The organism is Phyllobacterium sp. A18/5-2 (genome assembly GCF_025452215.1).
GTDB lineage: Bacteria > Pseudomonadota > Alphaproteobacteria > Rhizobiales > Rhizobiaceae > Phyllobacterium > Phyllobacterium sophorae.
This window is the reverse complement of record NZ_CP104966.1, coordinates 1159783-1217453: the sequence shown is the minus strand read 5'-3', so window position 1 is coordinate 1217453 and position 57671 is coordinate 1159783. Positions and strand designations below refer to the sequence as shown.

Here is a 57671-nt window from a genome sequence, read left to right as displayed (position 1 = left end):
TGGCCTTGGAGCCCGCCTCAAAGCGGCCGGAGGAGCGCGACACTCAATCCGGCGAAAAAGAACGAATCGCGTCGGTTTTACCGCCATGGCCCGAGAAACCATCCGAATCCGCGAAGAAAGACGAACACCTTGTCATTCCTGTTCCCGACGATCCGGGTGTGCGCCCCGAATATGAAGCGGAACGGCCAAGCAAGAAATTCCGGCTTTTCTAATTTTGGGGGCGATATCGCCGAGGGGCGCTTTGCGGCAAGATGCACAGTGGCGGGAACTGAGTGGCCGGGCTATCAGTTGAATCCATGTTCTTCTCAGCGAACCGAGAGATTTCCCTGCATGCTCGACCGTATTGTGACGTTTTTCAAATCCTTGCCTTCTGGAGAGAACGGCAAGGAGCATTTTTCAAGGAATGATCCGCGCCTCGCAGCTGCGGCTCTGTTGTTTCATGTCATGGATGCCGACGGCGAACGTGACAAGGTTGAACGGAAACGTGTTTCGCAGCTCATTTCCGAAGCCTATGGCCTAAAAGGTGAGGCGCTGAAGCGCCTGCTGGACGATGGTGAGCAGGCGGATCAGGAGGCTGTTGATCTCTACAGCTTCACCAGTATCATCAAGCGCAATCTTGACGAAGAAGCTCGTATCCGATTCATTGAGCTGATGTGGGACGTCGTCTTTGCCGATGGAAGCGCGCATGAGCTGGAAGACAATGTCGTCTGGCGGGTTGCGGAGCTCATTGGTGTCTCGACACGTGACAGGGTGACCATGAAACAGAAGGCCGCCCTACGGGCCAAACAAGCGGTTCAAGAGGAATAGGATAGAGCGAATGTTCCAGACCGACTGGATGGAAAGCAGGCAGCCACGGCGCCCTAAAATCCTGACAGTGCTACACCAGGAACATTCAAGCCCCGGCCGGGTGGGTCATTTGCTTGTTGAAGCGGGCTTTGCCCTCGACATTCGACGGCCGCCCCTCGGTGACCCTTTGCCGCAAACGCTGGAAGACCATGCGGGCGCCGTCATCTTCGGCGGACCCATGAGCGCCAACGATCCTGAAGACTTCGTACGCGATGAAACGAATTGGCTGGCAGTACCGCTAGCGGAAGATAAGCCGTTTCTTGGCATTTGCCTTGGAGCGCAAATGCTGGCCAACCATCTAGGTGGCAAGGTCGCTCCACATCCGGATGGTTTTGTCGAAATAGGCTGGTACCCCTTGGCGCCGACTGAAGCGGGGAAAGCCCTAATGGACTGGCCGTCCATGGTCTATCACTTCCATCGTGAGGGTTTCGAACTGCCGGAGACCGCGACACTGCTTGCGACCGGCGATACCTATCCCAATCAGGCTTTTCGCTATGGCAACAATGCGTGGGGTGTCCAATTCCACGCTGAACTGACGAGGGCCATGATGCAACGCTGGGTGGTGCGAGGCTCAGAACGCTTCGCACTGTGCGGCGCACAGCATGGCAGGGATCACCTGGAGGGCCGCATGATCCACGACGCGGTTCTCAAGGCGTGGTTGCACCAATTCCTTGGCAAAATTTTTGGAGCGCCCGTCCCTGCCTAGGGGCTCAGGTTCTGCCCTGAAGATTGCGCGCTTTGCGCAGTTGCGGAAACCACCAGGCCCATAGCCCCGCGACTGCAACCGTCCCCAGACCGCCAAATACAACCGCTGGAACGGCTCCGATCAACGAGGCCATTATACCGGCGCGGAACTCGCCGAGTTCGTTGGATGCACCGACGAAGACCATATTGACGGCGTTGACACGACCCCGGACGTGATCGGGTGTCCACAGCTGCAGCAGTGTTTCCCGGATATAGACGCTGACCATGTCCGCTGCACCCATCAAGGCGAGCGCAACAATCGATAGCCAAGCGATATCCGAGACGCCGAACATAATCGTGAGCAGGCCAAACAATGCAACGAACGCGAACATGATCAGACCCGCATGGTCGCGTATGGGATGTCCAGTTAGCCAGATGGCCGTCAGAATTGCTCCAATCCCGGGTGCGGCACGGAGCATTCCGAGCCCCCATGGCCCGAGTTGGAGAATGTCGCGGGCATAGACGGGCAGCAAAGCTACCGCGCCACCCAGTAACACTGCGAACAGATCAAGCGAGATCGCCCCGAGAACCACTTTCTCTTTCCAGATGTAGCGGAATCCAGCGGTGAGTGTTTGAAGCGACCTCTTCTCGGACAGGGTGTGCTGGGCAGGCTTCGGTATGGAGAAAGTGCACACAGTGGCGACTGCCAGCATGACGCTCGCTATACTGTACGCAGCTACAGGCGATACGCCGTAGAGCAATCCGCCAGCAACGGGGCCGACGATCGTGGCGATCTGCCATGCGGATGAATTCCACGATACCGCGTTGGAGAATGTTTCAGCCGGAACGAGATTGACAACGAGCGATGCGGATGCAGGGCCAAGGAAGGCGCGACCAACGCCAAAGCCCGCCAGAATGAGGAAGACCAGTCCTGGCGTGAATGTATGGGTCATCGTCAGTACGAGCAACAGTGCAGCGCAAATTACCTCTACGCCCAATGAAAGCCCCATGATCAGGCGCCGTCCGAACCTGTCTGAGGCCGCGCCGGTGATGAGCACCAGCAGCAGTGAAGGTGCAAATTGAATGAGACCGACAATGCCCAGATAGAACGGGTCGCGCGTCAAATCGTAGATCTGCCAGCCAACGGAAACGCTGATGATCTGGATGGCAAACGAACCGAAGAAGCGCGCCAGCCAGTAAAGTGTGAAGGAGGGATGGCGAAAAGCGGCATAACGATCCTGAGCCGCGGTCATTTCTGGGAGGGACATTTCGTTGGGAGGCTCCGGAAACTGGAGACCTCTTCTAGACCAGTTTGGTGGGAAAGGGGATAAGAAAGCCGGAAATAAATAAACTCCGGCGTGGACGAATGGGCCGGCCGGGACCGGCCCAATATTATCAGGCCGCGCTTACGGCATTGGTGACTGCAATGTCCGAATCCTTGGCAAGCAGGGATTTCCAGATGATTGCGCCGAGGGCTGCGCCAATGAGCGGCGCAACCCAGAACAGCCAAAGCTGGCTGAGGGCAGCCGTCTCTGCAAAGAAGGCAACGCCGGTGGAGCGGGCCGGATTGACGGAAGTATTCGTCACCGGGATCGAAACCAGATGGATCAGCGTCAGACCCAGACCAATGGCAATCGGTGCGAAACCAGCCGGAACAGACGCAGAGGTTGCACCAAGAATGATGATGATGAAGAAGGCAGTGAAGATGACTTCTGCAACAAGCGCGGCGGTCAGGCCGTACTTGCCGGGCGAGAGCTCTCCATATCCGTTGGATGCGAAACCACCGGCGGTAAAATCAGCTTTGCCGGAAGCAATCAGATAGAGCACGGCAGCGGCGGCAATCGCGCCAGCAACTTGTGCAATCCAGTATGGGATAAGATCTTTGAAGTCAAAGCGCCCCGCTACTGCAAGTCCAAGCGAAACAGCCGGATTGAAATGGCCACCGGATATACCGCCGACCGCGTAGGCCATTGTAAGAACCGTAAGACCAAATGCGAAGGAAACACCAAGCAAACCAATACCGACGTCCGGAAATGCAGCGGCAATAACGGCGCTGCCGCAACCGCCCAAGACGAGCCAGAATGTGCCGAAGAATTCGGCCGACAGTTTATTTAGCATGGAAACCCCCTAGGATGGAAAACAGGCCGGGATAGCCCGAATCACAAGCGCAAAGTTATTCCTGTTTTTTGAATTCAACAATATCGTTCAATATCAATGGAGGTTAATACCTTAGACGGATGAAATTACGCTAATGAACTTGCGACGAATACTGCATATACGATCTCGGGATGTGCGATACCGCGTTGCATTCGCGAGGACCCCTTGCCCGTAGACCAGCCAATCGCTACATGTCGCGTGACTATTAGGAGAAACATATGCTCGCCCTTATCCGCACCATCGATCTGGCTCTCGATATTTATACCTGGATCATCATTGCCAGCGCGATCTTTTCGTGGCTTTTTGCCTTCAACGTGATCAATTCGAGCAACCGGTTCGTGGCTTCAGTCGGAGATTTCCTGTATCGCGTTACGGAGCCGGCCTTGCGACCTATCCGTCGCTTCCTGCCTGATCTCGGTGGTATCGATATTTCGCCGATCGTGCTCTTGCTGATTATCTTTTTTGTTCGCCAGTTGCTCTGGACGACGATTGCACCAATCCTGGTTTGATCGGCCTTAATCATGTATTTTCGCAAAGAACGTGATGGCGTCACGCTCTTTGTGCGCCTGACGCCAAAATCTGCAAGGGATATGATTGAAGGGGTGGAGGCGACGGATGGCGGGCGTGCCCACCTGAAGGCGCGCGTGCGTGCAGTTCCGGAAGACGGAAGGGCCAACGCTGCGCTGGAGAAGCTGCTGGCGAAATGGCTTGGGCTTGCACCGCGGGATGTAACAATAGCCTCTGGCGCGACATCGCGAGTGAAGCAGGTCAGAGTTTCGGGCGATCCGGAAGCTTTGGCCATCAAGCTTTCCGCTCTCGTCTCGCCCGATCGTTAATTGATCAGCCGTTCTTCGCCTTGTGGCGCTCGATTGCTTCGGTGATCAGCTGGCGCGCAGCGTCTTCATCGCCCCAGTCGCCGATCTTCACCCATTTGCCCGGCTCCAGATCCTTGTAGTGTTCAAAGAAATGCTGGATCTGCTTGAGCGTAATCTCCGGCAGGTCAGTGTAATTATGCACCTTTTCATAGCGTAGGGTCAGGTGCGGGGAGGGCACGGCGATGATCTTTTCGTCCTGGCCCTTATTGTCCTCCATCACGAGAACACCGATCGGGCGCACATTGATCACGCTGGTTGGCATCAGTGCCCGGGTGTTGCAGATCAGAACGTCAATCGGATCACCATCGTCCGACAATGTGTGCGGTACAGAATCCATAATTGCCTGGATAGGTCATGGGTGTGTGAAGAAAGCGATCGACGAACAGGGCGCCGGAGTCTTTGTCGAGCTCATACTTGATCGGTTGACCGCCGACCGGAACCTCGATGATCACGTTGACATCTTCAGGGGGATTGTTGCCGACAGAAATGGCATCGATGCGCATGTTTTCAGAGTCCTTGTTGGTTTGGGAGTGCTGTAATGATTTTTGCGCCGCAGCGCAACAATGGGCGCCGTTATTAAAGTCCAGGAGGGTAATTGACGGACCAGTTGGCCGAAACTGTAAAAAGTGACTTTGGCATACCGACGCCACGACGGGTGTATTCAAACACAATGAACATCATCGCCGCTGGTCGTCAGTTCCAGACGAAGGCAATCTTCTTGAGCGTCTTGCCCTCGAAGCATTCAACGCCCTCGGCAGCATCCCGGCCGCCTGCGTTCTGGTAAAAGGAAACCGCGAGGTCGTTATCTTCAAGCGCCCACACGACAAGGCCCTTCAATCCCTGATCGACGAGGTTGCGGCGGGCGGCACCCAAAAGCCGGGAGCCTAGTCCGAAGCCCTGATATTCGGGCCGGATGTAAAGTTCGTAGACTTCGCCCTTCTGCGGAAGCTGGCGCGCGCGATTGGGGCCAAGCGTTGCGTAGCCTGCAACAACGCCGCCGACGTCGGCAACCAGCACTTGTGTAGAGCGTTGAATAGCACGGGTCCACCAGGCAGGTCCACGGCGCTCCAGCATGGTGTTGAGGGCCCGATATGGGATAATTCCGGTATAGGCACCTTTCCACGCGGCCAGATGTATGGCGGAAATCGCCTCAGCATCGGTCAGTTCGGCCCGTCTTATCTCGATCGCATGGGTGTTCATGGTTGCTTAACCATAGACCCGCGGCCCAAGGTTCCGCAACTATGCTCGAAAAAGAAAAGCGGCGAAAACCGCCGCTCTTCCATTTGTAACGCTGCTGGTCGCCTACGCCGCGCCCGCCGTCTTGCTGCTCTTTTCAAAGCGCTTGCGCTCGTTCGGATCGAGATAGAGCTTGCGCAGACGGATCGACTTCGGCGTGACCTCCATGAGCTCATCGTCCTGGATCCATGACAAAGCGCGTTCCAATGTCATGCGGATTGGAGGCGTGAGCTTGACCGCCTCATCCTTGCCGGCGGCGCGGATGTTGGTCAGCTTTTTACCCTTGAGAATGTTCACTTCAAGATCGTTGTCGCGAGAATGGATGCCAATGATCATTCCGGCATAGACCTTGACACCGGCTTCGATGATCATCGAGCCGCGATCTTCGAGATTCCACATTGCGAAAGCTACGGACTCGCCCTGATCGTTGGAAATCAGAACGCCATTGTTACGACCGGCGATTTCACCTTTGAAGGGTTCATAGGCGCGGAAGAGGCGGTTCATGATTGCTGTGCCGCGCGTGTCGGTCAATAGCTCTGACTGGTAGCCGATGAGGCCACGGGTCGGCGCGTAGAACACCATGCGCACGCGATTGCCACCAGATGGGCGGAGCTCGACCATTTCGGCCTTGCGCTCGGACATTTTCTGCACGACCGTGCCCGAATATTCCTCGTCGACGTCGATCAGCACTTCTTCGACCGGTTCGAGCAAATGGCCGGCCTCGTCCTTCTGCATCACGACGCGCGGGCGCGATACGCCGAGCTCAAACCCTTCACGGCGCATATTTTCAATGAGAACAGCGAGCTGCAATTCACCGCGGCCGGAAACGAAAAACGAATCCTTGTCACCGGATTCTTCAACTTTCAGCGCGACGTTGCCTTCGGCTTCCTTCATCAAGCGGTCGCGGATGACGCGGCTGGTAACCTTGTCGCCTTCGGTGCCCGCAAGCGGGGAGTCGTTGACGATGAAGGACATGGTGACCGTTGGCGGGTCGATCGGCTGGGCATGAAGAGGTTCGGTCACTTCGAGGGCGCAGAACGTGTCGGCAACGGTGCCTTTCTGCAAACCGGCGATGGCAACAATGTCGCCCGCATGGGCTTCGTCGATTGCCTGACGCTCAAGGCCACGGAACGTAAGGATCTTGGAGATACGGCCGGTTTCAAGCTGTGTGCCGTCGCCATGCAGGACTTTGACCTGCTGGTTCGATTTGACGGTGCCTGAATGAATGCGGCCGGTGATGATACGGCCGAGGAATGGATCGGCTTCAAGGATCGTGCCGATCATCTTGAACGCACCTTCGCCAACGGTCGGCGCAGGAACGTGTTCGAGAACCATGTCAAACAATGCTGCAAGACCCTGATCCTGCGGACCTTCCGGGTTGCGTGCCATCCAGCCATTGCGGCCCGAACCGTAGAGGATCGGGAAATCAAGCTGTTCGTCAGTTGCGTCGAGCGCGGCGAAGAGATCAAAGACCTCGTTCACAACTTCTTCGTGACGCGCATCGGGACGATCGATCTTGTTAATCGCAACGATCGGGCGCAGGCCAACCTTCAGTGCCTTGCCCACAACGAATTTCGTCTGTGGCATGGGTCCTTCGGCGGCGTCGACGAGAACGATGGCGCCGTCAACCATGCTCAGGATGCGCTCGACTTCACCGCCAAAATCGGCGTGGCCGGGTGTGTCAACGATATTTATACGCGTGTCCTTCCAGACGACCGACGTGGCTTTGGCGAGAATCGTGATCCCGCGTTCCTTTTCGATGTCGTTGGAATCCATCATGCGTTCGGCAACGCGCTGGTTGTCGCGGAAGTTGCCGGACTGTTTCAGAAGTTCGTCAACGAGCGTGGTCTTGCCATGGTCAACGTGTGCGATGATCGCGATGTTGCGCAGTTTCATAAGGTTCTCTTTGGAGGATTGTGGACGCCACGTATGATGCGCCGCTTTACATTTGCGCGCTCCATACATGTTTTTTCGCAAATGCGAAAGGGGGCAAAGCGTTTTGGCCTGCATGGCAGCCATGCAGGCCAATGGTTAGAGCAGGGTCCCGGACAGGATCACCAGCGCAATACTGAAGTAAATCACCAGCCCGGTGACATCCACCAGTGTCGCTACAAAGGGTGCCGAGGCGCTGGCGGGATCAAAGCCAGTCTTCTGCAGAATGAACGGCAGCATCGAACCCGCAAGTGACCCGAAGGTAACGATACCGATCAATGCCGTACCGACCGTCGCGGCAATCAGCGGCCAGTGCTGACCGTAATCGTAGAGGCCGGTCATCTGCCATGCGGTGATGCGGACAACGCCGATGAGCCCAAGGAAGGAGCCGAGAACGAGGCCAGTCGGTATTTCGCGCAAGGCAACACGCCACCAGTCCTTCAGCCGCAGTTCCTGCAGGGCCAGGGCGCGGATCAGCAGTGAAGTCGCCTGCGAACCGGAATTGCCGCCGGAACTCATGATAAGCGGGATGAACAGGGTTAGAACAACGGCTTTCTCGAGCTCGCCCTCGAAATGCTGCATGGCGCTTGCGGTCAGCATTTCGCTGAGGAACAGCACGCCGAGCCAGCCAGCGCGCTTGCGGATCATGTGCAGGAAACCGATTTGCATGTAAGGCTTGTGCAGCGCCTCCATGCCCCCGAACTTCAGCGTATCCTCGGTCATTTCCTGGGTCATGGCGTCGATCACATCATCGACGGTGACAATGCCGATGATCTGGTTGCCGTCATTGACGACGGGAACAGCGAGGAGGTCATGCTTGCGGAAAAGCCGGGCCACGTCTTCCTGATCGGTCAGCGGCGCGACGGTGACCGGGGCGACATCGCGGCCGACGCTCATGATCGAGACGTCTGGTCCGCTGGTGATCAGCCGGCGCAATGCTACGGCCCGCAACAAGATTTTTGTTGCCGGATCAATAACATAGATTGCATAAACAGTCTCGCGGGAGCGCTCCACTTCGCGGATATGCTGCAGCGTCTGTGCAACGCTCCAGTCTGCCGGAACACTGACGAACTCCGTAGTCATGAGGCTGCCGGCCGTATGGGGCGGATAGCGCAGCAGCTTGCGCAGAGCCAGCTTGGTATCGCGGCCAAGACCCGGTACGAGCCGACTGCGGGTCCCGGCATCGAATTCGTGGAAAAGATCGGTCACGCGGTCTGCCGACATGGCGTCGAGGAGTTCCTGTGCCACCGGAACGGGCAGGGCCCCGATGATCGCGGCAGCCGAATGCAACTCCGGCTGATCCAGAATCAGCACGGCATGATCACGGGGCATTTCGGAAATAATGCCAATGGAATCAGCTAGTTCGAGCTCGTTCAGAAGCTCGACTGCATCGGCAGCCTGCATGGCAGCAAGCCGTTCTGCAAGGGTGGCTGCGGGTGCACGTCCGGCGTGGACCGCATCCGTGGTAAAGCGAAGGTCGTTCATTTTAGCTCGCCTTTCTGTCGATCCGCCGTCACAGGGGATCGAGGCGAGCTGATCTCTAAATCAGGCCACGATCGCCGAGGGACGGCGCAAACAATCGACTATGACTGTCGTTGTTGGGCATAAGAGATAAACTCCGGTTGAAGGTACGCAGGCCGCAAATTACAGGGCTGCGTGGCGTCATTTGGTCCTGCGCGCGGCCAAAGTCAACCCCTGCATCAGTTTGACATGACACAACTTTGTGCACCTGAATTTCGCGTTACGATTGATAAAGTTTAGCCAGAATCGATGAAAATTGGGCGAGTTTAGGCACTTTTTGAGGGAATTTCGTCGCGTCCCGTACAAGAGCGATCCGGAATCTGAGTTTTCGCGTTTGAAGGACCTTCAATTCTGTACGTTCAGCCCCTTACCCGCTCGTTGCCGGGGTCATACAGCTGGTCGAGGTGGATCGTCGCGGCGAAACGTTCATTACCCACAATGAGCTCGTATTGTCCATCTGACAGGAATGCATCGGTCACGCCGCCGGCATTGCGCACATAGCCAAATCCAATAGGGCTTTGGAGCGTATAGCCATAGCCGCCGCTGGTAAGATATCCGACGGGTTCACCGTTGCGCAGGATGGTCTCGCGACCAAGGAGAACGACATCCCCATCCGCCACCGTGAAACCGGCGAGGCGCTTCTTTAACGGGGCGGCATGAATGGCCTCGCTTGCCTTGCGACCCAGGAAATCGGTGTTCTTGCGAAGCTTGACGGCCCAGCCGAGTCCGGCTTCGAAGGGCGAGTCATTTGGCGTGATGTCGGAACCCCAGGCGCGGTACCCTTTCTCCAGCCGCAGCGATTCAATGGCACGATAGCCGACCGGCCTGATGCCGAATTCCTCGCCGGCTCGCATGAGAGCATCGAAGACCGCTCCAGTTGCCGCGATTGGCACATGCAACTCCCAGCCGAGTTCGCCGACATAGGTGATACGCAGCGCCCGAACGGTGGTGCCAGCGATACCAATCTCGCGGACATGGCCAAAAGGAAAGGTGCTATTGCCGACGTCGGCGCCGGTAACGCGCGCCAGTACGTCGCGCGCCTTCGGACCCATCAAAGACAGAGTGCCGAAATCCTCGGTGATATCAGTCAAGGTTGCATCGAGGCCTTTGGCGATGTGCTCCTTGATCCAGCCGTAGTCATGGGTGCGAAAGCCGGTGCCCGTGACAATATAGAATTTGTCATGGCCAAGCCGCGCAACAGTCAGATCGCATTCGATGCCTCCCCGCGTGTTGAGAAGCTGCGTATAGGTGAGGCGGCCCGCAGGTTTTGCGACGTCATTGGCGCAGATATAGTCGAGAGCTTTGGCGGCGTCCTTGCCGTTTAACTCGAATTTGGCGAAGGAGGACTGATCGAAAATGCCGACCTTGTCGCGGACCAATTCATGTTCCTCGCCGACCGCATCGAACCAGTTCTGCCGCCCCATGGAATAGACGTCCTCTGCCGGCATACCGTCCGGGGCAAACCAGTTCGGCCGTTCCCAGCCAAGTTTCGAGCCGAAGACGGCGCGATGCTTTTTCAGCCGGTCATAGAGCGGCGAGACGATGGCCGGGCGTCCGGATGCATATTCCTCATGCGGAAAGCCAACCGTGTAGTGCTTGCCGTAGGCTTCCAGCGTACGATCACGCACCCAGTCACGATTGCGATGAAGATTGGAAAAGCGCCTGATATCGACGGTCCAAAGATCGAGCGGCGCTTCGCCATCGACAACCCATTGCGCGAGTACCCAGCCGGCACCACCGCCGGAGGCAATGCCAAACGCGTTGAATCCTGCGCCGACAAACATGTTGGAACATTCCGGTGCAACGCCGAGGATGAAATTGCCGTCGGGCGTGAAGCTCTCCGGGCCGTTGATCATCTGCTTTACGCCAGCGGTTTCGAGCGCGGGAATGCGGATCATGGCCTGCAGCATATGCTGTTCGAAATGGTCGAAATCGTCGTCGAAAAGGCGGAACTGCCAGTCGTTCGGCACGTCTCCGGTGACCCAGCTTTGCGGATTGGGTTCATAGCCGCCCATGACCAGACCGCCGACCTCCTCCTTGAAATAGGTGCGCCGGTCCGGATCGCGGATAGTCGGCGCATTGGACGACAGGCCGTCGATCTTCTCGGTGATGATGTATTGGTGCTTGACCGGTTGCAGCGGCACGTTGATGCCCGCCATCCCGCCAACCTGCCGCGCCCACTGGCCAGCGCAGTTGACGACTTTATCGCAGGCAATATCGCCCTGATCGGTCTTGACCTTGACGATACGGTCGCCGTTCATTTCGAAGCCGGTGACGCGGATGTTCTCGATCAGCTTGGCGCCATGCATACGGGCGCCGCGTGCCAAAGACTGGGTAATATCGGAGGGGCTGGCCTGTCCGTCGGTCGGCAACCAGCTGGCGCCGACGAGATCGTCCACCTGCATCAGGGGGAACATGGCCCTGGCCTCTTGTGGCGAAAGCAGATGCATTTCCATGCCGAAGCTTCCCGCCGTGGTTGCGAGTCGGCGGAATTCTGTCCAGCGGTCCTGATTGGTCGCAAGGCGCAGGCAGCCCGTCATCTTCCAGCCCGTGGCGAGACCGGTTTCCTCGTCGAGACGCTTGTAGAGATCGACTGAATATTTGAGGACGCGCGTGATCGAGGCGGAAGAGCGCAACTGCCCGACGAGACCGGCCGCATGCCAGGTAGAGCCGGAGGTCAGCTGGCCCATTTCCAGCAGAACGACATCGGCCTTGTGATCCTTGGCAAGGTGATACGCCGTCGAACAGCCGATAATCCCGCCGCCGATGACGACGATCTGGGCCTGCGAAGGAATGGTCATGATGCGGTCTTTCCGTAAGTCATTCTGTAATGGTCAAGCGCCTGGTCGAGCCGCTGCAAATTCTCGGCCGTATAGGCAACGTAGTCGACGCCCGGCGCGTTGAGATAGAGCTCGGAAACCATGCTCCACATGGCTTCGCGCAAAAGCGAAGCGCATTGCATGGCGGCATGAGCGCGCTTGAGTTCGCGGTCGGGCGCGCTCTTGAAATAGGCCGTGAGCAGCGCTTCGGATTCGCCTTCATCGAGGCCGGCATTGGAGGCGAGGCCGGCAAGGTCGAACATCGCGGTGGAGAAACCCGCATATTCGAAGTCAATCAGCCAGAGGCGTTTGCCGTCATCGAGTATATTGGCTGGAAGCAGATCGTTATGGCTGAAGATAATCGGCAGCGGTCTTTGTGCAGCCTCCATTTCCGTGGCGATGGCGAGATAGGTGCCAAGTTGCCCGGCCATGCGGCTCTTCCCGGTTTGCAGCGTGCGGGCATAATCGCGGATGACATGGAAGACCCAGAACATAAAGCCCGGGCCAAGAATGTGTTCAGGCATCGTCGTGTGGAACCGGCGGATCATGTCTGCCACGCGCGGTATGTTGGCGCGAACATCACTGGCATCATAGGTGTGGGCACCAAGAAAGGCGGTGACCATGACGCCGTCGCCGGCATGGAACAACTCAGGCGCAAAGCCGGCACGATGCGCGGCTTCGGCTGTCATCGCCTCGCGGTCGCGAAATACGTGATGGAACGGGTAGTCAGTGCCGAAACGCACGACATATTTGCGTTCTGCATCCTCGACGACATAGCTTTCATTGCTGATGCCGCCTTTGAGCAGCGCGATCTGAATATCGCCTTGCCAGAGCGGCAGGGCGGCAATGCGGCTTCTGGTGGACTCGGGAAGTGTCATGGGCGGGCCGCTGCGTGGTTCGACAGACTCACCATGAGGGAGACTACCTGTCCAATGGGGGTTGTGGACTCTCCATGAACAGGAATTTCATCTATGGCAAAGACTTTCATTCAATACCCTTGCGCCGGCATCTTGGGTACCTGCAAGGATATGCCCCCTCATAGTGAGCCTGTCGAACCACGCATTCCCTTTATTCCCATGGCAGAGGTTCGCCCATTATGTCGCACCTGTCAACAGTTTTTTGTGGTATTTTGTGGTTTTATTGCCTGATACAGGCGAAAAATGTGGTATTAATGTTGATATTACACTTTTGTTTGAGGTTTTTAACATGAGTTCCAAACGGCGCGGTGAGATCACGCGACTGCTGCAGGACGAGGGAACAATCTCGATCGCCGATCTGGCGCAGAAGCTCGGCGTTTCGCTGGAAACGATCCGCCGCGATGTCAAGCCAATGACAGACACGGGTGCGGTGACGCGGGTCCACGGGGCCATCGGGCTACCGCAACATCTGGGCGAGGCACCGTCTCGAGCTGCGCATGCGCGAGAATGCAGGCGCCAAGCGCTTGATCGCACAATGGGTGGCCCGCACGATCCGTAATGGCGAATCCATCATGCTGGATACGGGCACGACAACGAGTTTCCTTGCGCGCGAACTTCTGCAGCATCGCAATCTGACCGTCGTGACCAATTCGTCGGACATTGCCCGCACACTGGCCACGGTGAACGGCAACAGGGTGTTCATGGCCGGGGGGGAACTGCGCAGTGATAGCGGCGCGGCTTTCGGGGTTTCTGCAATCGAGTTTGTCAGCCGCTTCAGCGTCACCCACGCGGTCATTTCCGTCGGGGCGCTCGACGCTTCGGAGGGAATAACGGATTACGATCTGGCGGAGGCGGAATTCGCCCGCACCGTGCTGTCGCGCGGGGCGCGCAAGACCGCCATTACCGACGCTACGAAATTCGGCCGTCGCGGGCTGGTGCAAGTGTGTAACCTCGGCGGATCTCGATGAGCTGGTTACGGATCAGGAGCCGCCGGAGGATATTGTCCAGGCGCTTTACTCCGCGGGCACGAGGATGACCGTCGCGTCCAAACACTCCTGACGAAAACGGGTGGGCTCCGTTTTCCAAAAGGGTAGAATCGAGCGCAGATCGGGAGATCTGTCGTGACCAGACTTTTGCTGCAGAGGAAAATTCAAACGCCCATCGGCCCGATGGTTGCGATGGCGAGCGACGAAGCGCTGTCACTGCTCGAATTCGACGACCGGCCGGCTTTGCCGCGGGAGATCGAGGAGTTGGAGCGGCGCTACGGTTATACGATCGAGGCTGGCCGCAACGCGGTTCTCGATCAGATTGGGACCGAGCTGACGGCATATTTCGCCGGCAGGCTTACGCAGTTCGAAACGCCGCTGATCCTGCCGGGAATGCCATTTCAGCTGGAAATCTGGTCGAAACTGCAGGAAATACCCTATGGACAGACCTGCACCTATGGCGAGATGGCGCGCGCTATCGGCAAGCCGGGTTCCAGTCGCGCTGCCGGTGCTGCGAATGGACAAAATCGCGTCGCCATCGTCGTCCCCTGCCATCGGGTCATCGGCGCGGACGGCTCGCTCACCGGTTATGGCGGCGGCCAGCGGCGCAAGCGCTATCTGCTCGATCTCGAACACCGGGTGTTTGCCGCTATGGCAAACCGGCCGGTTTTTCACCCTATCACCACGCAGGGGAGATTTTTCTAGACAATCAGTCCCGTCGTGAACTGCGGTTCATGCAGCAGCCGGTCCAGCAGGACGAGCCCCTGTTCGAGGCGCGCCCTATCCGGCGCAGCGCCAAGCGACACGCGGACGGCTTTGCCCGGCGACGGTCCGATGCTAAACGCCAATGCGGGGACGATGCCGAGACCGGAGCGGCGGGCAATGGCGGCGAATTCACTGGCGTTCCACTGTACGGGGAGCGTGAGCCAGAGATGGTGTCCGGATGCATCCGCCGCATAGGTCCAGTTTTTGAGAATAGCGGAGGCGAGGGACTGGCGCGCGCGGCTCTCCGCCCTGATCGCCAGCGTGATTTGCCGCAATGTGCCGGTTTCGATCCAGTCGGTCGCCAGCGCAGCCAAGAGCGGCGAGGTGCCCGGATTGCTGGCGCGCAGGCTTGACGCCAGTCTCAATACATCCAGCGCCGACGGGCAGAGCACATAGGCGACCCGGAGAGCCGGAGCCGCACATTTGGACAGGGTGGAGACATGCCAGGTGAGGCCGGGAGCCAGCGCCGCAATGGCTGGCAGCGGCTGGTCAAGCAGTTCCGCATAGGGATCATCCTCGATGATTGTTACCTTATGCCGGAGGGCAATTTCGGCGATAGCCTGCCGCCGCTCGAGCGGCATGGTCGCAGTCGTCGGATTGTCTATGGACGGAATGACGTAAAGCGCTTTTGGCAAATGACGCCGGCAGCATTCCTCGAACGAGATCCGGGATGATGCCGTGCTCGTCCATGTCCAGCGGGTGAATGGCGAGGTCGAGGGCAGCCGCCGCGGACTTCAAGCCGGGATAAGTTATCGAGCCCGCGCAGATGCTGCTCCTGGCGGCAACAAGGCTGCAGATGGCAAAGAGCGCGCTTTGTGCCCCTCCGGCAACGACAAGCCGGTCCACGGCCGGCGCGGCGCTGAAGCGCGGAGCAAGCCACTGTGCCGCGGCATGGCGGGACGCTTCGGTCCCGGTGCTTTCCTGGTAGGACAGAAAATGGTTTGGCGCACCGGCAAGAAGAACGCCGACGCCGTGGGCGATGCGACCCGGCAAACCGGCTTCGTGTGGCTGCGGCGGTATGTTCATGCTAAGATCGAGTTCAGCGGCCGGTGTTGCCGTTGCCGGTTGATCGGGCGGTATCTTTACGAAGGTGCCAGCCCCGGTTCGCGCCTCGATCAGGTCCAGATGGCGGATCTCGTTCAAGGCGCGCGTTACAGTTGTAAGGTCAACGCCGAGTTCACGTGCAATCTCGCGTTGCGGCGGTAACGCGTCGCCGGCTTTGATGAGGCCCGCTGCGATATCGGCTTTCAGCGCATCGGCGATACCCTGATGCTTGTATCTGGCATTTGCGGCGATGCGGGGCTTCCAAAGTGTCATGTGACATCCATTGTATGGAGTTTCTCCATACAATTATTAGGTTTGTCGACTGTCCGCAAGGCAAATTGTCGCTGATTGCCGCGAATTACTTTATTTTCTTCCATACAAGGTGTAAATATCGACGCAAGATTATCCAGATTGTATGTTCACAAAGTCCATACAATAGGGTGGGCATTGAAAGGCGATTGCCATGTCAGAAATTCAGTACCATGCGACAGACAACCCGATGAAGACCGGTATTCTCGGGCGCTGTCCGCAATGCCAGCAGGGTCACCTGTTCAACGGATACCTCAAGCTGGCTCCGTCATGCGAGGTTTGCGGGCTTGATTATTCTTTTGCCGATCCCGCCGACGGCCCGGCTTTCTTTGCCATGACCATCGTCGCCGTGCCGGCCATGATCTTCGCTCTATGGTTGCAAACGACCTACGAAGTTTCGATCTGGGTGCATCTGTTCACCACGCTGCCATTGACGCTTCTTGGCAGTCTTGCACTGTTGCGGCCACTGAAGGGGTGGCTGGTCTGCTCGCAATATTTCCACAAGGCCGAAGAAGGCAGGCTGGTGCGCAAGGGCGACGTCTGAGGCGCCGTCCTCGCGCGAAGTCAGGAATGGCGTCAGATATTGGTGCCGCCATCGATTGTGAATGCCGAGCCGGTGATGAACCGGCCTTCGTCGCCTGCCAGATATGCGACAATTCCGGCAATATCCCTGGCTTGACCAAAGCGGGGGATCGCCATCAGTGCACGCTGTGCGTCCGCATGGTCACCATTGGCGGGGTTCATGTCCGTATCGGTCGAGCCTGGCTGGACGATATTGACGGTGATTTCCTTCGGGCCAAGGTCGCGTGCCAGCGCCTTGGTCAAGCCGACGAGGGCTGCCTTGCTGGTGGCGTAGATGCTGAGGCCGGGAAATGGCACGCGCTCGCCAAGATTGCTGCCGATCGAAACAATGCGCCCGCCTGCGCCCATGAGCGCGGCCGCTGCTTTCGATGCAACGAAACTCGCCCGGACATGAATGGACATGACGCGGTCGAACTCATCAAGCGTGGCGGTTTCAATCTGGTCGACCGAAAAGACACCGGCACTGTTGACCAGAATATCCAGTCTCCCGAGCTTGGCGTGGGCCTCGCTGACGGCGGCCTCTACGGCTGCTGCATCGAGATTGTCGGCCCTGATGGCGATGGCGCGCCGCCCGAGCTTTTCAATGGCTTTTACGGTTTCGCCGGCCTTCGCGGCGGCGCTGGTATAGGTTATGGCGATATCGGCACCGTCTTCCGCCAGTTTGCGCGCTATCGCGGCGCCAATGCCGCGGCTTCCACCGGTGACGAGAGCTACTTTGCCATTAAGACGAGTCATGTGATTTCCTATTATGTAATGATCGATACAAAAAGACATAGGATGCTTGCACGGCAGCGTCAAGTGTTTTATGTATTGACCATTACATAAAGGAAAAACCATGACGCAAAGAGGCCGTCCACGTGCATTCGATCGTGATGCCGCGCTTGCGCGGGCGATGGAGGTTTTCTGGGCAAAGGGCTATGAAGGTGCCTCCATGGCCGACCTCACCGCAGCGATGGAGATCAATGCGCCCAGCCTTTACGCGGCTTTCGGCAGCAAGGCAGAGCTATTCAAGGACGCTGTCGAAGTCTATCGGACCAGGGTGGGCGTGCAGATCTGGGAAGCGCTGCCCGAAGCCGCAACGGCGCGCGAAGGCTTTGCCAATTTCCTGAAGGAGACGGCCCTCGCCTATACCCATGCCGACGAGCCGCATGGCTGCCTGATCGTGCTTGGAGCCCTGCATGGCGAGCAGGGTTCGGAATCGGTCTGCGCGCTGCTGCGTGACCGGCGCCTGGAGAATGTGACCCACCTCAGAAACCGGCTGGAGCGGGGGATAGGTGAGGGAGAACTGCCCGCGACCATCGATTGCCAGCAGGTCGCGGAATTCTACGCCACGGTCCAGCACGGCATGTCGATCACCGCGCGTGACGGGGCATCGCTCGAACAGTTGATGAAGACCGCCGATGCGGCCATGGCCGCTTGGGATACGCTGACCTCACAGGCGGCCTGAGAAACCACGGCCGCCCGTGCATTGCCGCATCAGATCGAGCGGACGGGATCCAGCGTGACCTTGTAAAGTTCGATATTTTCACGATCCATCAGCCGGACGGTCATCTGTCCGCTCACCCCGTCGATATCGACAAGCCCGAAGAATTGCAGCCCCGCCGACGGCGGCAGATTCTGTCCCTGCTCGGCTGTGGGTGCCTTGATGAACCTGAGCTCCGGACCGAAGGTCTGGTCGAGATCGTTGGGGCCGAAGGTTCCGGCATGGATCGGGCCGGAGACGAATTCCCAGAACGGCTCGAAGTCCTGGAACTGCGCCTTTTCCGGATTGTAGTAATGCGCGGCCGTATAGTGCACATCGGCGGTGAACCAGGCGGTGTTCCTGATGCCCGCAGACTTGATGAAGCGCAGCAGATCGGCAATTTCGAGCTCGCGGCCCTTTGCCGGGCCATTGTCGCCATTGGCGATGGCCTCCGCGCCCTTCTTTTCCTTGGCGTTGTCCCAGACAATAACGCCGAGCGGCATGTCCGATGCGATCACTTTCCATGTGGCTTTGGAGTTCAGGAGTTCCTGTTTCAGCCAGCGCACCTGGCGCTCACCAAGAATGGAGGCGTCCGGTGTGATCGTCTCTTCCATCCCTGGACCATTCGGGCCGCGATAGGAACGCAGATCGAGGAAGAAAACATCAAGCAGCGGACCATAGGCGATCTTGCGGTAGACCCGGCCCGGTTCCGCCGGAGTATAGCGGATCGGCGTCATTTCGTGGAAGGCACGGCCGGCCCGGGCGGACAAAAGTGCGATGGACTTTTCCTCGTAGCGATCATCGGCGGCGAGGCTCCTGGAGGATGACCAATTGTTGGTCACCTCATGGTCATCCCACTGAAAAAATGTCGGGCAGATGGCGTTCAATGCCCGGACATGATCGTCGAGAAGGTTGTATTTCCACTGACCGCGATACTCGTCCAGAGTCTCCGCAACCTTGCGCTTTTCATCGGTGACGATGCGGTTCTTCCACTTGGTACCGTCTTTCAGGTCGACTTCATCGACGAGAGGTCCATCTGCATAGATCGTATCGCCCGAATGCAGAAAGAAATCCGGCTCGTGGCGGGCAATGGTCGCATAGGTCTTCATGCCAGTCTCGTCGATACCCCACCCCTGGCCAACCGTATCGCCTGACCAGGCAAAGCGGATATTGCGCTTCGTCATCGGCGCGGTCTTGAAACGTCCGACAACGGGTTCCGAAACCGCATTGAGGTCGCTGAGATCAACCGCGGTCAGGCGGTAGAAGATATCCTGGTCCGAGGCGAGATCCGTCAGCAACTGCTTTACGGCCAGATCGCTATCGGGAAAGGCATTGAGCGGGGGGAGCTTGATCGCATCGGTAAAGCTTTCCGTCGTGGAAACTTCGATGCTTACGCGAGCGGGCCGATCGGTTCTCGTCCAGATCATGCCGGTTGTCGCATCAACATCGCCCGACTGGACGCCATGGGTAAAGACCGGACGTGCGTTTGCGCGTGAGTAGGACGGGAGCGCGAAACCGGATGCGGCAGTCAACGCAACGGCTCCGGTTGAAACGAGGAAGCTGCGGCGAGTGAAGGGTGCCGATCGGGTCATGAATATTCTCTCCGGGCTGGCTGACACATAATCCAAAGGATCATGCGCCGATCAAGAGTGGCTGGCTGCCTCTTTCTTGCGCGGGGAACGTTTCAGTTTTTTTGCAGTTCTGTGAAGTTTACACAAACGAAAACGGGCGGCAGAGCCACCCGTTTCGCATTCACGTGCATAATGAAGTTCAGCTTATTCGCTGGCAGCTGGTTCCTCAGCAGGCGCTTCCGCAGCGGCCTTGGCAGCTTCAGCGGCGGCTTTGGCGGCTTCGGCTTCAGCAATGACCTTTGCCTTTGCATCTTCTTCAGCCTGCTTGGCCAGAGCAACGCGCTCCTGTGCCTTCTTGCCCGGAACAGCCTTTTCAGGATTGCTGCGGGTGTCGCGCTTGGCGATTCCGGCCTGATCGAGGAAACGCAGGACGCGATCCGTCGGCTGCGCGCCGTGACCAATCCAGTAGTTGATGCGCTCTGCATCGAGCTTGACGCGGTCGCCATCCTTGGGAAGCATGGGGTTCCAAGAACCGACGTTCTCGATGAAACGGCCATCGCGCGGTGCGCGGACGTCAGCAATCACAACGTGGTAGTAAGGGCGCTTCTTCGACCCTGCGCGGGCCAGACGGATTTTCAGTGACATTGTATTCTCCTGGTTGAGTTACGCGCCGTTTTCTTTGGCGGCTGTTGTTTCGTGATGCCTGATCACTTCCTTGACGATGAAGTTCAGGAACTTCTCGGCAAAATCGGGGTCGAGGCCGGACGACTGGGCAAGGGAGCGCAGACGTTCGACCTGAAGTTTTTCTCGCGCTGGATCGGCGGGCGCGAGGCCGTTCTGCGCTTTCAGCAGACCCACTTCCTTGGTGCAGCGGAAACGCTCCGCGAGCATATGGATCAGCGCCGCATCGATATTGTCGATCGAGGCACGCAGTTCGATGAGTTCCTTCGGGAGGGACGATGAGGACATGATTATCCTTTCTTCTTAGGAAGGCCGGGAAGGCCGCCGCCCAGGCCGGGCAACCGGGGCATGCCACCGCCGCCCAGACCACCGAGACCGCCGGGCAGGCCGCCGCCCTTGCCAAAGCCCGCGGCCTCCGCCTGTTTCTGCAGGGCTTCGAGCTGCTTCGGGTCCATCCTGGACAGGTCCGGCATGCCGCCACCAAAACCGCCCGGACCACCCATGCCGCCAAGACCCATCTTGGCGCCGAGGCCGCCCATCATCTGTTTCATCATGCCGCCTTTGCCCTTGCCGCCCATCGCTTTCATCATGTCCGCCATCTGGCGGTGCATTTTCAGAAGCTTGTTGATGTCGGCGGCATTGGTGCCGGAACCCTTGGCGATGCGCTGCTTGCGCGAATGCTTGAGAATGTCGGGATTGCCGCGCTCGGCCGCAGTCATCGACGAGATAATCGCGAGCTGGCGCTTGAAGATGGAATCGTCGAGGCCGGCAGCGGCCATCTGATCCTTCATCTTGCCCATGCCGGGCATCATGCCCATGATGCCGCCCATGCCGCCAAGCTTCTGCATCTGGCCGATCTGATCGGCCAGATCGTTGAGATCAAACTTGCCGGACTGCATCTTTTTGGCCATCGCGGCGGCTTTTTCCGCGTCGATGTTCTCGGCAGCCTTCTCAACCAGCGAAACGATGTCGCCCATGCCCAGAATACGATCGGCGATACGGCGAGGATAGAACTCCTCCAACGCATCCATCTTTTCGCCGGTGGCGATCAGCTTGATCGGCTTGCCGGTGACGGCGCGCATCGAAAGAGCAGCACCGCCGCGGCCATCGCCGTCCATGCGGGTCAGCACCAGACCGGTGATGCCGACGCGCTCATCGAACGAACGTGCAAGATTGACAGCGTCCTGGCCGGTCAGGGCGTCGGCGACGAGCAGGATTTCATGCGGGTTTGCCTTTTTCCTGATGTCGGCCATTTCGACCATCAGCGGCTCGTCGATATGCGTGCGGCCGGCGGTGTCGAGAATAACAACATCATGGCCGCCAAGCTTGGCGGCCTGTACGGCGCGGGCGGCGATCTCGACCGGCGTCTGGCCGGCAATGATCGGCAGCGTGTCGACGCCGGTCTGTACGCCGAGCTGGCGCAACTGCTCCTGGGCGGCGGGGCGGCGCGTATCGAGCGACGCAAGCAGCACCTTCTTCTTCGACCGCTCGGTCAGGCGCTTGCCGATCTTGCCGGTCGTGGTGGTCTTGCCCGAGCCCTGCAGGCCGACCATCATGATTACGACGGGGGCAGGCGCATTGAGATCAATGGAAACACCTTCTTCGCCGAGCATGCTGACAAGTTCGTCGTGGACGATCTTGACGACCATCTGGCCGGGCTTGATGCTCTTGAGGACCTCGGCGCCGACCGCCTTGGCGCGAACCTTGTCGGTGAAGGAGCGGACGACATCAAGCGCAACGTCGGCTTCGAGGAGGGCGCGGCGAACCTCGCGCAGCGCGGCTGCGACGTCGGCATCCGACAGCGCGCCGCGACCGGTCAGGCCGTTCAAAATCGAACCTAGTCGTTCCTGTAAGCTCTCAAACATCCAGTTTTCCTTGATATCTTCGGGGACATTCCCCGAAAGATAAGTTTCCAATCGCGCCAAAGCCAGAAGCTCAAAGCAAAATGACACCCGAGGGCGCATCGCGCTGTCGGGTGTTGACCTCCGGGATCGTTCGAACCCTTTCGGGGTCCCGGTCGGCTGCTCGGAGTTCAGAACTCGTCGCGGATTGATGCGCGGCTTAAACAGCAAGTGGCGCGTAGAGTCAAGGTGCGGCAGGTTCAGGCGCGCCTTTTCCGGCTCGTTAGCTTGCGCAACGCGTCATGGATATGGTCCTGACCCTAATCATCAAGCCAAAGCCTAGAGGTCAATACCAACCCAAAGAACGTCGTTTCAACCACAGATTGTATTTCTTTCAATACGTTAGCCAGCGGTATAGGATGGTACTCATTCCATAATTCATGAAATGGCCGTAAACTTACGCGAGGGGAGGCGACTTTTGTCCAATAGATGGGCAATTCTGCCAGATGACAGGGTTGTAGAAAAATGGCAGATAGGACCACGAGCGATTCAACTTTCAAGGAGATTTCCATGGCATTTGTTGCCAAAGGCAGATTTTTTGCGGCCACAGTGTCCGCGCTTCTCGTAACGGCTGGCGCGGCGCAAGCCGCCGCCGGATGTGGCAAAAGTTCCGCAGGATTTTCGGAATGGATCCAGCAATACGAGCAGCAGGCACAGGCGCAAGGTATTGGCAACAGAGCTATCGGGGCGTTGAGCAACGTCAACTATGCGACGAAAACCATCAACGCCGATCGCAACCAGAAGAGCTTCAAATACTCACTCGACAAGTTCATGCAGGTGCGCGGCGGTCAGACGATCATTTCGCGGGGCAAATCACAGAAGGCCAAGAATGCGGCGCTTTTTGCCAGCATTGAAAGACGCTACGGCGTTCCGGCGGGCCCGCTGATTGCAATCTGGGGCATGGAAACCGGCTTCGGCAGCTTTATGGGCAATCAGCACACGCTCTCGGCAGTAGCGACACTTGCCTATGATTGCCGCCGCCCAGAATATTTCCGCGATCAGCTCAATGCTGCCCTGCAGTTGATCGACAATGGGACGCTTGCGCCTGACGCCAAGGGTGCGATGCATGGCGAGATCGGCCAGACGCAATTCCTCCCGGTGAATGTCCTGAAATATGGTGCAGATGGCGACGGCAATGGCCGCATCGACATGGTTCGCTCCAAGGCAGACGCATTGGCATCGACGGCGAACTTCCTGCGCGGCCATGGCTGGCAGGCTGGCGCAGGCTACCAGCCCGGACAACCCAATTTCGGTGCGATCCAGGGCTGGAATGCTGCCAGTGTCTATCAGCAGGCCATCGCCATCATCGGCGCGCAAATCGACGGCGAATAATCAAGCTGCGCCTGAATGCCAAAGAGCCGGTGCGTCGCGCCGGCTTTTTGCTTGTCAAAAGCCCTCGCACGCCACTCCGACGGAGCTCTGCGCGCTCTCTATGATCTTCGCGCCGCGGAAATTGAAAATCTCACGCATATAGGTGGTGTTGCCGGGGAATTGGTAGCAAACGAAAACGGTGATCGTACCGTTTTCCGTGCTGGCGATTCGGTGCCGGACCGTAGCGCCACGCACCGCATTCTTCCATTCATCGAGACTCCCGAGGAATTCATCCTTGGTCTGGATCGCATCGATGTCTTCAAGGATGACTTTCGCGTCATCGGCCAGAATGTCGTTGAACGTCGTGCGGTCAGCGGTCGCGAGGCCGGAATACCAGCGCTCCACGAGCGCCTGATGGGCCTCGTCCGCCACTGCAGGAAGCATCAATGAAAGAATGACGGCGATCGTGAGTGTCAACCGCGTCATTCTGATCTCTCCTATTCCAGGGCGGCGGCGCCGGCCGCTTGAGGGTCAGGACGCAGGAAATCACCGGTTTCGGGATTCATGATCCAGAGTTCGCCGGTCGAAATGTCGAACCAGGCGCCATGCAGGCTGAGGCGGCCCTTCTTTTCAAGGATATCGATGCAAGGAAAACTGCGCAGGTTCTTCAAAGAATAGCGGATGGAAATCCGCTCGAGTGCCGTCTGCCGCTCGAACGGTGTCATGAGCTCATTGGCGGAAACCGCCTCCGCGGCAGGTGCGACAAGGCTCATCCACTTGCCGATGAAATCACCTGGGGAGAGCGGCTGGCTCTCGGGGGCGAGTGCTGCCTTGATACCGCCGCAGCGGCCATGCCCGAGGACGACGATATTCTTGACCTTGAGGCTCTGCACGGCGAATTCGAGCGCGGCCGACGTCGCATGATACTCGCCATCGGGTGCATAGGGCGGCACGAGATTGGCGACGTTGCGGACGACGAAAATCTCACCGGGCGCGGTATCGAAGATGATCTCGGGCGCCGAGCGGGAGTCGCAGCAGGCGACGACCAATGTTTCGGGCGTCTGGCCCTGATCGGCGAGCTGCTTGTAGCGCATCGTCTCGTTGGCATAGCGATGCGCCATGAAGTTGCGATAGCCGGTGAGGAGTTTCTCAGGGAGCAAGGTCATGGCTTTTGCTTAATCCTGATTTTCATGAATTTCAATTGATCCTTTGTCTCAGGGTATTCATGCCCGCACGCCCTTGCTTGGATGAACGAGACGGCGCATCTGCGTCATCGCCATGGGTGTCGACAGGCTGGATGCGTCTGCCTCCAGCATCAGTTCGTCGGCGCCGCGCTTGGCGGAACGCGCCATGATCTCAAAGACTGATGCGGTGGTTCGCTGCAGCACCTGTTCAAGATCGAGGCCGGCAAGCATGCGGGCCAGGAAAAGAGCAGAGGTCAAATCGCCAAGGCCATTGGTCGGGCCCGTAACGAGGCGGTGTTCGGCGAGAAGAGCCAGCGAGTGGGTGACGAGCAGATTGCCTGTACCGCCGGCAAGCATTGGATGCGCAGAGGTGACAAGCATGGTGCCCGGGCCCGCATGCAGGGCCGCCTGCATGATCGCCTTGTTATCGGGAAGCTCGGCGCCGGCCAGCCAGGCGAGCTCGAAGCGATTGGGTGTCGCAATATCGGCAAGCGGCATGAGCTGATCGCGAATGCCGATGGCTGTAGCTTCGGGAACATAAAGTCCCTTCTCATCGCCGATCACCGGATCGCAGAGGTAGAGGACATCCTTATTCCGGGCCTTTACCGTCTTGACCAGACGCGCGACCGCAGCGGCCTGCGCCGCATTGCCGAGATAGCCGGTGATGACGCCGCTGACCTCGCTAAGCCACGGCGCGCGCTCCAGATCAGCAATGAGGTCGTCGAACTGCTGCACCTCCGGCACGATGCGCTTCGCGGGCCCGTGACCAGGGTGCCAGGGAAGAATGACAGTCGGCACCGCCCAAACCGGATGGCCAAGGGTTTCAAGCGCGAAAACGGCGGCGCGATTGCCGACCGAGCCACGGACGACGTGGCTGGAAATGACGATAACGGCATTGGCGGAGACAGCAGCGGGACTGGGCATTGAAAATACTCATGCAGGAGGGGGAGAGGAGCTTAAGCCATGCCGAAAAAGGAACTCAGGAACCAGATAAACATGGCGATCAGCACAAGCAATCCCAGGAACCGGCCGATGCGCGTGCCCCAAATCTCGATGGGGTCGGCGGCATCGGCATCCTCGGCGGAAAAATGGCCCTTGGTACGCTCGATAACGGACAGGCCTCCGGACGCGGTTTCGTGGTTCACGCGGTCCAGAATGCGCCTGGATTCGGTGCCGGACTCGCGCTTGTTGTCCTGTTCAGGCATGACAATTCCATGGGGTTGCAGAGCAAATCACCATAGCGCTTTGCCAGTTCCTTTTGCAGAAAAAAAATCGCTAGGTTCGTACTGCTTCGTTTCGAAGGCCGTCCGGCCGCTTGAATCTGAACTTGGGGAGAGGATCCTGATGCACCATGTGACTCGTTTGACGGCGCCGCGCCGCGCGCTTTCCGTTCTTGCTCTCGCACTCCTTGTGCCCCTGCTTTCCGCCTGCGGGTTCAATACTATTCCGACCAATGAAGAGCGGGCAAAGGCTGCCTGGAGCGAAGTGCTGAACCAATATCAGCGCCGCGCCGACCTCATTCCCAATCTCGTTGAAACTGTCAAAGGTTATGCTGCGCAGGAAAAAGATGTCCTGACCTCGGTCGTCGAGGCGCGCGCCAAGGCAACCTCGGTGCAGGTGACCCGGAGACGCTGACAGACCCCAATGCGATGAAGGTTTTTCAGGAGAACCAGGCACAGTTGACGGGTGCTCTCTCGCGGCTGATGGCGATCGTTGAAAACTACCCGGATCTGAAATCCAACCAGAACTTCCTGGCCCTGCAGTCGCAGCTGGAGGGGACGGAAAACCGCATCGCCGTGTCCCGCCGCGACTATATCGAAGCCGTGCGTGTGTATAATACCTCGCTCAGGACCATGCCGACCATGATCTGGAAGTGGATCTGGTTTACCGGGAATGAGCCATACCAGACCTTCACCATCGAGGATTCGGCCAAGCAGACGCCTCAGGTGAAATTCTAGGCTTTCCAGATGCCCATACCGGGTCAAATCGCGGTCATGACCGTTTGCGAGCGATCGTCCAAATGGCTTGCCAGGCGCCTGCTGCTTGTTTCCGTGCTGCTCATCCTGTTGATGGCCAGCGCCTTCACCGCCGAACTGCCCGCGCTGACCGGGCGGGTCGTCGATGGTGCAAACGTCATCGATGCGGCGACCAGGGAGCAAATTACCCGGAAACTGGCGGCTTTCGAGGCGAAAGCCTCCGACCAGGTGGTGGTGGTAACGGTGCCGAGCCTCGAAGGAGAGGAAATCGAGCCCTATTCCAACAGGCTCTACCGCGCTTGGGCGCTTGGGCAGAAACAGGAGAACAATGGTGTTCTGCTGGTCGTGGCGCCGAATGACCGCAAGGTCCGCATCGAGGTGGGCTACGGTCTCGAAGGTACGCTGACGGATCTTCTGTCAAAGCTCATCATCGAAAACGCCATCATTCCGGGTTTCCGTTCCGGTGACTATTCCGGCGGCATTTCGAAAGGTGTTGATGGCATCCTGAGCGTGCTTTCGGGTGACGCGGCCGAACTTGAAGCCCGCGCGAAACGCAATGTTCAGGAGCAATCCTCCGACATTGATTGGTTCATGGTCATTTTCATCGCAATATGGGTAACGATCTTTTTTGGCGGCTTCGCGATGGCTGTTCTGGCGCCTGTCTTCGGACGCAAGATTGGTCCCGGGCAGTATGAATGGCTCGGGATGCATGTCGACAATCGTCCGCGCCGCCGGAACGGTGGCGGATGGTCCGGAGGTGGCGGTGGCTGGTCTTCGGGCGGTGGTGGCGGCGGTTTTTCGGGTGGCGGCGGGTCGTCTGGTGGCGGCGGTGCATCGGGGAGCTGGTAGATCATGCGACTGATGAATGAAGCGGATCACAAGAGCATCGCCGAGGCCATCCGTCGGGCGGAAAGCCGTACCAGCGGCGAGATCTATGCAGTTCTGGCGCGGCGCAGCGACAGCTATTTCTACGTGGCCGGTTTCACTGTCGCCTGTGGCATCCTGCTTGCCGCCGTATTCGTCGCGGTGGCGGCGCACTGGTACTGGTATACGGTGCCGCTGCCTGTCTTCGGTCTGGCGATCCTTGCGGCGTTCCTGACGGCGGTGCTGTTGCTGTGGCTGGTTCCGAGCGCCACATTATGGCTCGTTCCCAAGCGCATCCTATACCGGCGCGCGCATCTGAATGCGATCCAGCAGTTTCTGGCGCGCAATGTGCACCTGACAAGCGAGCGCACCGGTATCCTGCTCTTCGTGTCGTTGGCGGAACGTTATGCCGAGGTGGTCGCGGATGCCGGCATCAACGCGAAAGTCCATCAGGATGAATGGAACAACATTGTTGCGATTCTGACGGAACATGCGGGCCGGGATGATTTGACGGCGGGGTTTCTCATGGCGATCGAAAAAGCGGCTTTGCTGCTGGAAGAACATTTCCCGGCCGGGCCCGGCGACATCAATGAACTGGATGATCATCTGGTCGAATTGTAAGTTTATTGCGTGTCACATCATTTTCACCCTGAACATGCAGTTTGTAGTCGAAAATGCCTTCCGAATAGCTATGATCGGTCCAATTAGGGAACCGAGGGGGAATATTTAATGGCTTCCAAGACAAAATCGGACGTAAAAGCCGCCACGAAGTCAAAACCGCCGAAAGCTGCAAAAGAGAAAAAAGGCCGGAACGGGCCTCTTCCAGGAACTGCTGTTTGCCCGGGCGCCTGAAGAAGACCTGGCCGTTTATGATGCCGGCGCGCTTGGCACTTCGGCCAAGCTTGCGCAGGATGCCTTGGCCCGTTTCAAATCCGGCAAGCCGTTGATCGATCTCTCCGAGAGCAATCTTGTCTATCGTGACGGCAGGCCGATCACGGTCATTACGCTGATCAACGACAACATGCCATTTTTGCTGGATTCCGTTCTCGGCGAAATTAGCGAGCGGGTGAGTTCGGTTTACCTGGTGCTGCATCCGGTCATGGACGTGGATAAAAAGAGCGGAACCGTTATCGGCGGCGCCGGTCCCGAGAAACCCGGCGAGGGCGTGGCTCGTGTCTCGGTGATGCAGATCCATGTTCCGGCACTCGATGCGCCTTCACGCGAGATCATGCTTGCCGCGCTAACCACCGTGCTCAAGCAGGTGCGCGAAGCCGTCAATGATCGCGCGGCCATGGTAGCGCGCCTGACTGACGCCATAGAGGCTTACAGGGCCGGCAAAACACCGATGAAGAAAGCTGCAGCCGAGGAAGCTGTGGAATTTCTCGAATGGCTGCGCGACAACAACTTCACCTTCCTGGGGGTTCGAGAATACGATTATCAGGGTGACGCCAGTCAGGGCGAGTTGGAGCGTTCCGGCAAGCGGGGGCTCGGCATCCTCAGCGATCCCGATGTGCGGGTTCTCAAGCGCGGTAACCAGGGCGTAACGACAACACCGCAGATCATCGCATTTCTGACCGGCCCGGAACCGCTTATCGTCACCAAGGCCAATACGAAATCGCTGGTGCACCGCCGTGGTTATATGGATTACATCGGCGTGAAGACGTTCGATCAAGAGGGCAAGGTTACAGGCGAATTGCGGTTCGTCGGCCTGTTCACCTCCGGCGCCTATACACGCTCGGTGCTCAAGATCCCGTATCTGCGATCGAAGACCGAGGCGGTGATCAGCCGGCTTGGCTTCAACCGCGAAGATCATTCGGGCAAGCAGCTGATCAAGGTACTCGAGAGCTATCCGCGCGACGATCTGTTCCAGATCGACGTCAAGGCGCTGACTCGCAACGCCGAGATCATTTTGGCGCTGGGCGAGCGCCCGCGTGTGCGCGTTCTGCCGCGCATCGATCCGTTCGGCCGCTTCGCTTCGATCATCGTCTTTGTCCCGCGCGAACGTTACGATTCCGTCGTGCGCGAAAAGGTCGGCTCGTATCTCGCCGGCGTCTATGAGGGGCATGTTTCGGCTTACTATCCGGCATTTCCAGAAGGCAATCTTGCCCGCGTCCATTTCATCATCGGTCATGCCGAGGACGAATTCCCCAAGGTCAAGCGGGAGACGCTGGAAGAAGCTGTTCGCTCGATCGTCCGGACTTGGGAAGACGCTGTGGCTGAAGTCGGCGACCGCACCGGAACCTCGGAGTTCACGCCGCTGGCCGCGGCCTTCCCCGACTCCTACCGTGAGAATTTTTCGCCGGATGAAGCGCTGGTCGATGCGAGCCGCATTGCCGGCCTGTCCCGCAACAATCCGCTGTTCGTCGATTTCTACCGGCACCGCACCGACGGGCCGAACGCAGCTTCCCTCAAGATCTATCACTACGGCTCGGCTGTTGCGCTGTCGCAGCGCGTACCGCTCCTGGAGAATATGGGTTTTCGTGTCATCAGCGAGCAGACGTTCGCACTGCCCGCTGCCGATGGCAGCCCGCTTTATGTGCATGACATGGAGCTGGTCAGCGCCTCCGGCGGATCGATCGACCTCGCCGACAACGGCGATCTGTTCGAGGATGTATTCCGCAACATCTGGAGCGGTGCATCGGACAATGACGGATACAACGCGCTCGCGCTTACCGGGCAATTGACGGCGCGGCAAATCATCATCCTGCGTGCCTATGGCCGCTACCTGCAGCAAGCGGGTATTCCCTATTCGCAGGACTTCATTGCAGCAACGCTCAACCGCTATCCGGCAATTGCCAAACAGATATTCGATCTGTTCGAACAGGGGCTCAACCCGGCCAAGGCCAATTCTGCCCAATCACAGCGCAAGCAGACCACGATCAGGGCGGCAATCGAGACAGCGCTTCAGGGTGTCCCCAGTCTCGATGACGACCGCATCCTGCGGCGCTTCCTCAATCTCATAGAGTCGACGCTGCGCACCAACGCCTTCTCGCCTGAAGAAGATGGTGCTGAGCGCGTGACACTGGCGTTCAAGCTCGACCCGCGATTGCTGGACGCCTTGCCGGAGCCGCGGCCCTACCGCGAAATCTTTGTCTATGGGCCAGAGGTCGAGGGCGTCCATTTGCGCTTCGGACCTGTTGCCCGTGGCGGCCTGCGCTGGTCCGACCGAGCTCAGGATTACCGCACCGAAGTTCTGGGCCTCGTCAAGGCGCAGCAGGTGAAGAATGCCGTCATCGTTCCTGTCGGCGCGAAAGGCGGGTTTTATCCGAAGCGCCTGCCCAGTGGCGGCGACCGCAATGCGATTTTCGAAGCCGGCCGCGCCGCCTATATCACCTTCATTTCGACTTTGCTGTCGGTAACCGACAATCTGCAGGGTGAGAAGGTAGTACCGCCGGCCGATCTCGTCCGGCTCGATGGCGACGACCCCTATTTTGTTGTCGCAGCCGACAAGGGAACGGCAACATTCTCCGATACGGCCAATGCCATCAGCCAGGCGCATGATTTCTGGCTCGACGATGCTTTTGCTTCCGGTGGTTCGGCGGGTTATGACCACAAGAAGATGGGCATCACCGCACGTGGCGCCTGGGAAGCGGTCAAGCGCCATTTCCGCGAAATCGGCACGGACATCCAGAAGACGCCATTCACTGTCGCCGGTGTCGGCGACATGTCGGGCGACGTGTTCGGTAATGGCATGCTGTTGTCGCCACAGACAAAGCTGGTCGCTGCATTCGACCACCGCGATATATTCATCGACCCGGAACCGGACGTGAAGGCGAGCCTGAAAGAACGCCAGCGGCTGTTCGACTTGCCGCGATCCAGCTGGCAGGACTATGACAAATCGAAGATTTCAGCGGGCGGCGGCGTGTTCTCGCGGTCGCAGAAGTCGATCACCTTGTCCAAGGAAGCAGCGAAGGTCATCGGCCTTGCCAAGACCACGGCAACCCCGTTCGAGATCATGACGGCGATCCTGAAAGCGCCCGTGGATCTGTTGTGGTTCGGCGGCATCGGCACCTATGTCCGCTCGACTTTGGAAAGCGACGCGGACGTTGGTGACCGCGCCAATGATTCCATCCGCATCACCGGCAGCGATGTGCGGGCAAAGGTCATCGGCGAAGGCGCCAATCTCGGTGTGACGCAAAAGGCCCGTATCGAGTTCGGTCTGCTCGGTGGACGCTGCAATTCCGACGCGATCGACAATTCGGCCGGCGTCAACACGTCCGACGTTGAAGTCAATATCAAGATCGCGCTGGCGCAAGCCATGCGTGCGGGAAAGCTGCAGCGCGCCAAGCGCGACAAGGTGCTGGAATCGATGACCGGCGAGGTCAGCGATCTTGTGCTGCGCAACAATTATCTGCAGACGCTTGCCCTGTCACTGGCGCAGCGGCGCGGCATTGCCGATCTCGCTTATCAGGCGCGCTTCATCAGCGACCTGGAAACAAAGAAGCTCCTCAACCGCAAGGTGGAAACCTTGCCCGACGACAAGGTGCTGGCGGAGCGGCAGGTTGACGGCATTCAGTTAACCCGTGCCGAGCTCGGCGTCCTTCTCGCCTATGCCAAAATCGTGCTTTCCGACCAGTTGTTGGCGAGCGATCTGCCGGATGATCCCTATCTCGAACAGGAACTCATCGACTATTTCCCCAGCCAGATGAAGGCGGGCTTCAGCGAGGAAATCCGCACGCACCGCCTGCGCCGGGAAATCATCGCGACGCAACTGGCCAATGACGTGATCAACCGTGGCGGCCCGACATTCGTCAGCCGTCTTGCGGACCTGACCGGTCAGCCCGGTCCGGAAATCGTCCGCGCCTATCTGATCGTGCGGGATGGCTTCGAACTGGACAAGGTGTTCGCCGGGATCGACGCGCTGGACAATGCGATACCGGGGGAAACCCAGAACGGCTTCTACGCCAAGGTGGCACGGATGCTGAACTGGACAACCGCCTGGGTGCTGCGCAACGGGACAAAAGCTGCCGGGCTGCAGGCGGCAATCCAGGAGATCAGGCAAGCGCGCAGTGCGCTGCAGCCGCGTCTCGACAAGCTGTTGCCGCTATCGATGACCGCGCTGATCCGTGAGGATACGGCCAGCAACGCCGCTCTTGGCGCGCCTGCGGCGCTTGCCGCGCAGCTGGCCCGTCTCGAAATCGCGCCGATCATCCCCGACATCGCCGCGGTGGCGCAGCAGGCCAATATCGACATTGCCAGCGCCGGCAAGGCCTATTTCGATATTTCCGAAGCCTTCCGTATCGGGCGTATCGAGGACGCGGCGCGGGGCGTCTCCGTTGCCGACTACTATGATGGGCTGGCGCTGGCGCGGGCCACCGATCTGATCTCGCAGGCACGGCGCGGTATTGCCGTGGCAGCGCTCAACAAATATGGCAAGCAAACCGATCCGGCAAAAGACTGGCTCTCAGGTCAGGGTGCACGCGTCGACGAAGTGAGGCAGCGCATGGCGAATATTGTGGAAACGGGCGATCTGACAGTCTCCCGGCTTGCAGTCGCCGCAGGATTGCTTTCCGATTTGTCGTAGGCGCGTTGGGCACGATTGGTAAGGGATAGGGAATGGCTGTAGCGTCGAGACGGGGCATCTGGGGTTGGATGCTCTTCGACTGGGCGGCGCAGCCATTTTTCACCGTTGTCACGACGTTCATCTTCGGGCCATATTTCGTCTCGCGCATGGCGAGCGATCCGGCCATGGGGCAGGCGGCCTGGGGCTATGGCATTGCCATCTCCGGCTTGTTCATCGCTGTCCTTTCGCCGGTGCTCGGATCGATCGCCGACCAGACAGGACGGCGAAAACCGTGGATCGGCTTCTTCGCTGTCATCAAGATACTTTCGCTGCTCATGCTGTGGTTTGCGGCCCCTGGTTCCGGCCTGATCATGCCGCTGGTTTTCTTTTCGCTGGCGTCGATCGCGGCTGAGTTCTCCATCGTTTTCAACGATTCGATGATGCCGCGGCTGGTCGCGCCGAAGGATATCGGCCGCATCTCGAACATGGCCTGGGGCCTTGGCTATCTCGGCGGCATGATCGTGCTGATCTTTGTCGTGGCGTTCATGGCGGCTTCGCCGGTGACCGGCAAGACCATGCTTGGACTGAGCCCGATCTTCGGGCTCGATCCAGCTTCCGGCGAAGGCGATCGCGCCACAGCGCCCCTGGCGGCGCTTTGGTATTTCGTCTTCATCCTGCCGATGTTCTTCTTTACTCCGGATGGTTCGAGCAGTCTGCGGGTGGGCAAAGCCGTGGGTGTGGGGTTGGCGCAACTTCGATCCACCCTTGGCGAAGTGCGGCAGCGGCCGGGCATTTTCCGGTTTCTGTTCGGGCGCATGATCTATCAGGACGGGGTGAATGCGCTGATTGCGCTGGGCGGCGCCTTTGCCGCGACGATGTTCGGCTGGGCGACGGCGGAAATCGGCATTTTTGGCATCATCCTCAACGTGGTTGCCATCGCCGGCTGCATCGCTGCCAGCAAGCTGGACACGATGCTCGGATCCAAGATCGTCGTGGCGGTTTCGCTGGTGCTCTTGACTATCGCGACAATCGGCATCGTCTCGACAGGTCCTGGCTACACGCTATTCGGCCTGTTGCAACTGCCGGGGGCAGACAGCGGCGGCCTGTTCGGGACTCCGGCGGAAAAAGCCTATATCGGCTTCGGCCTCCTGATCGGCATGGCTTTTGGCCCGGTGCAGGCTTCGTCGCGGTCCTACATGGCACGCAGTGTTACTGCTGACGAGGCAGGCCGCTATTTCGGCATCTACGCGCTGTCGGGCAGGGCAACAAGCTTCCTCGCGCCGTTTCTGGTGGCGACGGTGACAGCACTGAGCGGCTCACCGCGCCTTGGCATGGCGGTGATCATCCTGTTCCTGCTGGCCGGACTGGCGATCCTCGTGAGGACACCCTATCCGGCCGCGAGGATCAATGCCTGAAGTGGCGCATGCCGGTGAAGACCATGGCAATGCCATGTTCGTCGGCGGCCGCGACCACTTCATCATCGCGCATCGAACCGCCCGGCTGAATGACTGCCGTTGCGCCGGCTGCGACGGCTGACAGCAAGCCATCGGCAAACGGGAAGAATGCGTCCGAGGCGACAACGGAGCCCTTGGTCAACGGTGCCGAATTGCCTGCAGCTTCAGCAGCGTCCTCCGCCTTGCGCGCGGCGATGCGGGCGCTGTCGACCCGGCTCATCTGGCCGGCGCCGATACCGACGGCGGCGCCGTCCTTGACGTAGACGATCGCATTGGATTTGACGTGCTTGGCGATGCGAAAAGCGAGCTTGAGATCGGACATCTCCGCCGCTGTCGGCGCGCGTTTTGTGACGACCTTGAGGTCCAGATCATCAACCACGCCGCTGTCGCGCGACTGCACGAGAATGCCGCCAGCGACGGTCTTGGCGCTGATGCCACCGGCGCGCGGATCGGGCAGTCCTCCGGTTACGAGCAGGCGCAGGTTCTTCTTCGCCGCGACGATGGCCTGGGCTTCCGGTGTGGCGTCGGGCGCGATGATGACTTCGGTGAAGGTCTTGACGATCTCTTCGGCCGCATCTGCATCGAGCGTCTTGTTCAGCGCCACAATGCCGCCAAAGGCCGAAACCGGATCGCAGGCGAGCGCCTTGAGATAGGCGTCCTTCAGGCTCGCTCCTTCGGCAACGCCGCAGGGATTGGCATGCTTGATGATGGCGACAGCCGACGTGCGCGCCGGATCGAATTCGGCAACGAGTTCGAAGGCGGCATCCGTATCGTTGATGTTGTTGTAGGACAGCTGCTTGCCCTGCAGCTGGGTGGCGGTGGCGACGCCGGGGCGTTTTTCGCCGGTCAGATAGAAGCCCGCCGACTGATGCGGGTTTTCGCCATAGCGCATGACCGAATGCAGGTGACCGCCAATGGCACGGCGCGACGGAGTCTCGGTCATCAGGGCTTCAGCGAACCAGCCGGAAATCGCTGCATCATAGGTGGCGGTGCGGGCATAGGCTTTCGCAGCGAGGCTCTGGCGGAAGGAATACGGCAGCGCGCCCTCGTGCTTGTCGAGCATGGCGATGACCATGTCATAATCGCCGGTATCGGTGACGACGCCGACATAGGCATGGTTCTTGGCCGCAGCGCGGATCATGGCCGGGCCGCCAATGTCGATATTCTCGACGATGTTGGCGTAGTCGGCGCCGGAATGGCGAACCTCTTCGAAGGGATAGAGATTGATGACGACGAGATCGATGGCGCCGATGCCGTGCGCCTTCATGGCTTCGACATGTTCAGGGTCGTCGCGAACGGCAAGCAAACCGCCATGCACCTTGGGATGCAGGGTCTTGACGCGGCCATCCATGATCTCCGGAAATCCCGTGATGTCGGAGACGTCGCGCACTGGAATGCCTTCGGCAGCGATCGCCTTGGAAGTGCCACCGGTGGAGAGTATTTCAATACCGTGGCGGTGGAGAGCGTGGGCGAGTGCCGTCAGGCCGGTCTTGTCTGAAACGGAAAGAAGTGCCCGCCGGACTTGATGAAGGTTCGGAGCGGGAAATGATTTTGCGGCGACGGCCATGGGAGTTCGTCCTCAGCAGTATGGAAGGTTGAGCGGATTTGCCAGCCGGTTAGCACAGGCGGCCAAGGAATCCTACTTCCGATCGCAGATTCTGTCAGATCGCGACGTTTTTCCCTGGAGACGACACTCGCAAGATGCGTCCGGATCACTTGCTTGCCGCGATACGGCCAATTTCAGCAGCGTTCATTGTTCTCGATCCAACCAACAGCGGTTTGCGCAGCTGGCTTTTCTTGACCAGCACGCTGCTGTCGGGCGCGAACCGCGCATAGATAGGCAGCATCGCTCCGCCTATGGCCGATCCCAGCCGGCCGACAGATCCGACAATGATTTCCGGAACCAGCAAACCGACCGGAACGACATCGCGCAATCGCGACTGAATGCCAGCGACCAGATCCTGGAGAATGATTCTTGGCAGGATGCTGTCAATGATCACTGCCTCGATATCGACAATCGAAATTATCCCGACGATGGCTTGTGCAATCGCGTCCGCGCAATCTGCCTGCCATTGGGCAATGGGCTCCCTCGACCCCGGGGATGGCGGGTCGAGTTCCCGGACACGAAACACCTCCACGCCACTGGCGCGAAGATGATCGACCAGCACATAGACGGAGGCCCTGTGCAGAAGAATATCGAATGGTCCGGGCGGCGCTTTCACAGAAGCCAGGTTCGACCGCGAAACCGGAAATGGCCCCAGCGCTGCCGTATTGCCGTTGGGGCCCGTCTGAAGCTGCCCGTTCTGGACGAGACCGCCGCCAATCAATGTATCGATCGAAATATGCATGAAATCATCGAAGCGGGCGCCGTTGCCGCCGACGAGTTCGGCGAGTGCCGCGGCCGAGCCGTCGTTCTCGATGTAGACCGGAATGTCGTCATCATTGGCAAAGAGCGCCGGCAGGTCCACTTCTTCCCACTTGCTGCTGAGCTCAGGAGGAAAGCCGAGCTCCTCGCCCCATCCTCCGAGAAAATAGGGCGCAGCAATTCCGATTCCGACGAGACGAGACTGTAGATCCTTCCCGAGCCAATCCTTGAAAGCCTTGATGGCGTTGTTGCCGGAGCGCCTTACATGATCCGGCTCGGGAAATGCATATTCATGCGACTCCTGCGCTTGAATTGCCCCGGCAAAATCGACCAGTACCGCATCGAGAGCGCGGCGGCCAATCCTTATGCCGATCGAATAGGCTCTTTCCGGGACCAGCCGGTACATGATGGAAGGCTGGCCCCGCTGGCCAAATCTTTTACCAATCTGCTTTATGAATCCGGAGGATTCCAAGGCATCGATTATCATTGCGATTGCGGCGGGCGTCAGGTTTGCATAACGCGCGACGTCGGCTTTCGACGCTTCGGTCAACTTCCGGATCGATTCAAGTACGACGCGCTCATTATAGTGGCGTACCTGAACCGAATTGCTTCCCTTGCCGGCCATTCCATCCCCAATGCCCCGATCAGGAGCAAATTTGCTTATGCGTCCAGCATTCTTGCCTCTGAGGGTTGAACCTATCAAGAAGCCTATCAGTCTGGTTGAAACGTCAAGACCCTATCCGCGTCCGATCAAGGCGGCAAGCCTCTTTGCTCGCCCAAATTTGCAGTCCGATTGGCAAATGTCAATTTACGCCCTTGACCAATTCAGGTATTTAATTTAGCAAATTGCTTTAATAAGGCCGAATAATGCGACGTTCCGGGAAAGTCGAACGCGCCCGATTATTTGACCGCCGCAATTCGATTGGGAGATCGATATTGTTTCAGCCATCACATGGTCCGGTCGAGCATCTGCAGGAAATCGCGCCCATTGGCTTGCGCAATGCGGTCAAGAGCTTTGGCCGGACGGCCGTTCTCAAAGAGGTTTCGTTCGAGCTGCGCCAAGGCGAAGTGCTTGCGTTGCTAGGGGAAAACGGTGCGGGGAAAAGCACCTGCGTGAAGCTTCTGGCCGGTGTTCATACACCCACGCTGGGCAGTGTGGTCGTCGATGGAATGCCAGCGGATTTTCAATCGCCTGCCGATGCCAGCAAGGCGGGGGTCGCGGTTATGCATCAGCATCCGGGACTGTTCCCGGACCTGTCGATCGCCGAAAACATTTTCATCGGGCACATGCCGACGACCGGGCCGGGATTCATCGACGCTGGCCGCATGCGGGAAGAGGCGCGCCGGGTGCTGGATACGGTCGGACTGAATGTTCCGCCTGAAACGAGACTCGGTGAACTGCGCACATCCGAACAGCAGCTTGTCGAAATAGCGCGGGCGCTTTCCCTCAAGGCCCGTGTTCTCATCATGGATGAACCGACGGCGGCATTGTCCCAGAGAGAGGTAGAGCGGCTTTTCCAGGTTGTCGGCGAACTTCGCAAGCAGGGTGTTGCGATGATGTTCGTCGGCCATCGAATGGACGAGATATTCCGCATTGCAGATCGTATCGCCGTTTTGCGCGATGGCTCGCTCGTTGGCGTGGAACCCGCGGCGGCCCTGAGCCGTCCGGCAGCTATCAAGATGATGGTCGGTCGTGAACTGTCGAGCCTCTATCCCGAAAGAACAGCATCCCGGGGACCGGTCAGCCTCGCAGTGCGCAGCCTTGTGCTGCAGGCAGGCGGCCCCAGCATCGACTTGATCGTTCGAAAAGGCGAGATTGTCGGTCTTGGCGGACTGGTCGGCAGCGGGCGTACGGAGATTGCACGTGTCCTGTTTGGCGTCGATCGCCCGGTCAGTGGAGAAATCCTTATCGATGGCATTCCAAGAAAAATTCACTCGCCGCGCGAAGCGATGGACGCCGGCATTGCCTACGTGTCGGAAGATCGTATGGGGCAAAGCCTCGTCATGGATTTTTCGATCCTCGACAATGCCGCACTGACGGTCCTCGCCAAAGCTGCACCCAGGGGCTTCTACCGCCCTCAAAGCGCGATCGAACTGGTGGGCGGCGAACTGCAGCGCATGAAATTGCGGTTCAGCGGCTATGAGCAGCCGGTGAAACAATTGTCGGGTGGCAACCAGCAGAAGGTCGTGATCTCGAAATGGCTGGCAACCAAGCCACGCATATTCATCCTCGATGAGCCGACCCAGGGCATCGACGTCAATACCAAGGCCGAAATCCATGCGATGATTGCCGATCTGGCGGCTCAGGGCATGGCCATCATTCTCATTTCTTCGGAACTCCCCGAATTGCTCGGGATGTGCGACCGCATCATCGTGTTGCGCGAAGGAGAAAAGACTGCGGAGTTCACCAGAGAGGAAGCCACGCAGGAGCTGATTCTGGAGGCGGCGACGAGCGAACGCGACTCGAGCGGCCATGCTGAACACGATCGCATCGATGCGGCGCCGGCATTCACCCTCGCCAACATCCTGAAGCGCCGGGAGTTCGGATTGTTTGCGGCAATGGCTGCCGTGATCCTTCCTGTGGCGTTGATCAATCCCCGCATCTTCAGCGCGGCCAACCTGACCGCTGTCTCCATGGATGTGGCACTCTTGATGGTGGCGGCGCTTGGCCAGATGCTGGTGCTCATCACCCGCAATATCGACCTGTCGGTCGCGTCGATCATCGGACTTGCCGCCTATCTGTCGGCGAGTGCACTGTCTGCGCATCCGGCGATCGGGCCGATTGGCGGCCTCTTCATTGCCTGTTCGGTCGGTATTGCCGCGGGGCTGATCAATGGTGCTCTGGTGACGTTCGGGCGCATTCCGGCAATCGTCGTAACGCTCGGCACGCTGTCCATCTATCGCGGGCTCAACAGTCTCTGGGCTGCGGGTGACCAGGTCAGTGCGGACGAAGTGCCAATCTCCTGGCTCAACATGACTGGTACGAAGCTGGCCGGGGTACCGCTCATTGTCGTGGTCACGCTGCTGATCCTGCTGACCGCTTCTTACCTGCTCAACAATACCGGCATCGGGCGCGAACTCTTCGCGACCGGGTCCAATCCCGACGGTGCGGAACTTGTCGGCATTCCACAGCGGCGGCAGATCCTCCTGGCATTCGCGCTCGCCGGTCTGCTGGCCGGGATCTGCGGGGCTCTGTGGGCGTCTCGCTACGCGACAGTGGATGCCCGGGTCGCCACCGGATTTGAACTGACCATCATTGCCGCATCGGTGGTAGGGGGCGTTGCCATTCGCGGCGGCGCCGGGACATTGCTCGGCGTTGCACTCGGTGCCCTGACCTTGCTGGTCATCAAGAATGGCCTGACGCTGGTGCGCGTCGATCCGCTCTGGCTGCAAGGCGTCTACGGCCTGGTCATTCTGGCGGCCATCGGCATCGATGCCCTCGTTACGCGCCGAGCCCGCCGCGCCGGCAACAATTGAGGTGATGTGATGATGAATTTCTTTCGCCCGCTTGAGTTTTGGCGCCGGCTCGAGTTCTGGGACATGCTGCTGGCCGCTGCATGTCTTGTGACTATCGGTTACGGCATCCTGTTCGTGCCCAACTTCTTCACTGCCTTCAACCTCTCGCAAATTGCAGCAAGCGCTTCCGAGAAAGCACTGCTGATCCTCCCAATGACGCTGTTGATCATCGTGCGTGAAATCGACCTCTCGGTGGCCTCGATCCTGGCGCTCACGAGTGTTGTTTTCGGCTTGCTGGTGCAGGCGTCGGTGCCGCTGATCCTTGCCCTGCCGCTGACGATCGCAGCGGGTGGCCTGCTCGGTGCCTTCAACGGATATCTTACGGCATTTCTCGGCCTGCCTTCCCTGGTGGTGACTTTGGGTACGATGGCGATGTATCGCGGCATCGGCTACATCTTTCTCGGTACGGGATCGGTCAATGTCCTGCCCGATTCGGTGACGGATTTCGGCATCGACAACATTGCCGGGACCGACATACCCCTGACGATCGTGCCGTTTCTCATCCTTGCACCGCTGTTCGCCATCGTTCTTCAGAGAACCCCGACCGGCAAGCGCCTCTATGCGCTGGGTGGAAATCCCATGGCTGCGCTGTATTCGGGGATTGCGGCGAGGCGGCTGACCGCAACGCTTTTCGTGCTATCGGGCGCCGTCTGCGCCACTGCCGGCATCGTCTATACGGCAAGGCTTTCCAATGCCCGCGCCAACAATGCATTGGGCATGGAACTCGACGTCATCACGATCGTGCTGCTTGGCGGCGTCAGTGTCTTTGGCGGCAAAGGACGCCTCCCCGGCGTCTTCCTGGCACTGATCCTGCTTTCGGCAATCCGCAACTTACTGGCACTCAATCAGGTCGGGGGCGATGCGCAAGGCATGGTCATCGGGCTTATTCTCATCGCTTCCCTGCTTTTGGGAAACTACTCGAAATCCTTGTTTGAACTCATCCAAACCTACGCGTCGTTTCGCAAAACGGAAGCATGAAACCGGGACACCCGACGGGTGCAATTCCGGCAATCGTCACATGGAGGAAAGAATGAACGGATACCTGAAACTTGCACTGCTCGCACCAGCACTGGCGTTTCCGCACAAAGTCCTTGCCCAGGAGTGCGCCAAGGAGCCCGTCACCGTGGGTTTCCTGCCGAAGCTCGACACCGACCCGTACTTCCAGGTGGCGAAGCAGGGTGCGGAAGAGGCGCAGAAAGAAATCGGCGGCAAGCTGATTCAGGTAGCGCCATCGCAAGGAACGGCCGAAGCGCAGATCGAATTCATCAACAGTCTGGTGTCGCAACAGGTGGGCGTGATCGCCATTTCCGGCAATGATGCAAATGCTGTCGCTCCTGCATTGAAACGCGCGGCCAAGCAAGGGGTGCGCGTCATCTCTTATGATTCAGATGTTGCTGCCAGTGCCCGCTCCATCTTCGTCAATCAGGCGAAGGGAGACAGCCTGGCCGAGATGATGCTCCAAAGTGCTTACGACCTCACGGGGGGCGAGGGTGAATTCGCCATTCTTTCCTCGACACCGACAGCGACAAACCAGAATGCCTGGATCGAATTCATCAAGGAAAAGCTGGCGGCAGATCCGAAATTCGCCAAATTGAAGCTTGCCCAGGTCGCTTATGGCGAAGAAAGCGAACAGGTCAACCAACAGCAGGCCCTTGCCCTGGTCCAGGCTTTCCCCGACCTCAAGGCCATCATCGTCCCGGCGGGCATCGGCTTGCCCGCTGCAGCCCGCGCGCTCGAGGAAGCGGGATTGACGGGTAAGGTCAAATTGACTGGTCTCGCACCGGCCACGCTGATCTCCAAATACATCAAGGAAGGGAGTGCACAGGATATCTGGTGGAACGTTTCCGACCTCGGATACCTGACTTACCAGACCGCGCAGGCGCTGGCGCAGTGCAAGATCAGCGGAAAGTCAGGCGAGACATTCAAGGCAGGCCGCCTCGGCGAATACACGATCGGCGCGGCGGGAGAACTCATTCTCGGACCGGCGAAAATCGTAACGCCAGCCAATCTCGCCGAGTTCAAGTTCTGAAGGTTACCGCCTCAGTTCACAGGGACGAGACCATGACTGATCCCATTTTGGAAATGCGAAATGTCTCGAAAACCTTTGTCGGGGTGAAAGCCCTGACAAACGTGCTGCTCATGCTTTATCCGGGTGAAGTGCACGCCCTGATGGGCGAGAACGGCGCGGGAAAATCCACGCTTATGAAGGTTCAAAGTATTGCGCACCAGGGAGAATTATCATGGTTAGACAAGCATTTTTGATCCCCTCTGCAATTGCCTTGGCCACCACACCGGCCGTTTCGAAAGCCTCAACAAGATCGGCATCACGCTTGGCTCGATGGGCAACCCCTTCTTCGTGGCCTTGGCCAAAGGCGCGGAATCCGAAGCCAAGAGGGCCAACCCCAGGCCGAGGTACTGGCCTTTGGCTATGACCCGGGACAATATCACGAGCTGTGTCGGATGGGCGTCCGATCAGCGATGACCGGGGGAAACAAGTGTGTTTGGCAGCAAGCAAGCGGGCGCAAACTTACCCATAAACCCCAAGTGTTGTCCGCGTAAACTGCCACTCGACGTCGGAACGTTCGGAGGCGTTGAGCGAAAGGGTGATCTGCCGGGTTTTTACTGGACCACGAAATCCGGCAAAGAACAGCGGATCTTCAATGAATGGCTGGACCGTTGCCGAGAACATCCAGATATCATCGTTCTCCGCCTGCAGGATGATCAGACCATTTTCATCGACGGTAACGTTGACGGAAGGATGCAGGTGGAAGCGGATGACAACATCCTCCGCGCCAGTATCGCGCAGTGGATTGCGCCCTGCGGCAAAGAAGCTGTCGATACCTTCGATGACGCTGCCACTGTGCGACAGGACGATCTGACGCTCGTGATAAATACCGAAAGGCCGGACATAACCATTGTGGTTGGCGACAAAACCAACGGCGCCTTCCCGTTCAATCCGTTCAATATTGACCTTTGTCGGGCCTGCAATTATCGGTGTGCCGATCATCGTCGACAGACCGGGTGTAGCGCTGAAGCGGCACGACGACGTGTCGTTGATCGTCGCTGTCGAATGCGCGGCAGTGGAGCGCGCCAGCGGGCGGAACTCCGGAGGGCCATAGCGGTCGACGCCGGCATTGACGATATAGCGGTTGCGCCCGGACGACATTTCGAAGGAAAGGCAACCGGCATGGGCGTCGCGCGATGCTGTAACCGGCGGTGCAAGTCCCGTATCGGCGATGATGGTGGTGGAATCCATCGACAGGCGCTCGTAGCCTGAATGTGCCGCGTGTATGAGCGGCAGACCGCCGATATCGTCATGGCGCAGCACGGCGATGACCCGCTCCGGCATGGTTGCACCGACCCCGTTGAACAAGGCGAGGCTTCCATCGTGATGGCGGAAGAAGCGCAGCGCGGGCAGCATCCGCTCAATCGCTTCGATGAGTGCTTTCGGGGGGCTTCCTGGCCGCTTGCGTAGGTCTGGCGTAACGGCAAGAGGTCTGCCAGCAACTCAAGAATCGTCAGCGGATTCCGTGATATGTGGCCGCCATCCGGGAGGATCTGCCGGATCAATTCGAATTCCAGGTTGCGCCGGGCCGAACGGCTGGTGCTCGACGCGACGGGCAAGGCCAAGGCGGCAAGGGCCAAGGCGGCGCGGGCCCGCAGTTTTTCTTCCCCGTCATCCATCACCGCCGCCATCGTGCGCAGATAGCGCACCTGCATGGCGAGGGAGCGCATGAATTGGCGGTAGGCGCGCAGGTCAGCTCCCGCGAGGATAAGGCTCGAATGCTGCAGCCAGGCGATAATGCGTTGCGCCGTGACTTCGGGTGCCCAGGCGGGGCCGCCAATCGAGCGGCCATGGGTGGTGATCCAGTCGCTGAGCAGCGCGCGGGCATTGGCCGTGGCAAGTTCAGTGCCGGCGGCGCGCAAGTTGCGCAGCCAGCCGAAATTGTGCAGCGCGGCCTGCCAAGCGGCATTGGGCGGTTCAACCAGGAATGGCGAGCGCCCGCCCGTCTCCACCACCTTGCCAGCAAGGGCAAAGCGGCCGTGGTAGAACTCTTCAGCAAGTTGTGGATCGGCTGGTCGAAGGTCCTGCGGCGCGATGAGTACCCGTTCCGGTGTGAAACCGGTAAAACGCCAGCGATAAAGCGGCCCCATGCGCACACGCCTGCGGAACCGGCGCCACAATTGCGCTGTTGCAAGTCCCCACAATTGCGGTGTTTCGCTAAGCGCGACCATGTGGCAGCATTTCCTCATTTCGCCGGGCCCCGGCGAGGTTCAGGGCATTGTCATACGCTGGCGCGAAAGATATTCCCCGCCGCATGGCTGTGCTTCGAAACCCTGAGATCATTGTTATTGCTTCAGATCGTCGTCGACAAAGGACGACTATGCAACCAAAACGGTTAAAATTTTAGTATTTCCGTTTGAAACGGGCGGCGAAGAAACCGTCCATGCCGGAAAGTGCCGGATTGTCGTGGCGAAGATCAGCCGGAGTGGAGCGGACAAAGCCTTCCTTCGTGATCAACTCCGCGAGGCCGCCCACTTCGTCCTTCGTTACCGGAACGAGCTCGATGGCAGGGTTCTTGGCGAGAAGGTCATGAGCGACTTTCTCGCCTTCGAGCGGATCGAGCGAGCAGTTGGAAAAGACGACAATGCCGCCGGGACGGACAATCGTCACCGCATGGTCGAGAAGCTTCGCCTGTAGCTGCGCCAGCTTGCGTATATCTTCCGGCGTCTTCGTCCATGGCACGTCCGGATGACGCCGCACCGTTCCCGTCGACGAGCAGGGTGCGTCAAGGAGGATTGCGTCGAAGGGTTCGGCTGGCTGATAGGCAGAGAGATTGGCTTCGACGGTCTCGGCGGAAAGCTGCAGACGTTCGAGATTGGATCGCAGGCGTTTGAGACGGTTGGCTGAAAGGTCAAGCGCGGTCACGTTGGCGCCGGCGAATGCGAGCTGGGCGGTCTTGCCGCCTGGAGCCGCGCAAAGATCAGCAACGCGCTTGCCTTTGATGTCACCGAAGAGCTTTGCCGGCAGGCTTGCGGCCGTGTCCTGGACCCACCACTCACCTTCGGCAAAGCCGGGAAGGCCGGTCAAAGCGCCGTCGACCGTCGCGAGGCGCACGGAACCGGTCGGCAGCGCGATGCCGCCGAGTTTTTCCGCCCATTCCCGCGCGTCGCCTTTGACCGTCAGGTCGATCGGCGGCTCCTTGCTCTGGATGTCGAGAATCGCCCTGGCCTTTTCCTTGCCGTAGGCAGTAACAAGGCTCGTTTCAAACCAGGCCGGAACATTGCTCGCGCCAGCCACGAAGTTTTCCTTCTCGCGCGACAATCGCCGCAAGACAGCATTGACCATCGAGGCAAAGCGGCGGTTGCGCGGATCATTGTTGGCGGCAGTCACCGCAAGATCAACGGCAGCACGGTCAGGCAGGTCGAGATAGAGAATCTGTGCGGCAGCGACATGCAGGAGGTGACGCAGGGCTACAGCATTATCCGGCAAGGGCCGGTCGATCAGCTGACCGATGGCCGCTTCGATCGTGCCGCGATTGCGCAAGGCAGCGCCAAGGATTGCGCGCACCAGCGACCGGTCACGGTCGTCGAGCGCCATATATTGTGGATGGCCATTGCTGTTGTCGGTCAGGCCATCAAGCGAGGTGTGCTTCTCGATGACTGCGCCGAGGAGGCGCGTTGCAACTTGCCGAGCGGCAAGACCTGGACGGTCTTCCGCATCGATATAATCCGCCGGTTTCCGTTTCTTGCCGAAAGGACGTTTGGTGCCCTGCTCCACACTCATGCCCAAGGGCCCTTGCGGCTGGCGCCGTCGCGTCCCCAGGGAGTGGGCCTGTCTTCGCGCGGTTCATCATCGAGCGGTGCTTGCGGTGCGCGCGCAGGCGGCATCTGGCGGAATTCCTCGACCATGGCTTCGAGTGCCGCGATGCGGTTTTCCGTGCTGGGGTGGGTCGAGAACAAATTGTCTGCGCCCCGACCGCTCAGCGGGTTGATGATGAACAGCGGGGCGGAGGCGGGGTTGCGCTCGGCATCCTCATTGACGATCGCTTGAGCGCCGCGTGCGATCTTGTTCAGGGCGGAGGCCAGCCAGAGGGGATTGCCGCAAATTTCCGCGCCGCGCCGGTCGGCGGCGTATTCGCGCGTGCGGCTGATGGCCATCTGCACGATCATCGCGGCAAAGGGCGCGACGATCATGGCGACGAGAACGCCGATGAAGCCGAGCGGATTGTTGTTTTCGCGATTGCCACCAAAGAACATGGCGAAATTCCCGAGCATGGAAATCGCGCCGGCGAGGGTCGCGGTAATGGTCATGGTGAGCGTGTCGCGATTCTCGACATGAGCGAGTTCGTGTGCCATGACAGCCGCCACTTCCTGCGGCGAAAGGCGTTGCAGCAGGCCGGCACTGGCGGCGACCGCGGCGTTCTGTGGATTTCGCCCTGTGGCGAATGCATTGGGCTGGTCATTCTGGATGAGAAAGACCTTCGGCATGGGCAAGCCGGCTCTTTCCGCAAGATCCCTGACGATACCGTAGTACTCCGGCGCATTGTTCTCGTCGACTTCAACCGCGTGATGCATGTTCAGCACCATCTTGTCGGAGTTCCAATAGCTGAAGAGATTCATGCCTGCGGCTATCACGAGAGCGATCATCATGCCTCCGGTGCCACCAATGAGAAAACCGACGCCCATGAAAAGGGCGGTCATGAAGGCAAGCAGCATTCCAGTGCGCATCACATTCATGGCTTCATTCCTTCTATTGATAACGGTTGTGGTAGCAAGGTCATTCCCTATATTGAACATCTTCCGCTATATGATGGTGTTTTATACAGCAAGCTTCAATGATGGGTGTGACCGACAATGAATGACGAGCAGACATCAGCGGCGCCGCATGCCGATAATGACGATCAGCCGCCGCGTCCTGCTTTCGATCAACTGCCTGCAGCGGCACAGCGGGCTTTGAAGGAAGCAGAAGCGCGAGCGCAAGGCGGAGAAGGACGAAGCCGATCAGCCGCGCGAGATCGGCGGTCGCGGCGGCAAGGATCCCGCGCGCTTCGGCGATTGGGAGATCAAGGGCCGCACCATCGATTTTTAGTGGATGATCTCGATGCCGAGCTTTTCCCGCCGCAGCCAGCGGCTGATCAACAGAACGGCGGCAGTGGCGAGGCCGCACAGAAGCCCAAGCCAGATACCAGCGCCTTCCATGCCCAGCCAGAAACCGAAACCAACCGAGAGCGGCAAGCCCACGCCCCAATAGGCGATGGCTGCATAGATCATCGGAATGGTTGTGTCGTGCAGGCCGCGCAACATGCCGCTCGCAACTGCCTGGCCACCGTCGAAAATCTGGAATAGCGCGGCGAAGGCGAGAAACGATACCGCAAGCGAAATCACGCTGGCATTGGCGGGATCATTGATGTCGATGAAGGCGCTGATCAGTTGATGTGGCGCCAGCAGCATCAGCAGGGCCGTCACCACCATGAAACCCGTACCGGCGGCAAAGGCGACCCAGCCAGCGCGCTTGATGCCTTCTCGATCCTGCGCACCATAGGCGCGGCCGATGCGAACCGTTGCCGCCTGGCCGAAGCCCATCGGCACCATGAAAGCAATCGACGCGATCTGGATAGCGATGGCGTGGGCGGCCAGCGAGTCGGCGCCGATCAGCCCCATCAGGAAGGCGGCGGCGTTGAAAATCGTCACTTCGAAGCTCAGGATGGCTGCGATAGGCAGGCCGAGGCGAAACAGCTCGCCGAACCGCGGCCAGTCGGCACGCCAGAACCGCCCGAACAGGCGATAACGCCGGAATTTTTTGTCGAGACTGATAATAATTACCAAGCCAGTAAACATCATGATGGACGACAACGTTGTCGCGATGCCGGAGCCAACGATACCGAGCTTCGGAAAACCAAGATGCCCGAAGATCAAAAGCCAGTTGGCAAGAGCATTGAAACCAACCGAAATGAGAGCGATGACAAGCGCCCAGCCGGGACGCTCCAGCGCAGCGATGAAGGAGCGCAGGACGATATAGAAATAGAAGGGCAGGACAGCCCATTGCAGCGCGCGTACATAGTTGCCGGCTTCTGCGGCAAGGTTCGCGTCCTGGCCCATGGCAATGAGGATCGGCGTGGTGTTCCACAATGCGAGCCAGATCGGGATGGAGATGGTAACGGCGATCCACAGGCTTTGCCGCACGGTGCGGCGGATTTCACGGACGGTGAATTTGTTGCGGCCAAGCTCGCGCGCCATCATCGGCGAGGTCGCAAGCATCAGGCCAAGGCCAAATATCATCGGCACGTAATAGAGATTGGTTCCGAGTGCGCCGGCCGCAAGCGTATCGGCACCGACCCAGCCCATCATCATGACGTCCGTTGCCGTCATCGCCGTTTGCGCAAGATTGGTGAGAATCATCGGCCAGCTCAGCGAGAGCATTGCGACGATTTCATCACGCCATGCACGCCTTGACGCAGCGTTTTGGGCTATAGCAACCGACATTGTTTTGGTCTTTCAGAGGAAATTGCCTTCAATTGAGGCAGGATGCACCGTTTTCAGGCAGAATCTTGGTATCACCAAATTCAAAAAGCGCAAAGCTTTCGGGCGCAATTTTCGGTGGCACAAACGGAAAGGGCCACCCCGAAGGGTGGCCCCGCAATTCCGTCTGGCACAAAGCTGTCGTTTGGCCTTCTTCCCCTGGTCTTGGCCAGGGTTGCTTATTCAACGGAGAGACGATCCCCGATGGAAAGCATCAGACGCCTTGTGGCAGTTAGCGAAATCACGAGACATCGGATCACCTCCTTTTCATTCGTTGAACACGAAATAAGAATGGGGTGTCTTTCGTTGCGTTTCAAGCGAAAAATTTGGCTCGGGTTTCAGACAGCTTGCAAATGGCTGATTGCAGCCATAAGCCAAGCAAATGATTTTTCGTAAAGCACGCGACACGCAGTGTTTGAGGGTAAAAGATGGCAGCTGAAGACTCGACCGCGAAAAGTGGGGCGGCGCGGATCATCCGCACTGTAATCGGCGTACTCGAGCCGCAATTTTCCGTCGAATTGTGGGACGGGACGCGCATTGGCGAGACCGATGGCCCCATCCTCATGATCAATGATCCGATGGCGGTACGCCAAATCGCCTTGAAGCCAAATATCGGCTCGATCGTCGAATTATGGGTCTCCGGCCAGATCGACGTGAAGAACGGCACGCTGTTCGATCTGGTCGAGCGCGGACCCAAGGGTAAATTCAAACAGAAACTGAAGAGCCTGCCGAAATGGCAGTTGCTCAAAGATGTGCCTTCGCTGCTGCTTGGGTCAGGCAAGGCCGGTAATTCCGGTCTCGGCGGCAAGAATCCTTTTGTCAGCGGTTCGAACAAGGAAGCTATCACCCATCACTACGACGTCTCGAACGCCTTCTACCAGCTCTTCCTCGATGAGCGGATGGTCTATACCTGCGCCTATTTCACCGACTGGGCCAACACGATCGATCAGGCGCAGGCTGACAAGCTGGAGCTGATCTGCCGCAAGCTGCGCCTTCAGCCGGGCGACCGGCTGCTGGATATCGGTTGCGGCTGGGGTGCCATGCTGATCTACGCGGCAAAGCATTATGGTGTGACCGGCACGGGCGTCTCACTCTCGGAAGCGCAGACTGCATTGGCGCGTGAGCGGATCAAGGCCGAGGGTCTGGAGGACAAGATCACCATCCACGTCAAGTCCTACGAGCACCTCGAAGGACAGTTCGACAAGATCTCATCGATCGGCATGTTCGAAGCGGTCGGCATTGCGCATTACGCCACATATTATTCGAGCGTGCACCGGCTGCTCAAGCCGGGCGGACTTTATTTGCACCATGCAATCACGCGGCGGATGAAGCGTAACAAGAAGACGTTCGGCCGCAAGAGCGCCGAGCACCTGGCCCTGGTGAAGTATATTTTCCCGGGCGGCGAACTCGATCACCTCGGCATGACTGTCGAGAATCTCGAAGGCTACGGTTTCGAGGTGCACGACGTCGAAAACCTGCGCGAGCATTACGGCAAGACTTGCCGGATCTGGGCCGACCGCCTGCATGCGCGATTTGACGAGGCGATCGCGGAAGTCGGGGCTCCGAAGGCGCGACTCTGGCTGCTTTACCTCACAGGCTGCGCCTTGGCGTTTGAGCGGGGTACTGTGCAGATCAACCAGACGCTGGCCTCAAGACGCAAGCGGGGGATATCGGCTGTTCCGCAGACGCGGGCTGACCTGTATCGGTAAATCCATCCTGATGGCCATCTGATGCAGTTTTTCTGCGCTCCGATGCTCATGGACTTAAATGTCCACTGCGCTTCGGTTTGCGAAAACCGCACCAGCTGACTCATCAGGCTGAATTTACAGGTAGTGCTTTATGAAAGAAGGAACGATCAGCCCTTCCTGTTCTGCCTGTTGGCGATCAGATCGTCGACCACCGCCGGATCGGCAAGGGTCGACGTATCGCCAAGTGCACCGAAATCATCCTCGGCGATCTTGCGCAGAATACGGCGCATGATCTTGCCGGAACGGGTCTTGGGCAAGCCCGGTGCGAACTGGATCTTGTCAGGCGAGGCGATCGGGCCGATCTCCTTGCGCACATGGGCAACGAGGTCCTTGCGCAGTTCATCGCTGCCTTCGAGACCAGCCATCAGCGTGACATAACAGTAGATGCCCTGCCCCTTGAGGTCATGCGGATAGCCGACGACCGCAGCTTCGGAGACGGTATCATGCGAGACAAGTGCGGACTCCACTTCCGCCGTGCCCATGCGATGGCCCGAGACGTTGAGCACGTCATCGACGCGGCCGGTGATCCAGTAGTAGCCGTCCTTGTCACGGCGGCAGCCATCGCCGGTGAAATACTTGCCCTTATAGGTGGAAAAGTAGGTCTCGATGAAGCGCTTGTGGTCGCCGTAAACCGTGCGCATCTGGCCGGGCCAGGAATCGATGATGCAGAGATTGCCGTCGGCCGCGCCTTCGAGCACATCGCCTTCATTGTCCACGAGTTGCGGTTGAACGCCAAAGAATGGCCGCGTGGCCGATCCGGGCTTCAGCGCAGTCGCCCCGGGCAATGGCGTGATGAGAATGCCGCCGGTTTCCGTCTGCCACCAGGTATCGACGATGGGAGAGCGCTTGTCGCCGACCACCTGATAATACCATTCCCAGGCTTCCGGATTGATCGGCTCGCCAACGGAGCCGAGGATGCGCAGCGACTTGCGCGAAGTCTTCTTGACCGGCTCGTCGCCGGCGCTCATCAGGGCGCGGATGGCCGTGGGAGCCGTATAGAAGATGTTGACCTTGTGCTTGTCGATGACTTCCCAGAAACGGGAAACCGACGGGTAGTTCGGAACGCCTTCGAACATCAGCGTGGTAGCGCCGTTGGCCAGCGGGCCATAGACAATATAGGAGTGACCGGTAACCCAGCCGACGTCAGCCGTGCACCAGTAAATATCTCCGTCGTGGTAATCGAAGACATACTGATGGGTCATCGAAGCATAGACGAGATAACCGCCGGTGCTGTGCAGGACACCCTTCGGTTTGCCGGTGGAACCTGATGTGTAAAGGATGAACAGCGGATCTTCCGCCTTCATCTTTTCCGGCTTGCATTCCGGCTTAACGCTCTGCGTTTCCTCATGGTACCAGAGGTCACGGTTCGGCGCCCATCCGGTCTTGCCGCCGGTTCGGCGCACGACGAGCACATTCTTGACCATCACATGATGCTTGGCAGCAATATCGATCGCCTTGTCCGTATTGTCCTTCAGCGGGATTGGCTTGCCGCCGCGCATGCCTTCGTCGGCCGTGATGACGAAAGTCGATTCTGCAATCGATGATCCGTCCGGCGAGTGCATCGGGCGAAAAGCCGCCGAAGACGACGGAATGGACAGCGCCGATACGCGTGCAGGCGAGCATCGCATAGGACGCTTCCGGAATCATCGGCATATAGATGGTGACGCGGTCGCCCTTCTTGACGCCATGCTTCTTCAGCACATTGGCAAGGCGGCAGACCTGATCGTACAGCTCGTTATAGGTGATCTTCTTGTCGAGATAGGGATTGTCGCCTTCCCAGATAATGGCGACCTGATCGCCGCGCTTCTTCAGGTGGCGGTCGATGCAGTTGTAGGAGACGTTGGTGACGCCATCCTCGAACCATTTGATCGCTACCTTGCCTTCGAACGAGGTATTCTTGACCTTGGTGTAAGGCTTGAACCAGTCGATGCGCTTCCCGTGCTTTGCCCAGAATTTCTCCGGGTCCTTGACGCTCTGCTTGTACCAGTTGAGATAGGTCTCATCGTCGATGAGCGCGTCTTTTTTCGCGCTTGCCAGCACGGGATAAACCTTCTCGAACATCAATTTCCTCCAGACTCTGAGATGACGGGCCTCCACCCGGATGCCTCCGAACGAGAGGCGAATAGCACTCATTATCACTATGCAAATCACTGCGTAAATACAGCAAATCACTGGAAGTGGACGGCGTTCTGCCGCAGAACGCAACCGGGCGTTGTAATATACCGTTACATTTTGTCATGGAACCTGGTCCATTTTGAACACATTTCAGCATCAACGGTCGCTGCCTTGACTTGGGAGGACACATGAGGCGCGCCGCACAATCATAAAAAGTCTGCGCCACACCAAGGATCGATGAATGACAATTCAACCCTTGCGCAGCGTTGCGTCCCGCGCGAAATTCTTATCGTTTACCCTGATCGCACTTGCGCTGGCCATTCCCGCGAATGCCGGCACGCTGCCCGAACCCTCCAATCCCCAGGAACGCGTCGGGGCTCATCTTTTTGACGAAGAGCATGCGCATCTCCTGAACGATTCGGTTTTCGACAGGATCAGCCCTTTGGTGCTTGCGGCCATGCCGCGCGGCAAGGCCTATATCGACTACAAGGCCCCGTCGAAATGCGTTCCGGAGCAATTGAAGAACGTCCTCAATCGCGTTTCGGCGAAATACGGCCCGATAACTGTCAACTCGACAGTTCGTTCGCGGTCACGTAACCGTAGCGTCGGCGGCCGGGATCAATCGTATCACCTCAGCTGCCAGGCCGTTGATTTCCGCGTGCATGGCGGCGCGTCCGGGCTGATCAACTACCTTTCTTCGACCAAGGAAGTCGGAGGACTGAAGCGCTATCCGGCAGGCTATTACCACATCGATACCGGACCGCGCCGCAGCTGGTGACATACCTTAGCGACTGCCGAAAATAGCCGAACCGACCCTGACGGAGGTTGCTCCGAACCCTATGGCAATTTCGTAATCGCCGGACATGCCCATCGACAGCTTCTCGATACGGGCGCCGTGTGCGATTTTTTCCAGTAGCGCGAAATGCGGTCCCGGATTCTGATCGGCCGGCGGGATGCACATCAAGCCCTCGATGATCAGCCCATGCACGTCGCGGCAGCGCGTGATGAAAGCCAGCGCTTCCTTGGGATCGATACCGGCCTTTTGTGCTTCCGATCCGGTATTGACCTGCACGTAAAGCTTCGGAAACCGGTTCTGCTTCTTCATTTCGAGACTGAGAGATGCGGCGATTTTCTCGCGGTCTACGGTTTCGATGACGTCGAAAAGCGCCACGGCTTCCTGCGTCTTGTTGGATTGCAACGGGCCGATGAGGTGCAATTCGATGTCGGGGAAATCTGCACGCAGCCAGGGCCACTTCAGTTGTGCTTCCTGCACGCGATTTTCACCGAAAACGCGCTGACCGGCTTCGATGACGGGACGGATTGTATCCGCGTCGAAGGTCTTGGAGACAGTGACGAGGGTTACCGAACCCTTCACGCGGCTGGCTTCAACCTCCGCCTTGTTGATGGCGCTCTTGACGGCAAAAAGTTGATCGACGGCATTGGGCATGGCGCGGTTAAGTCCTATTTATGATACACGAGCCTGTTTTCGCGGCTTCATTCAACGTGAAATGGTTGACGGTTTCACCAATCCATGTTGAAGGTCCCGGCAAGCAATCCAGTATCCTTTGCAAGAGAATTCCGTTCATGGCAACCGAACGATACAATCCACGTGTAGCAGAAAAGCATTGGCAAAAGGTTTGGGACGACGCCAAGCTTTTCGAAACACCCAACGATGATCCGCGCGATCCGTATTACGTGCTCGAGATGTTTCCCTATCCGTCGGGACGCATCCATATGGGTCACGTGCGCAACTATGCCATGGGCGACGTCGTAGCACGCTACAAGCGCGCCAAGGGGTTCAACGTGCTGCATCCGATGGGCTGGGATGCTTTCGGCATGCCGGCGGAAAACGCGGCGATGCAGAACAAGGTTCACCCCAAGACGTGGACGTACCAGAACATCGAAACCATGCGCAACCAGCTCAAATCCATGGGTCTGTCGCTCGACTGGTCGCGCGAATTTGCCACTTGCGATGTTGAATATTATCACCGCCAGCAAATTCTGTTCCTCGACTTTGTCGAGAAGGGGCTGGTGACGCGTAAATCCTCCAAGGTCAATTGGGACCCGGAGGACATGACCGTCCTTGCGAACGAGCAGGTGATCGACGGCCGCGGATGGCGTTCCGGTGCCCTGGTCGAACAACGCGAGCTGACGCAGTGGTTTTTCAAGATCACCGACTTCAACGAAGAATTGCTGGGCGCACTGGACGGACTTGACCAGTGGCCGGACAAGGTGCGTTTGATGCAGCGCAACTGGATTGGCAAGTCGGAAGGCATGCTGATCCGCTGGGCGCTGGATGAAAAATCCCATGCTGGCGGCGAAAGCGAGATCGAGGTCTATACGACGCGTCCCGATACGCTGTTCGGGGCGTCGTTCATCGCAATCGCGGCTGATCATCCGCTGGCGAAGAAGGCCGCCGAGACCAATGCTGCTCTGGCGAAATTCAACGAGGAATGCCGTCACGCGGGGACATCTGTCGTCGCGCTGGAAACTGCCGAGAAGAAGGGCTTCGATACTGGCCTGCGTGTTTCGCACCCGTTCGACCCGGACTGGAAGCTGCCGGTTTATGTCGCGAATTTTGTGCTGATGGACTATGGCACAGGTGCGATTTTCGGCTGCCCCTCGGGCGATCAGCGCGACCTTGATTTCGCCAGCAAATACGGTCTGCCGGTTGTGGCCGTCGTCATGCCGGAGGATGCCGATCCCGCAACATTCCAGATCACCGAAGCGGCCTATGTCGATGATGGCGTAATGATCAATTCTCGCTTCCTCGATGGTCTGTCACCTGCAGCGGCATTTGACGAGGTGGCAAACCGGTTGGAGAAACAAACGATCGGCAACCGGCCGCAGGGCGAGCGCAAGGTGAATTTCCGACTGCGCGACTGGGGCATTTCACGTCAGCGATACTGGGGTTGCCCAATCCCGATGATCCATTGCGATGATTGCGGTGTCGTTCCCGTTCCCAAAGCTGACCTTCCGGTGAAGCTGCCGGACGATGTCGAGTTTGACCGTCCGGGCAATCCGCTTGATCGCCACCCGACATGGCGTCACGTCAATTGTCCGGAATGCGGCAAGGCGGCGCGACGCGAAACCGATACAATGGACACGTTCGTTGACTCTTCCTGGTATTTCGCCCGGTTTACCGCACCTTGGGAAAACGAGCCGACGAGATCCGAAGATTGCCAATCACTGGCTGCCGGTCGATCAGTATATTGGCGGTATCGAGCACGCGATCCTGCATCTGCTTTACTCGCGTTTCTTTACGCGGGCGATGAAGGTTGCCGGCCATCTGGATATCAGCGAGCCCTTCAAAGGCCTGTTCACCCAAGGCATGGTCGTGCACGAGACCTACAAGAGCAAGGATGGATGGGTTACGCCGGCGGAAGTCCGTCTCGAGGAGGCTGATGGCAAGCGCCGGGCTGTCCTGATCGGTACAGGCGAGGAAATCGAAATCGGCTCGATTGAGAAGATGTCGAAATCGAAGAAGAATGTCGTCGATCCGGATGACATCATTGCATCCTATGGTGCCGATACGGCACGCTGGTTCATGCTGTCCGATTCGCCACCCGAGCGTGATGTGATCTGGACGGAAGCCGGGGCCGAAGGCGCGCATCGCTTTGTACAGCGCGTTTGGCGGTTGATCTCCGAAGCCGCGGAGACACTGCAGACTGTCGAGGCGGCACATGCCTCGGAAGGGGAAGCGCTGCAGATTTCCAAGGCGGCCCACAAGACTGTAAAGGCCGTGGGTGAGGACATCGAGAAACTGGCGTTCAACAAGGCTGTCGCCCGCCTTTACGAACTGGTGAATGTGCTTTCCGGCCCCTTGCAGAAAATTGCCGCCGGGGAGACGGACAAGGCGTTGACCGGTGCATGCCGGGAAGCAACCAATATGCTGCTCGCCATGATTGCACCGATGATGCCGCATTTGGCCGAGGAGTGCTGGAAGGCCCTGAACGGCAGGGGTCTCGTCGCGCATCAGGCATGGCCCGCATATGAAGAAACGCTGATCGTCGAGAACGATGTGACGATGCCTGTGCAGATCAATGGAAAGAAGCGCGGGGATTTGACAATTGCCCGCGATGCAGATCAATTGGCGGTCGAAAAAGCCGCCCTCGCGCTTGATTTCGTCAAAGCCGCGTTGAACGGTAATCCGCCGAAGAAAGTCATTATCGTACCGCAGAGGATCATCAATGTCGTTGCCTGATCGTTTTCAGCCGGTCCCCAAGCGTCTGCTGTCCGCCTGTGTTCTGGGTATGGCTTTGATTGCCGGCGGATGCCAGGTTCGGCCGCTTTATTCCGATCCCGGCCCGGTCGCGAGTACAAGTGCGAATGTGTCGGGCAGCGTTCGCTCGAAACTTGCAAGTGTCTCCATCAACGAGCCCGGCGACCGAGTCACCCAGGAAGTACGCAACAATCTGATATTCCTGTTTGGCGGTGGTGCGGGTGAACCGGTGCATCCGGCCTACACATTGCGGATAAGCGTCATTTCCCAGAATTTGTCCTTGGCTCTGATTCAGAATGCTGACAATGACAAATCCGGCCAGCCAACGGCAGGTTCCATTCGCATGACCGGCTCCTATGTCCTGACGCGCATCGCCGATGGTCAGGTGGTCGGCAAGGGAAATCGCATCGTCACCGCCGGTTACGATGCACCGAGACAGCGGTTCGCAGCAGAAAGGGCTGTACGCGATGCAAACAACCGCGCTGCGCGGGAGCTTGCAGAGGCCGTTAATCTCAATGTGGCCCAAGATCTCTCAAAGATCTGAGTTCAGCGCATGCGCCTGACCTCGCTCGCGGCGACCGGTTACAGGTCGCTGCGCTCCA

General features: G+C 58.7%; 42 protein-coding genes and 10 pseudogenes (2 of these 52 only partly in view). 25 read left to right on the top strand and 27 right to left on the bottom strand.

The genetic code is table 11. The features are described 5' to 3' along the window. The 3 genes from N8E89_RS06070 to N8E89_RS06060 all read left to right on the top strand — a co-directional run. Positions 1-212, top strand: the 3' end of a protein-coding gene (locus N8E89_RS06070) for a heme biosynthesis protein HemY (protein ID WP_262261434.1). 1471 nt of this gene lie to the left of the window's left edge; the window shows 212 of its 1683 coding nt (coding positions 1472-1683); its start codon lies off the left edge, out of view; the stop codon is at positions 210-212. A 118-nt stretch (positions 213-330) separates the two neighbouring features. Next, positions 331-807, top strand: a complete 477-nt coding sequence (locus tag N8E89_RS06065; protein WP_106662081.1) for a tellurite resistance TerB family protein — start codon at positions 331-333, stop codon at positions 805-807. A 10-nt stretch (positions 808-817) separates the two neighbouring features. Next, positions 818-1552, top strand: coding sequence for a glutamine amidotransferase (locus tag N8E89_RS06060; RefSeq protein ID WP_262261433.1), 735 nt, complete (start codon positions 818-820; stop codon positions 1550-1552). A gap of 4 nt (positions 1553-1556) precedes the next feature. Here N8E89_RS06060 and N8E89_RS06055 read toward each other — a convergent pair whose 3' ends face one another. Further along, positions 1557-2798, bottom strand: coding sequence for an MFS transporter (locus N8E89_RS06055; RefSeq protein ID WP_262261431.1), 1242 nt, complete (start codon positions 2796-2798; stop codon positions 1557-1559). Positions 2799-2925: 127 nt separating this feature from the next. Then, positions 2926-3648 carry an aquaporin Z gene (gene aqpZ / locus N8E89_RS06050; protein ID WP_106662078.1) on the bottom strand — a complete coding sequence of 241 codons (723 nt, stop codon included), beginning with the start codon at positions 3646-3648 and terminating at the stop codon, positions 2926-2928. 257 nt (positions 3649-3905) lie between these two features. Between aqpZ and N8E89_RS06045 the strand changes: the two genes are divergently transcribed. Continuing rightward, complete coding sequence (locus tag N8E89_RS06045; protein ID WP_100000936.1) at positions 3906-4196, top strand: YggT family protein; 291 nt, start codon at positions 3906-3908, stop codon at positions 4194-4196. Between the two features lie 12 nt (positions 4197-4208). Further along, a complete protein-coding gene (locus N8E89_RS06040) occupies positions 4209-4523 on the top strand; it encodes a DUF167 family protein (protein ID WP_262261429.1) in 315 nt (104 codons plus the stop codon). Positions 4524-4527: 4 nt separating this feature from the next. Here the strand turns inward: N8E89_RS06040 and ppa are convergent. From ppa to N8E89_RS06010, 6 genes and pseudogenes are all read right to left on the bottom strand, one after another. Next, positions 4528-5065, bottom strand: a pseudogene (gene ppa / locus N8E89_RS06035) (inorganic diphosphatase). 190 nt (positions 5066-5255) lie between these two features. Further along, positions 5256-5762 carry a GNAT family N-acetyltransferase gene (locus N8E89_RS06030; protein WP_113172255.1) on the bottom strand — a complete coding sequence of 169 codons (507 nt, stop codon included), beginning with the start codon at positions 5760-5762 and terminating at the stop codon, positions 5256-5258. A gap of 102 nt (positions 5763-5864) precedes the next feature. Beyond that, positions 5865-7694, bottom strand: coding sequence for a translational GTPase TypA (typA, locus tag N8E89_RS06025; protein ID WP_106662074.1), 1830 nt, complete (start codon positions 7692-7694; stop codon positions 5865-5867). Positions 7695-7829: 135 nt separating this feature from the next. After that, a complete protein-coding gene (gene mgtE, locus N8E89_RS06020; protein WP_113172256.1) occupies positions 7830-9215 on the bottom strand; it encodes a magnesium transporter in 1386 nt (461 codons plus the stop codon). A 395-nt stretch (positions 9216-9610) separates the two neighbouring features. After that, positions 9611-12052, bottom strand: coding sequence for a GcvT family protein (locus N8E89_RS06015; RefSeq protein ID WP_262261426.1), 2442 nt, complete (start codon positions 12050-12052; stop codon positions 9611-9613). Next, on the bottom strand, positions 12049-12948 hold the full coding sequence (locus N8E89_RS06010; RefSeq protein WP_262261424.1) for a phosphotransferase: 900 nt from the start codon (positions 12946-12948) through the stop codon (positions 12049-12051). The genes N8E89_RS06015 and N8E89_RS06010 overlap by 4 nt, the downstream gene beginning before the upstream one ends. A gap of 328 nt (positions 12949-13276) precedes the next feature. Here N8E89_RS06010 and N8E89_RS06005 point away from each other — a divergent pair. Together N8E89_RS06005 and N8E89_RS28980 are read left to right on the top strand one after the other, a co-directional pair. Further along, positions 13277-14046, top strand: a pseudogene (locus N8E89_RS06005) (DeoR/GlpR family DNA-binding transcription regulator). A gap of 62 nt (positions 14047-14108) precedes the next feature. Continuing rightward, complete coding sequence (locus N8E89_RS28980) at positions 14109-14678, top strand: methylated-DNA--[protein]-cysteine S-methyltransferase (protein WP_315975677.1); 570 nt, start codon at positions 14109-14111, stop codon at positions 14676-14678. Here the strand turns inward: N8E89_RS28980 and N8E89_RS05995 are convergent. Further along, positions 14675-15319 (bottom strand): aminotransferase class I/II-fold pyridoxal phosphate-dependent enzyme, encoded by a 645-nt coding sequence (locus N8E89_RS05995; protein ID WP_262261423.1) that lies wholly within the window; start codon positions 15317-15319, stop codon positions 14675-14677. The genes N8E89_RS28980 and N8E89_RS05995 overlap by 4 nt on opposite strands. Next, a complete protein-coding gene (locus N8E89_RS05990) occupies positions 15270-16055 on the bottom strand; it encodes a GntR family transcriptional regulator (protein WP_262261422.1) in 786 nt (261 codons plus the stop codon). The genes N8E89_RS05995 and N8E89_RS05990 overlap by 50 nt, the downstream gene beginning before the upstream one ends. Before the next feature lie 190 nt (positions 16056-16245). Between N8E89_RS05990 and N8E89_RS05985 the strand changes: the two genes are divergently transcribed. After that, positions 16246-16635 (top strand): DUF983 domain-containing protein, encoded by a 390-nt coding sequence (locus N8E89_RS05985; protein WP_106662067.1) that lies wholly within the window; start codon positions 16246-16248, stop codon positions 16633-16635. A 32-nt stretch (positions 16636-16667) separates the two neighbouring features. Here N8E89_RS05985 and N8E89_RS05980 read toward each other — a convergent pair whose 3' ends face one another. After that, positions 16668-17408 (bottom strand): SDR family oxidoreductase, encoded by a 741-nt coding sequence (locus tag N8E89_RS05980; RefSeq protein ID WP_262261421.1) that lies wholly within the window; start codon positions 17406-17408, stop codon positions 16668-16670. Positions 17409-17508: 100 nt separating this feature from the next. On the opposite strand from N8E89_RS05980, the gene N8E89_RS05975 reads away from it, so the two are divergent. Further along, on the top strand, positions 17509-18120 hold the full coding sequence (locus N8E89_RS05975) for a TetR/AcrR family transcriptional regulator (RefSeq protein WP_262261420.1): 612 nt from the start codon (positions 17509-17511) through the stop codon (positions 18118-18120). 29 nt (positions 18121-18149) lie between these two features. Here the strand turns inward: N8E89_RS05975 and N8E89_RS05970 are convergent, their stop codons facing one another. The 4 genes from N8E89_RS05970 to ffh form a co-directional block, all read right to left on the bottom strand. Further along, entirely contained in the window at positions 18150-19727 is a 1578-nt protein-coding gene (locus N8E89_RS05970) for an alkaline phosphatase D family protein (RefSeq protein WP_262261419.1), read from the bottom strand. Positions 19728-19910: 183 nt separating this feature from the next. Continuing rightward, positions 19911-20351 (bottom strand): 30S ribosomal protein S16, encoded by a 441-nt coding sequence (gene rpsP, locus N8E89_RS05965; RefSeq protein ID WP_106662063.1) that lies wholly within the window; start codon positions 20349-20351, stop codon positions 19911-19913. An 18-nt stretch (positions 20352-20369) separates the two neighbouring features. After that, positions 20370-20675, bottom strand: a complete 306-nt coding sequence (locus N8E89_RS05960; protein WP_106662062.1) for a chorismate mutase — start codon at positions 20673-20675, stop codon at positions 20370-20372. 2 nt (positions 20676-20677) lie between these two features. Then, positions 20678-22252 carry a signal recognition particle protein gene (ffh, locus tag N8E89_RS05955; RefSeq protein ID WP_262261418.1) on the bottom strand — a complete coding sequence of 525 codons (1575 nt, stop codon included), beginning with the start codon at positions 22250-22252 and terminating at the stop codon, positions 20678-20680. 546 nt (positions 22253-22798) lie between these two features. On the opposite strand from ffh, the gene N8E89_RS05950 reads away from it, so the two are divergent. Then, positions 22799-23620: a lytic murein transglycosylase gene (locus N8E89_RS05950; protein WP_106662060.1), complete on the top strand. Its 822-nt coding sequence runs from the start codon at positions 22799-22801 to the stop codon at positions 23618-23620. Positions 23621-23674: 54 nt separating this feature from the next. Here the strand turns inward: N8E89_RS05950 and N8E89_RS05945 are convergent, their stop codons facing one another. The 4 genes from N8E89_RS05945 to N8E89_RS05930 are packed head-to-tail and all read right to left on the bottom strand — an operon-like array spanning position 23675 to position 25988. Beyond that, on the bottom strand, positions 23675-24085 hold the full coding sequence (locus N8E89_RS05945; RefSeq protein ID WP_112760761.1) for a nuclear transport factor 2 family protein: 411 nt from the start codon (positions 24083-24085) through the stop codon (positions 23675-23677). A gap of 11 nt (positions 24086-24096) precedes the next feature. Beyond that, on the bottom strand, positions 24097-24765 hold the full coding sequence (locus N8E89_RS05940) for a carbonic anhydrase (RefSeq protein WP_262261417.1): 669 nt from the start codon (positions 24763-24765) through the stop codon (positions 24097-24099). Between the two features lie 57 nt (positions 24766-24822). Next, positions 24823-25707: a pyridoxal kinase PdxY gene (gene pdxY, locus N8E89_RS05935; protein ID WP_262261416.1), complete on the bottom strand. Its 885-nt coding sequence runs from the start codon at positions 25705-25707 to the stop codon at positions 24823-24825. Positions 25708-25739: 32 nt separating this feature from the next. Then, positions 25740-25988, bottom strand: coding sequence for a hypothetical protein (locus N8E89_RS05930; RefSeq protein ID WP_106662056.1), 249 nt, complete (start codon positions 25986-25988; stop codon positions 25740-25742). A 139-nt stretch (positions 25989-26127) separates the two neighbouring features. Here N8E89_RS05930 and N8E89_RS05925 point away from each other — a divergent pair. The 5 genes and pseudogenes from N8E89_RS05925 (at position 26128) to N8E89_RS05905 (ending at position 34541) form a co-directional block, all read left to right on the top strand. Next, positions 26128-26741: pseudogene (locus N8E89_RS05925) on the top strand (LemA family protein). A gap of 111 nt (positions 26742-26852) precedes the next feature. Continuing rightward, positions 26853-27608: a TPM domain-containing protein gene (locus N8E89_RS05920; RefSeq protein WP_262261843.1), complete on the top strand. Its 756-nt coding sequence runs from the start codon at positions 26853-26855 to the stop codon at positions 27606-27608. A 3-nt stretch (positions 27609-27611) separates the two neighbouring features. Beyond that, positions 27612-28244 (top strand): TPM domain-containing protein, encoded by a 633-nt coding sequence (locus tag N8E89_RS05915; RefSeq protein ID WP_262261415.1) that lies wholly within the window; start codon positions 27612-27614, stop codon positions 28242-28244. Between the two features lie 108 nt (positions 28245-28352). Then, positions 28353-33147, top strand: a pseudogene (locus N8E89_RS05910) (NAD-glutamate dehydrogenase). Between the two features lie 32 nt (positions 33148-33179). Next, positions 33180-34541, top strand: coding sequence for an MFS transporter (locus N8E89_RS05905; protein WP_262261414.1), 1362 nt, complete (start codon positions 33180-33182; stop codon positions 34539-34541). Here N8E89_RS05905 and purH read toward each other — a convergent pair. Together purH and N8E89_RS05895 are read right to left on the bottom strand one after the other, a co-directional pair. Further along, positions 34531-36147, bottom strand: coding sequence for a bifunctional phosphoribosylaminoimidazolecarboxamide formyltransferase/IMP cyclohydrolase (gene purH / locus N8E89_RS05900; protein ID WP_262261413.1), 1617 nt, complete (start codon positions 36145-36147; stop codon positions 34531-34533). The two genes, N8E89_RS05905 and purH, sit on opposite strands and share 11 nt — an antisense overlap. Positions 36148-36292: 145 nt before the next feature. After that, a complete protein-coding gene (locus tag N8E89_RS05895; protein ID WP_113172272.1) occupies positions 36293-37570 on the bottom strand; it encodes an ROK family transcriptional regulator in 1278 nt (425 codons plus the stop codon). A gap of 311 nt (positions 37571-37881) precedes the next feature. Here N8E89_RS05895 and N8E89_RS05890 point away from each other — a divergent pair, with 311 nt between their 5' ends. The 4 genes and pseudogenes from N8E89_RS05890 to N8E89_RS05875 all read left to right on the top strand — a co-directional run. Beyond that, positions 37882-40422 (top strand): ATP-binding cassette domain-containing protein, encoded by a 2541-nt coding sequence (locus tag N8E89_RS05890; RefSeq protein ID WP_262261411.1) that lies wholly within the window; start codon positions 37882-37884, stop codon positions 40420-40422. A 9-nt stretch (positions 40423-40431) separates the two neighbouring features. Beyond that, entirely contained in the window at positions 40432-41439 is a 1008-nt protein-coding gene (locus N8E89_RS05885) for an ABC transporter permease (protein ID WP_262261410.1), read from the top strand. 52 nt (positions 41440-41491) lie between these two features. After that, positions 41492-42490, top strand: a complete 999-nt coding sequence (locus N8E89_RS05880; RefSeq protein ID WP_262261409.1) for a rhamnose ABC transporter substrate-binding protein — start codon at positions 41492-41494, stop codon at positions 42488-42490. A gap of 32 nt (positions 42491-42522) precedes the next feature. Further along, positions 42523-42690: pseudogene (locus N8E89_RS05875) on the top strand (ATP-binding cassette domain-containing protein); the annotation flags it as partial. A 298-nt stretch (positions 42691-42988) separates the two neighbouring features. Here the strand turns inward: N8E89_RS05875 and N8E89_RS05870 are convergent. The 3 genes and pseudogenes from N8E89_RS05870 to htpX form a co-directional block, all read right to left on the bottom strand. Next, a pseudogene (locus tag N8E89_RS05870) lies at positions 42989-44697 on the bottom strand (heparinase II/III family protein). Between the two features lie 172 nt (positions 44698-44869). Continuing rightward, the gene (locus N8E89_RS05865) at positions 44870-46249 is read right to left on the bottom strand and encodes an RsmB/NOP family class I SAM-dependent RNA methyltransferase (protein ID WP_262261408.1); all 1380 of its coding nucleotides are present in this window, start codon (positions 46247-46249) and stop codon (positions 44870-44872) included. Beyond that, on the bottom strand, positions 46246-47202 hold the full coding sequence (gene htpX, locus N8E89_RS05860; RefSeq protein ID WP_262261406.1) for a zinc metalloprotease HtpX: 957 nt from the start codon (positions 47200-47202) through the stop codon (positions 46246-46248). Before htpX ends, N8E89_RS05865 begins: the two co-directional genes overlap by 4 nt. Positions 47203-47319: 117 nt before the next feature. Here htpX and N8E89_RS05855 point away from each other — a divergent pair. Next, positions 47320-47554: pseudogene (locus N8E89_RS05855) on the top strand (DUF1674 domain-containing protein). Here N8E89_RS05855 and N8E89_RS05850 read toward each other — a convergent pair. Beyond that, entirely contained in the window at positions 47551-48948 is a 1398-nt protein-coding gene (locus N8E89_RS05850) for an MATE family efflux transporter (RefSeq protein WP_262261405.1), read from the bottom strand. The pseudogene N8E89_RS05855 and the gene N8E89_RS05850 sit on opposite strands and share 4 nt — an antisense overlap. A gap of 464 nt (positions 48949-49412) precedes the next feature. On the opposite strand from N8E89_RS05850, the gene N8E89_RS05845 reads away from it, so the two are divergent. Beyond that, on the top strand, positions 49413-50693 hold the full coding sequence (locus N8E89_RS05845) for an SAM-dependent methyltransferase (RefSeq protein ID WP_262261404.1): 1281 nt from the start codon (positions 49413-49415) through the stop codon (positions 50691-50693). A 146-nt stretch (positions 50694-50839) separates the two neighbouring features. On the opposite strand, the pseudogene acs reads toward N8E89_RS05845, so the two are convergent. Then, positions 50840-52793: pseudogene (gene acs, locus N8E89_RS05840) on the bottom strand (acetate--CoA ligase). Positions 52794-53088: 295 nt separating this feature from the next. Here acs and N8E89_RS05835 point away from each other — a divergent pair. Further along, the gene (locus N8E89_RS05835; protein WP_106662040.1) at positions 53089-53625 is read left to right on the top strand and encodes a YcbK family protein; all 537 of its coding nucleotides are present in this window, start codon (positions 53089-53091) and stop codon (positions 53623-53625) included. Between the two features lie 6 nt (positions 53626-53631). On the opposite strand, the gene N8E89_RS05830 is transcribed toward N8E89_RS05835, so the two are convergent. Continuing rightward, positions 53632-54294, bottom strand: coding sequence for a YggS family pyridoxal phosphate-dependent enzyme (locus N8E89_RS05830; RefSeq protein ID WP_262261403.1), 663 nt, complete (start codon positions 54292-54294; stop codon positions 53632-53634). A 137-nt stretch (positions 54295-54431) separates the two neighbouring features. On the opposite strand from N8E89_RS05830, the pseudogene leuS reads away from it, so the two are divergent. The 3 genes and pseudogenes from leuS to N8E89_RS05815 form a co-directional block, all read left to right on the top strand. After that, positions 54432-57051: pseudogene (leuS, locus tag N8E89_RS05825) on the top strand (leucine--tRNA ligase). Next, positions 57038-57613, top strand: a complete 576-nt coding sequence (lptE, locus tag N8E89_RS05820; protein WP_262261401.1) for an LPS assembly lipoprotein LptE — start codon at positions 57038-57040, stop codon at positions 57611-57613. The pseudogene leuS and the gene lptE overlap by 14 nt, the downstream one beginning before the upstream one ends. Before the next feature lie 9 nt (positions 57614-57622). Continuing rightward, positions 57623-57671: pseudogene (locus N8E89_RS05815) on the top strand (AAA family ATPase); it runs 1107 nt beyond the window's last position.

Bases quoted from the DNA above. Each gene is read 5' to 3' on its own strand.
- N8E89_RS06065 (WP_106662081.1), top strand. From the start codon at position 331: ATGCTCGACCGTATTGTGACGTTTTTCAAATCCTTGCCTTCTGGAGAG.
- N8E89_RS06060 (WP_262261433.1), top strand. From the start codon at position 818: ATGTTCCAGACCGACTGGATGGAAAGCAGGCAGCCACGGCGCCCTAAA.
- N8E89_RS06055 (WP_262261431.1), bottom strand. From the start codon at position 2,798: ATGTCCCTCCCAGAAATGACCGCGGCTCAGGATCGTTATGCCGCTTTT.
- aqpZ (WP_106662078.1), bottom strand. From the start codon at position 3,648: ATGCTAAATAAACTGTCGGCCGAATTCTTCGGCACATTCTGGCTCGTC.
- N8E89_RS06045 (WP_100000936.1), top strand. From the start codon at position 3,906: ATGCTCGCCCTTATCCGCACCATCGATCTGGCTCTCGATATTTATACC.
- N8E89_RS06040 (WP_262261429.1), top strand. From the start codon at position 4,209: ATGTATTTTCGCAAAGAACGTGATGGCGTCACGCTCTTTGTGCGCCTG.
- N8E89_RS06030 (WP_113172255.1), bottom strand. From the start codon at position 5,762: ATGAACACCCATGCGATCGAGATAAGACGGGCCGAACTGACCGATGCT.
- typA (WP_106662074.1), bottom strand. From the start codon at position 7,694: ATGAAACTGCGCAACATCGCGATCATCGCACACGTTGACCATGGCAAG.
- mgtE (WP_113172256.1), bottom strand. From the start codon at position 9,215: ATGAACGACCTTCGCTTTACCACGGATGCGGTCCACGCCGGACGTGCA.
- N8E89_RS06015 (WP_262261426.1), bottom strand. From the start codon at position 12,052: ATGACCATTCCTTCGCAGGCCCAGATCGTCGTCATCGGCGGCGGGATT.
- N8E89_RS06010 (WP_262261424.1), bottom strand. From the start codon at position 12,948: ATGACACTTCCCGAGTCCACCAGAAGCCGCATTGCCGCCCTGCCGCTC.
- N8E89_RS05995 (WP_262261423.1), bottom strand. From the start codon at position 15,319: ATGCCGCTCGAGCGGCGGCAGGCTATCGCCGAAATTGCCCTCCGGCAT.
- N8E89_RS05990 (WP_262261422.1), bottom strand. From the start codon at position 16,055: ATGACACTTTGGAAGCCCCGCATCGCCGCAAATGCCAGATACAAGCAT.
- N8E89_RS05985 (WP_106662067.1), top strand. From the start codon at position 16,246: ATGTCAGAAATTCAGTACCATGCGACAGACAACCCGATGAAGACCGGT.
- N8E89_RS05980 (WP_262261421.1), bottom strand. From the start codon at position 17,408: ATGACTCGTCTTAATGGCAAAGTAGCTCTCGTCACCGGTGGAAGCCGC.
- N8E89_RS05975 (WP_262261420.1), top strand. From the start codon at position 17,509: ATGACGCAAAGAGGCCGTCCACGTGCATTCGATCGTGATGCCGCGCTT.
- N8E89_RS05970 (WP_262261419.1), bottom strand. From the start codon at position 19,727: ATGACCCGATCGGCACCCTTCACTCGCCGCAGCTTCCTCGTTTCAACC.
- rpsP (WP_106662063.1), bottom strand. From the start codon at position 20,351: ATGTCACTGAAAATCCGTCTGGCCCGCGCAGGGTCGAAGAAGCGCCCT.
- N8E89_RS05960 (WP_106662062.1), bottom strand. From the start codon at position 20,675: ATGTCCTCATCGTCCCTCCCGAAGGAACTCATCGAACTGCGTGCCTCG.
- ffh (WP_262261418.1), bottom strand. From the start codon at position 22,252: ATGTTTGAGAGCTTACAGGAACGACTAGGTTCGATTTTGAACGGCCTG.
- N8E89_RS05950 (WP_106662060.1), top strand. From the start codon at position 22,799: ATGGCATTTGTTGCCAAAGGCAGATTTTTTGCGGCCACAGTGTCCGCG.
- N8E89_RS05945 (WP_112760761.1), bottom strand. From the start codon at position 24,085: ATGACGCGGTTGACACTCACGATCGCCGTCATTCTTTCATTGATGCTT.
- N8E89_RS05940 (WP_262261417.1), bottom strand. From the start codon at position 24,765: ATGACCTTGCTCCCTGAGAAACTCCTCACCGGCTATCGCAACTTCATG.
- pdxY (WP_262261416.1), bottom strand. From the start codon at position 25,707: ATGCCCAGTCCCGCTGCTGTCTCCGCCAATGCCGTTATCGTCATTTCC.
- N8E89_RS05930 (WP_106662056.1), bottom strand. From the start codon at position 25,988: ATGCCTGAACAGGACAACAAGCGCGAGTCCGGCACCGAATCCAGGCGC.
- N8E89_RS05920 (WP_262261843.1), top strand. From the start codon at position 26,853: ATGGCCAGCGCCTTCACCGCCGAACTGCCCGCGCTGACCGGGCGGGTC.
- N8E89_RS05915 (WP_262261415.1), top strand. From the start codon at position 27,612: ATGCGACTGATGAATGAAGCGGATCACAAGAGCATCGCCGAGGCCATC.
- N8E89_RS05905 (WP_262261414.1), top strand. From the start codon at position 33,180: ATGGCTGTAGCGTCGAGACGGGGCATCTGGGGTTGGATGCTCTTCGAC.
- purH (WP_262261413.1), bottom strand. From the start codon at position 36,147: ATGGCCGTCGCCGCAAAATCATTTCCCGCTCCGAACCTTCATCAAGTC.
- N8E89_RS05895 (WP_113172272.1), bottom strand. From the start codon at position 37,570: ATGGCCGGCAAGGGAAGCAATTCGGTTCAGGTACGCCACTATAATGAG.
- N8E89_RS05885 (WP_262261410.1), top strand. From the start codon at position 40,432: ATGATGAATTTCTTTCGCCCGCTTGAGTTTTGGCGCCGGCTCGAGTTC.
- N8E89_RS05880 (WP_262261409.1), top strand. From the start codon at position 41,492: ATGAACGGATACCTGAAACTTGCACTGCTCGCACCAGCACTGGCGTTT.
- N8E89_RS05865 (WP_262261408.1), bottom strand. From the start codon at position 46,249: ATGAGTGTGGAGCAGGGCACCAAACGTCCTTTCGGCAAGAAACGGAAA.
- htpX (WP_262261406.1), bottom strand. From the start codon at position 47,202: ATGAATGTGATGCGCACTGGAATGCTGCTTGCCTTCATGACCGCCCTT.
- N8E89_RS05850 (WP_262261405.1), bottom strand. From the start codon at position 48,948: ATGTCGGTTGCTATAGCCCAAAACGCTGCGTCAAGGCGTGCATGGCGT.
- N8E89_RS05845 (WP_262261404.1), top strand. From the start codon at position 49,413: ATGGCAGCTGAAGACTCGACCGCGAAAAGTGGGGCGGCGCGGATCATC.
- N8E89_RS05835 (WP_106662040.1), top strand. From the start codon at position 53,089: ATGACAATTCAACCCTTGCGCAGCGTTGCGTCCCGCGCGAAATTCTTA.
- N8E89_RS05830 (WP_262261403.1), bottom strand. From the start codon at position 54,294: ATGCCCAATGCCGTCGATCAACTTTTTGCCGTCAAGAGCGCCATCAAC.
- lptE (WP_262261401.1), top strand. From the start codon at position 57,038: ATGTCGTTGCCTGATCGTTTTCAGCCGGTCCCCAAGCGTCTGCTGTCC.